Raw genomic sequence first — 53,670 nt, 5'->3', positions numbered from 1 at the left:
GCGAGCCGACTATCTTATCATAATGATTTGAATTGTCAAGCTTTATTTTAATTTGTTTCAACAGGTTAACTGGGTTAGTAATATGTAATTTACATATTCGTTGCCGCTAGTCCGTCTGATGAGGGCGTATTATAGAGGGTTTAATTTTTGTGTCAACCTGTTTTGTTAATGTTTCTTGGTTTATTTTCAAATATATTGAAACTGGTAATACTTTCAATGGGTTAGATATTCAATGATTTGAGCTAATTGATGGGTAGTTGGAAATGCGTTCTAAACGATAGACCTGTTAGATATGTTATTGGGTTTTACTGACTGCATAAGCTTCTCTATTTCTAATACCCATCTATAAAGAGTTATCTTTTATATTACAACTTACCCACCCTCTCAAAGAACGCTTTATATGCAGCGACTTTCTTATCCAACGATAACGGATAGGCACGTGAGGTTGAAGGTAATCTATACAAGGTTAAATCATTAACATCTATTTTTTTATTATCCGCATCCTGCCACTGATAAGGATAATCCATACTCTGATTGGTTTTTGGATACTTTGATTTAGCAATCGGCTCGACTAATAACCCGAGCAGTACTTCGGTCGCCTTGCCTCCTGTCGTGAACAATGACTTTACCTTTGGCACTTGCGGCAAGATAACATCTAAATCAACGGGTGTGACTACCGTTAGGTTTTTATCCGAAGCATTACCTGTCTCACGAATGGCTTGCTTTACTGTCGGACAAGAAGCGATGCCACGCTCGAACATAAAATCTCGAATACGCTCAGGGTCAAAGCGCTTCTCATCGCCGACTCTAAAGTAATCAGCGTCCTCAAAAAACACTCGGCCATAGATGCGCCACATATCATTATAAAAATTGGGATAATGAAAGCTCATTGCCCATTTATCGCTAGTCGGCGGAAATGTACCCATCATCATGACCGTGGCATTGGGCGGTAAGACAGGCTCAAAGGGGTGATTTTCAAGCTCTGTGGCTTTATCATCAAATGATGTCGGTTTAGTATCAGCATTTTTTTGGGTGCTTGGTGTTTTTATAGTCATGATATTCTTCATCAGAAAAGCGGTTTTTTTGGTATCATAGCAAGTCTAAACACTACCTCACTTATAATCACGTTATATAGTCAAACTTAGTCGGTTCAATCAGTTGACTTAAGATAGCGCGATATCATTTTACTTAGCCTGAATTGCTTAGGCTTTGATGGCAGCTGTGAACGCAAATATTGTCATCGCGATAAATGCGCACTGTCGTAAAATAGTTGATTAGCTTGATTGTGAAGGCATTAACTTTACTCTTGATATGCCAAAGATATGGTTAAAGTGCGGTAAGTGTTTGTATCTTTTATACTAATAGCAACCGCAGTAATTGCGCAAGCATCAGACAAGAAACCGAGAGAGATTCTATGAGTGACTTAAACAGCGATTTAAAAATTACGGTAATCGATCATCCATTAGTCCGTCATAAACTCAGCCTCATGCGCGAAAAAGACTGTAGTACTTATAAATTTCGTACATTGACCAAAGAGCTTGCACGCTTGATGGCTTATGAAGCAAGCCGTGATTTTGAGATTGAGACTTTCCCAATGCAAGGCTGGTGCGGCGAAATCACTGGTGAGCAAATCATCGGTAAGACGGCAACTATCGTACCGATTCTACGCGCAGGTATTGGCATGCTTGACGGGGTGCTCGACTTAATCCCTACTGCTAAGATTTCTGTGGTAGGTCTACAACGTGATGAAGAAACGTTGCAGCCAGTACCATTCTTTGAAAAATTTGTCAGTCACATGGACAAACGTCCTGCGCTTATCATTGACCCAATGCTAGCCACGGGTGGCTCAATGGTTGCGACTATTGAGATGCTAAAGAAAAATGGCTGTACGAATATTAAAGCATTGGTACTCGTGGCTGCACCTGAAGGCGTACGTTTGGTCAATGAAGCGCATCCTGACGTGACTATTTATACCGCTGCGCTAGACAGTCATTTGGATGAGCATGGTTATATTATTCCCGGTCTGGGTGATGCGGGTGATAAAATCTTTGGCAAGCAATTATCAAATAGATAAACCGTCTTAGCATAAAAAGTAGTCATCAAGATTATGGTAAAAATCTAGCACATCAATAATAAGGACAGGCAATGAATGTATTGATTACAGGAGCAAGCGCAGGTTTTGGTAAAGCACTGGCAGAGCGTTTGGTTGCAAATGGTCATCGTGTGGTTGGGTGCGCTAGACGTATCGACAAACTGAATGCTTTGGCAGATACTTTGGGTGAGAACTTTTTACCTGTGGTGATGGATGTGAGCGATACGGATTCTATCCCGCAAATCATTGCTGACTTGCCTGATGACTTTAAACAGATTGATGTTTTGGTCAATAATGCAGGATTGGCACTCGGTACAGAGCCTGCCCACAAAGCCAGTCTCGATGATTGGATGCGCATGACGGATACCAATGTTAAAGGTCTAATGGCATTGACTCATGCAGTCTTGCCAGCGATGGTTGAGCGCGATAGTGGTTATATCATCAATGTCGGCTCGATTGCTGGTAGCTGGCCGTACTTTGGTGGCAATGTGTACGGCGCAACTAAAGCGTTTGTCAAACAATTTAGCCTAAATTTACGTGCTGATCTTATTGGTACGCAGGTGCGTGTGACCAATATTGAACCGGGCGTAGTTGCGGGTACTGAGTTTTCAAACGTGCGCTATCATGGTGATGATGACAAAGCAGCTAAAGTCTATGATGGCTTTAAGACCATGACAGGTGAAGATATCGGCGATATATTACTGTGGCTGATTGAGTCGCCTGCGCATATCAATGTTAATCGTTTGGAAGTGATGCCAGTCGCACAAACCTATAACGGTCTGACGGTGGCTAAAAAAGACCGTTAAAAGCGCATCTATTTAACAATCAACGTAACTCGTAAGACCGAAGCAATATAGATGACTCTATATTGCTTTTTTTTATATCTTCAATCGTCACCTCATTGACCAAGCGCAAATCCTCAAAGTCCATAATCAATACTTCATTACGCAGGCGCTCGCTAGTGCGCTTATTGTGACGTATGGGAAACCCTAATACTTGCTTACCGACGATGGTGATTTGATTAACGATTACCTTTGAATGAGAAACCTGATGAGTTGCCATTTTTTGTGCGTTAATGATGGCCGTGGCAGGATTTACGGTGGTGGTGAGCAGCTTTGTTTGTCGTACCACTTTTGGCATCTCTCCTGCAAAAAATAATACCTGATCTAATGGCATATATTGCGCATGGCGGGTCAGCTCTTGACGAAACAAGGCAGGCATTTCTACATTAAAACTGTCTTCTGTTTGTTGATAAAACGCGGTAAAGTTGCGATGCAAATACCGTCCAAACACCGTGGCATTAATCCATTCTTGATAAATATCGTTCGCCAGTAGTCGCTTGGAAAAGCTATTGGCATCTACCGTAACCTCATTATTTAGTATCGATAATAAAAGCGCTTGTGGACTGGTAAATGTCTGCTGCTCCCAAACTTGTGGATACAAGCTACTATCCAATGACGACAATATCGATTTGCTCATACCCTTCTATCCTTATCAGTTATCGCTACTGCTTTTACCGTTAGCCAAATTCTATGCTATGGTCAGATGACTGCTTCAATATAACAGTCTTTTATTCGCGGTATGAATACGTTTGTAAAAATACATCTTGACCACTCAACCAAGATGGCTTGATAACCAAAAGTGATGTCATTCTATGAAAAAAACTCTTCTTCCCCTACCCGCGTCATATCAATTACGAACAATCAATATAAAGACAGCTGATGGTACGGCGCTACCCGTGTCTGTCATTGGGAATGGCAAACCCGTCATGATGATGCATGCTTATGGCATGGATGCGCGTGAATTTTTACCTTTTATACTGCCACTAATGGGTAAATATGAGTTTTACTTGCCGCATTTTCGAGGTTTTGGTGCAGCAAAAAATATTGAGTTGACGCAGTTTGATTTTATACGTCAGTATGCTGATGATGTCGATGCGGTGATTAAACACGTCTGCCTGAGGCGTCACGTAGAGTCGCTACTTGTAGCCGCGATTTCTATGGGGGCACTCGTCATGTGGTCTTATTTTGAACGTTTTGGTACAGCTAGAGTCAGTCGCTATCTGAATATTGATCAAAGCCCTGTGATTCACAATCAACCAGATTGGCAAGGCGGCTTGTTTGGGGATCGACAAAAAGAGATGTTTGCCGTGTTTCAAGACATTGTCGATAGGACACTACCCTATGCGCAAGTTGAACACTTTACGCACTTGCCGTTTTCTCTCAAACGCCATGTGACCGATGTCGAAAGATTGTTTTCTTTACTCTCTGTCAGCCGTCCACGCTCGAAAGCTGTCGTTCAGACACTTACTCATCAAAACGATCATAAGCTGGCATTTTATAATCACCAAACATGGCAACATAAAATGCGCTGCCTGCAAGCATATCTGGCGATATCTTACGATTTTCGTGCAGGTATAGAGAACGTCATCATCCCAGTGGTCAGTCTCATTGGTGGACAATCAAAACTCTATGACCCCAAATGGCAGCAAGAAACCACACGTATGCTACCTAATGCTCGTGACGTTATCCTGCCGCGCTCAGGACATGCCGTACCCGTCGATGAGCCATTGCGATTTCATAAGATATTAAAAGAATTTCTACAAGATTGACTAGGATTTTACACAACCGCTTTATAATTACTACTATAACTTTACAACCTGTCGTAGCAATTAACTTGGGCTGATTCTATACTAAAAAGCTGATGCAAATCCTTAATGACTCACTATGAACGACAGTCACTGATAAGCATCAACATAAAAATATATGAATATAATAATACCAAAAGGATAAGATCATGCCCTACGCTACCGTTGCGACTCAAGACGATCAACCGGTCGAACTCTATTACGAAACCCAAGGTACTGGCAAACCTGTCATACTCATTCATGGCTGGCCACTTAGTGGACGCGCTTGGGAAGCACAGCTACCTGCGCTAGTCGAAGCTGGTTATCAAGTCATTACCTATGACAGACGTGGCTTTGGTCAATCGTCCAAACCATGGAATGGATACGACTACGACACCCTAGCCCAAGACTTGAAAGGCTTGATGGAGGCGCTCGATTTACAAGATGCGACCATCGTTGGCTTCTCTATGGGTGGCGGTGAAGTGGCTCGCTATCTTGGCAAATATGGCTCAGAGCGTGTGAGCAAAGCGGTACTGGCGTCTGCTGTTCCGCCGTATCTGTTTAAGGCAGATGATAACCCTGATGGCGGTCTTGAAGAAGCAGACATTCAAGGATTCTTGGATGGCGTGAGCGATGATCGTATTGCCTTTTTGAATGACTTTACCAAGAATTTCTTTACGCCAAAAGACGGTAAGTCGCTGGTCAGTAAGCCTATGCGCTTATACAACCGCGATATCGCTGCTTTCGCCTCTGCCAAAGCAACCTTTGATTGCGTCAAATCGTTCAGCTACACGGACTTCCGCGATGATTTAAAAGCGTTTGATGTGCCAACCTTAGTCATACATGGTGATGCCGATCAAATCGTCCCGTTTGAAGCAAGCGGTGAACGCTCTCACGATATGATTGCAGACAGTAAACTGCATGTCGTTGAAGGTGGTCCACATGGTATCAATGTGACCCATAGCGAAGAGTTCAATAAAACATTGATTGCATTTTTAAACAGTTAATTGACTGTCTATATATAAAATAAAAAAACGACCTCAACGGGTCGTTTTTTATTGGATGAAATTTATATTCGATCATAATTCATTATTAATCGTTTAAGCACTGAATCAATTCGAACCTTGGAATTTCTTTGCCCTCAACGGTGATCATTTCAGTAAACATGGTAAGCGGGCGTACCCACACGCCATACTCACCGTAAAGACAACGGTACACCACAAGCGACTCTTCGGTTTCTGAGTGCTTTGCCGTGTGCAGCACTTGATAAATGTTACCTTTGTAATGGCGGTAAATGCCTTGGACTACCGTGTTTTGATTTTGTTGAGACATAAACCACTCATTTATATTAATAGTTAAAAGATTAATAAACGCTTTGTACTTTTGTTGCAAGCTTGGGCTTTACATCTGCCCATTCAGAGCTAACGATACTGTACATAACTGTATCTGAAATAATGCCATCACGGCGTACTCGATTGCCACGAATCACCCCATCCTTTTTAGCACCTAAGCGTTCGATAGCCTGTTGTGAGCGGTAATTATCAATATCTGTACGCCATCTTACGGTTTGATATTCTAGCGTTTCAAATACATAGGTGAGCAGCATAAGCTTACAGGTGGTATTGACATGCGTGCGCCAGTAAGATTTAGCATACCATGTATAGCCAATCTCTAAGCGTTTGGTAGTCGGCAAAATGTCATGAAAGCTCGTTGACCCAATCGCTTTGCCCATACGCTCATCACGGCAAAAGCTTGTCTGTCAGGCATTGAATCTGCAATATTAATATAGTCAATGACTTTGTCTGGCTCAGGTACAGATGTCACGTTTATTTTCCACAATTTACCATCTTGGCAAGCCTCAACCAAGTCAGTGGCATGAGCGAGCGTTAATGGCTCAAGGATAATGCCATTACTCGATAAGGTAACCTGTTCTAGCATTTATCTCTCCTCAAGCCATTATTGATGTGAGCAAGCGCTTAAGCAACCGTCACTTTTGCATAGGCTTTCTTGCCTGCTTGAATCACAACCGTTTGACCTGAGCTTAAGCTAAAGCCAGCATTGACCTCTTCACCATCGACTTTGACTGCATTGCGCTTGATCATGTCTTTTGCTGCGGCACTATTTTTAGTCAAACCTGCTTGGTTTAATATCTGTGTGATAAACAATGCCTCTTGACCTTCTTCAAGCGTTAATGTCACTTCTGGCAAATCCACTGGCAACTCACCATCTGCTAAGACATTGCCTGCTGATTTGTGCGCATTTGCCGCGGCGTCAGCATCATGGAAACGCTCGATTAATTCTTCAGCAAGGATACGTTTGATTTCTTGTGGATTGCGCCCGTCTTTCATTTCGCGCATTAAGCCTTCGATCTCTTCCATTGGCTTAAAGCTCAAAAACTCAAAGTAGCGATGGATCAAGGTATCTGGCATCGATAGGATTTTTTGGTACATGGTGCCTGGCGCATCATAGATGGCGACATAGTTGCCTAGAGATTTAGACATTTTATTGACACCGTCTAGCCCCTCTAAGATTGGCACAGTAATACAAACTTGTTGCTCTTGGTCATAGCGGCCTTGCAACGTACGACCCATCAATAAGTTGAAGGTTTGATCCGTACCACCAAGCTCAACATCGGCTTTTAGGGCGATAGAATCATAGCCTTGTACTAACGGATAGAGAAACTCATGAATTGAGATAGGTGTTTGCGACGCATAACGTTTCGAGAAGTCATCACGCTCAAGCATACGCGAGACCGTCTGCTGACTGGCAAGCTGAATCATATCAGCGGCGCTCATATCATTGAACCACTCAGAGTTGAAGACCACGCGGGTCTTTTCTTTGTCCAAGATTTTAAATACTTGCTCAGCATAGGTCGTAGCATTGGCTTTGATTTGCTCATCAGTCAATGGCGGACGCGTAGAGTTCTTACCAGAAGGGTCGCCAATCTTGGCAGTATAGTCACCAATCAAGAAATAAATCTCATGACCCAAATCTTGAAAATGCTTGAGCTTGTTGATCAAAACCGTGTGACCTAAATGCAGATCAGGCGCGGTAGGATCAAAGCCTGCTTTAATACGTAGCGGACGGTTGAGCTTTAGCTTGGCGACTAAGTCGTCTTCAGATAAAATCTCTTGCGTACCGCGCTGAATAAGGGCCAGCTGTTCTTCTAGGGTGTAAGTTTGATTGGTCATGGTTCTCTCTATATGTCTCTTTAATTAGGATTTTTATAAATGACGGTTACTGGCTCAACACCTTATGACGTTTAGAAGCTCAAAAGGTCAGAAAAAATGCTAGAATTTGACGGATATACTAGCGTTTTTTAAGGTAAATTGCCATGACCAACCCCGCATCGATTGCTGATACTGACCATAATGCCCTCGCAGACTTGCTTATGAATAATGGTTTGGGTAATAGCTCAGACGATATTGATGATTTGACCTCGGATAATTCGAACTATGCCACACTGACCGATGCGCTTGAGCAAACGGTGTTTGAAAGCTTTGATGACGGCTTATATATCGGCATGATGTCGGGTACCAGCTTGGATGGTATGGACGCGGTTATTTGTCAGTTTAATCATGACACGGGCGATACAGAAAATCCCAGTAATAAAGAAAACACCCAACCGCCAATGCAGCTGCTGGCGACATATAGTCAAGATTTTCCACCACGATTGCGTGAGGTCCTATTGGCATTATGTCAGCCAAATGGTGTGAATCAATTAACACCAACAGCAGAAGAGCCAAACAGCGAGCTTGACTGGTTTGGTTGGGCAAGTCGCGAATATGCGGAGTTCGCAAGCGAGGTGGTCAATACATTATTACAGCAAGCAGATATCGATGCTGAATCAGTACTGGCGATTGGCTGTCATGGGCAAACAGTACGCCATCGCCCGCAGATGGGTTTTAGCTTGCAATTGGTCGATGCCAATATCATCGCTGAGCGTACTGGTATTAGCGTCGTCAGTGATTTTCGTCGCCGTGATATGGCCGTCGGTGGTCAAGGTGCGCCATTGGTTCCTGCCTTCCACCAAGCACTGTTTGGCGCATCCGATCACACACGCGTGATATTAAATTTGGGCGGTATTGCCAATATAACCGTCTTGCCTGCTGATGGAAAAGATCTGGTTGTTGGCTACGATACTGGACCTGCAAACTTACTATTGGATGCGTGGACAGCATTGCATACTGATAATAGCTATGATGCGAGTGGTGCTTGGGCACAGTCTGGAATCATCATTGAACCGCTATTAGAGCAGCTTTTGGCACATCCATTTTTTGCTCAGTCTCATCCCAAAAGTACGGGCCGCGAAGATTTTAACTTGGCTTGGCTACAGGATGAGTTGCAAACATTCGATCAGACTTCTGTCTATACTCGCTACTCATCTGCAGATGTACAAGCCACATTGACTGAGCTAACCGCTATTAGTGCAAGTACACAAATCAATATGTTTATCAATGCTAAAGAAAATAGCTCAGTATCTGTCTGCGGTGGCGGTGCATTAAATGACTATTTGATGACGCGTCTACGAGCTCACTTACTCCACTCTACAGTAATGACCACGGATCATTTAGGGCTGGCACCAACATGGGTAGAGGCCGTGGCTTTTGCTTGGTTAGCTAGACAAACACTGATGGGCGAAACTGGTAATTTACCTGCTGTAACTGGTGCCAATAAAGGCGTGGTATTGGGACAAGTTTGTTTTGCCTGACCAGTTAGATTTTAGTTTACATACGTGCACCTATGTGTTTTATAATAACTTTAAAAACGCCATCCTCTTAGGACCCGTAAGTATAGGACATATCGCATGAGCCAACACAGCACTTCACCTATCGACCAAGCCACCAATGATGACACAAATAATATGACCGCAGCTCCTGTATACAAATCGCGTCAAAAACCCCCTCATTACGAGCGCTCTGATGATACGCGTGTGGTCGTGACAGGTATGGGTGCCATTACTCCGCTTGGTCTAGATGTTGATAGCTCATGGAGCAAGCTACTCAATGGTGATAGTGGTATCTCACCGATTACGCATTTTGATGCAACTGGTTACCGCGCGCAAATCGCAGGTGTGATCAAAGACTTTGAGGCTAAGCAGTACATGAGCGCCAAAGATGCGCGCCGCTATGATGAGTTTATACACTACGGGATTGCAGCGTCCTCTATGGCACTACAGCACGCTGGTCTTATCAATGAAGTCAGTGCTGCTGATGCGCCAGTACAAGGGGTTGATCAAGATCGCTTTGGTATTATCTTGGGTTCAGGTATTGGTGGTATCCAAACCATCGAAAACAGTCGCGATACCCTACACGAAAAAGGGGCTGCCAAAGTCTCACCCTTTATCATCCCAGGCTCTATTGTCAATATGGCAGCAGGATTGGTCGCGATTAAACACAACTTAAAAGGGCCAAATCTTGCGACATCAACGGCCTGTACTACCGCAACTCACGCTATCGGTCTTGCTGCGCGTTTGATCGCCTATGGTGATGCCGATGTCATGCTGGCTGGCGGTAGTGAAAAAGGCTCAAGCCCACTTGGTATAGCAGGCTTTAGCGCGATGCATGCCCTCTCCACGCGTAACGATGAGCCAACCAAAGCATCACGTCCGTTTGATAAAGGCCGTGACGGTTTTGTACTTGGTGACGGTGCTGGTATGGTCGTCTTAGAAAGCCTTGCCCACGCCAAAGCGCGCGGTGCAACGATATTGGCAGAGCTGGTCGGGTTTGGCATGAGCGATGACGCCAGTCATATTACCGCACCACCAGAAGATGGTAGCGGCGCTGCAAAAGCCATGCGCAATGCCCTCAATGATGCTGGGATTGAACCCGCAAGCGTCGGTTATGTCAATGCGCACGGTACCAGTACACCTGCAGGTGATGTCGCTGAATCAATTGCTATTGAAACCGTGTTTTCACCAGTGAAAGACAGTATTTTGGTGAGCTCAACCAAATCTATGACAGGACACTTACTTGGTGCAGCAGGCGGTGTGGAAGCCATATTTACCGTGCTTGCCCTACAGCATCAGCACGTACCACCCACCATTAACCTAGAAGATGTAGAAGATAACTGCAATCTCGATTATGTGGCCAACCAATCACGTAAAGTCGATAACTTGCAATATGCTGTATCCAACAGCTTCGGCTTTGGCGGTACCAATGGATCCTTGATATTTGCACGCTGGCCTATCAACCACTAATAACCAAAAGCATATCGTGCGATGCGATACCGCGTTTTTGCATTACCGCGTTGCCGAATTGTCGAATTGTCATTTTGATACGTCTGAACATTGTAACGTTGTTGTCAGTTTGGCTACGTTTGTCCACTTGCAGCCCCTTATCGTACTTGCGTATGATAAGGGGTAATTTTTGGAACATTTATGGAAGATACCATGTCAAGCTACTCATTTTCCCATCAGTTTTATCAGCGCTGGACGTGTGCACCGGATCCAGTACGCGCTGCAATTACCCAAGAGCTAAAAGACATCACCACCCTACTGCAAGCAGATACCGTATTTGAAAGCTTCACTTTTCATACACATGACTTGAATACCCATGTGGACGAGCTGTATGATAACTATAATGCCGAGCAAGCCATCGCTAAGGCAATCATAGATAAACAAGAACAAGAGCGCGCAGCGACTGAAAAACAACAGTTAGAAGAACAGAAAAAAGAGGCCGAAGAGACTGCGCGTAAAGCAGAAGCTACGCGACGTGAACAAGCAGAAACGGCTCAAAAAGAACAAGAAAAAAATGAGCAGCGAGCAGCCGACAAAAGCAGTATGGATGAAAAAGCCATCTCCGATAAAGGCGTCACAGACAACGATACTGATGACAACTCAAAAATCGAAAAGACTGACTCTGAAGTAGCCAATAGTGAGAGTAGGACTAGCGATCATAAAAACGCTGATAGCAAAACCATGAGCGATCAAACTCATGCGCTGGTCAATCATCATATCAAAGACATTAATAATAATACCAGTGCAGCCATCAACTTGGTGTTAGAAGACAGTGAGCTGGATCCGGCGGATCAAACGTTAATTCGTGAGCTTGAAAACCAAATCGACGACTACTTGAGTGAGCAAATGATGCTCATGTCGGAAAATCTGAAATCTTGGCTACGTGCTGAGATGACTCAGCATTTCAGTGAGCAAAATATGTCAGCTACTACTGAAAACGCGGCTAAGAAAAATATTCACTAACGGCAACAATCTCTATTTTCTAAAAAGCCCTGTAGCACAAACATTAAAAAGCCCCGTAAATTATTTACGGGGCTTTTTAGTACTTTTAGTTAATGTTTTGAGCTTGGTATTAAATGGCTTTGGTACGTTCAGTCAACCACTCAAGGGCGGCACCTTCTACGCGATCATTTAGCTCAGCATATACTTGGCTATGATAGCTATTTAACCAATCAATCTCGGTTTGATCCAATAGTGATGGCTCGATCAGGCGCGTGTCGATTGGGCAATAAGTGATGGTTTCAAAGTGTAAGAATTGACCAAACTCTGTCTCAGTAGGATTGGCAACTGGTGTATTCACGACCAAGTTCTCAATACGGATACCCCATTTGCCCTCGCGGTACAAACCTGGCTCATTACTTGAAATCATACCGACTTTCATCGCACGCTCTTTTGGTGTACTGGCGCTATAAGCGATCACTTGCGGGCCTTCATGCACGTTTAAGAAATAACCAACACCGTGACCAGTACCATGACCATAGTCCATCTGAGCCTGCCACAATGGTGCGCGGCAAATCGCATCAATCAATGGAGAGGCGATACCATCAGGGAAGTAAGCACGGGCAAGCGCAATATGGGCTTTGAGTACGGTCGTAAAGTCACGTTTGTGCTCAGCGGTAACTTGTCCAATACCGACCACGCGGGTGATATCTGTCGTACCATTTTGATACTGAGCGCCTGAGTCAATGAGTAGTAAACCACCTTCACCCTCAGCCACATCAAGATAACTAAATTTTTCTGGCGTTGCGCGGTAATGCGGCAATGCACCATTTTCATTAAAACCAGCGATGGTTGGGAAGCTTGGCGATACATAATGCGGCTGACGGCTACGCACCTCTATCAGCATACTATCTACATCCAGCTCACTTAGGCGCTCGCCTGCTGCTAGACGCTGCTCAAACTCAGAAAAGAATTCAGCTAAAGCCGCGCCGTCTTGACGCATTGCCTCACGCACATGCTCGATATCTGAGTCAGACTTAACAGACTTAAGCAGTGTACTCGGTGCCATCTGCTCAATAAAGCCAACATCGTCTGCCATTTTGGACAAGGTACCGACTGCGACTTTACTTGGGTCTAATAGTAATAGATCTTCTGGTGTTAACGAACTCAATGCCTCTTGTACAGCAGAATAATCAGCCAATGTGATACCGCTGTCTTTTAGACTTTGTGCAATATCTTCGCTCACTTTATCGGTATCAACAAATAATGTTGCACTGTCTGTATCAATCAGCATATGTGCTAAGAACACTGGGTTGTAATCAACGTCAGCACCGCGCAAGTTCGTCAGCCAAGCGATGTCATCTAAGCTTGAGAGTAGATGATGGGTTGCGCCAGCATCCTTCATGCCTGCGCGTACTGCCGCAAGTTTTGAAGTCGCAGACTGTGCAAGAAACTGCTCATCATGTGCATACAATTTGGCATTAGGCAGTGCTGGACGATCTGTCCAAACGCTCGTCAATACATCACGTTCAGTGATCAAGGTAATATCACTGGCATCAAATGCATTCAATAGTCGATCTTGCTCAGCGATAGAGAGCACATTGCCATCAACTGCCACGCTATCTCCTTCTTGCAAATGATCGACCAGCCAGTCGATATGATTTGGTTGACCAGGTGCCAGCTTCTCCAAAGTGATACCCGTATCCTCTAGCTGCTCAGCGGCATGTACCCAATAACGGCTATCCGTCCATAGACCAGCAAAATCAGCTGTCACGACAAGTGTCCCTACTGAACCCGTAAACCCTGATAGCCACTGACGGGTTTGCCAATACTCTGGCAAATACTCAGACAGATGTGGATCGGCAGAGGGTACGATGATCGCAGTGAGGTCTTGAGCCACTAGCGTTTTGCGTAGCGTATCGATACGCTCTTGGATGATTTGTTTGTTCATGATAGGTGTCCTTATTTATTTTAGATAAATTATTTAGAAATCGAGGGGTGAGTAGCAACTATGAATAGTCGTCTTATTAGATGCTGCTTGATAGTATTGCAGCAGAACATAACTAGATGTTTGGGCAGAATGTAGGCTTTCAATAGCCTAAAAAATATCTCACTGATTAGAACAATAAAACGTGCTGCCAGTTATGGTAACACGTCTTATCATAGGTTATGGACTGATTCTATGGGCATGATAGAGGATTTGCATACACCAATTATCTGTCTTTATTGGCTTACCTCGTCAGCGTGCTCGCTTTTTTGCAGCATATTATTGATAGGCTTAGCCAATACCAACAGTATCACGGCAGAGACTACCAAGAAGATCGTCATAGTGGTAAACAAAGTCGGTAAACCTTCGATTTTATCCGCTGAGACATGGCCACCAAAGAATGCCGCAACCAAGTTACCCATCGCAATAGAAGCAAAGAAGAGCCCCATCATCTGACCTTGCATGCCTTTTGGTGCAAGCTTGGTCATTGATGACAGACCTACCGGGCTAAGCGCAAGCTCACCAAGGGTCAATAACAGCAGACTCCCCACCAACCATAAAGGCGATGCTAAGCCAGCACCAGGCGCTAAGATGCTTTTTGATGCAAAAATCATCAAGGCAAAACCAGCGGCTGCAAGTAGCATACCGAGTGCAAATTTCGCCATACTGCTCGGCTCAAGACCTCGATTACCCAGCTTGACCCAGATAATACTAACGATAGGCGCCAATATTAAAATAAATAGTGGGTTCAACGATTGAAACCAAATGCTTGGTATTTCGAACCCCATAACATTTAGATCCGTATAACGATCGGCAAATAAGTTAAAAGAGGTTGGCTGCTGCTCAAAACTTGACCAAAATAGCGTCGAGCCAATGATTAAAATAAAGCAGATCAGCAAGCGTAGTTTGTCCGTCTTATCCAATCGCGGTGAAATAAACATAATGGCAAAGTAAAGTATAACGACGGCAGCAATGATATAGGTCATATACTCCGCGACCAGCTCAGGGTTGAACGACACCATACCTGTAGAAACTAACAGCACAATGGCGACTAACAGCGCAACAAAACCACCTACCCAGCGGCCAATGTTTTTGTAGCGGTCATTGGAGTGTTCCCACTCGGCATCGATACCTTTGGCTCGCGCAAAACGCGTTAAATTCTTTTGGGCGACAAAACGATAGATGAGCAAGGACACTAGCATCCCCAAACCACCAACGCCAAAGCCGACGTGCCACATGCCTTTTTCTTTAAACACACCAACGATAAGTGCAGCCAATAACGCGCCGATGTTAATACCCATATAAAACAAGGTAAAACCGCCATCACGGCGAGAGTCACCCTTAGGATACAAAGCGCCAACCATCACTGAGATACAGGTCTTAAATAGCCCTGACCCCAAGACGATACAGATCAAACCAACGAAAAATAACGCCATTCCGAACACAGCGGAGAGTGCAATACATAAGTGACCAAGGGCAATCATAATACTACCCCACCACAGTGCACGCTCTTGACCCAGCCAGTTATCTGCTAGCCAACCGCCCGGTACGGCTGCCAAATATAATGAACCGGCAAAAATACCATAGATAGCAGAAGCCGTGACTTCATCGAACCCAAAACCACCACTACTCACTGTTGCTACCATAAATAGCACGAGTAGCGGACGGATACTATAGTAAGAGAAACGCTCCCACATCTCAGTAAAAAACAACGAGCGTAATGGCGCAGGGTGTCCCATAAAGCCATTGTCTAGTGCTTGTAGCTCAGCCGCACTAGCTTCTGATTTTGATTGTGTACTCACAACTTTATTCCTTTAAAGATTATTTTGGTAATGACCAAATGCCTAATTATTCCGATAAGCGGTCATATAGGCGGAACATTGTTTCACTTGGTTATAACCAAGTAAAGAAAAAGTTGGCTAAAAATTACACAAATACCCACAAAAAAGCTCGCTCTCAATCGCTGAGAGCGAGCTTTTTTTCGCTATAAAAAACCGTATTATCAAGGTGATATTACCGTTCGTAAATGCTTTATTTTTAAGTTACTTGCGAGTCACTTTCACTATTTATTTGGATAAACAGTCAGTCACTATATCAGGATTACTGTGCTGCTGTCTCATCAGCGACGTTACCAGTATCGACAGCATCCCCAGCATCTAAGTCACCATCCGCTTGCTCAGCAGTTAAATCAGCATCGGCAACTGCCGCTTGGCTTACTGTACCAGAAGCGGTCGCTGTACCTGCTTCTGCAGTGACGACTGCACTATCTTCATCTGTCGCTGGTGTGACGGTTGCATCTGCAGCAGTATCAGGTGCTGCTACATCTGCTGGTGCTGTTTCAGCATTTGCTTCAGCTGGGGCAGCGTCTTCGGTAGCAATGGCTTCTGCTTCATCAGCGGCCTCTGATGCTTCCGTTGGCGTAGCCGTGATATGCTCACCGGCTGGACGCAAAAATGCAGAAATACCAATAAGTAAAACAATACCTAAAAATAAGGCAATGCCACCTAGAGTGTATAACAGCTCTTTTTTTGGATTGTTATTGACGATACCTTCTGACATACCTTATCCACCTTGCACAAAATATTTGAAATATTGACCTATTATATCGCAATTTATACTGATTTGTGAAAACCCTTAAGTATTTAAAGGGTTTATTATCGACAATTTTACTATTCGCTTTTAGCGTTGATGACAGTTATTTACTCAAACGTACTGACGTCTTCGGACGCTTACCTAAGTAACTCAGTATCAGCAGCAGCGCCATAATAAACAAAATAGGATATTGGCCAAAACGCATAAACGGCGTATTACCAACGCGTGCCTGTATATTACCGCGTAGTACAGTGCGCTCAAACTGCGGAGCACGCGCTACGATGCGACCTTTATGATCGATGATAGCTGTCACCCCCGTGTTGGTCGCACGCATAAACCAGCGACCATTTTCGAGCGCGCGCATCTGTACCATTTGCAAATGCTGTAGCGGGCCTGCCGACGTACCGAACCACGCATCGTTTGAGATGGTCAATAAAAAGTCTGTGCCAATCGCGTTTTTGCGCGTGGTATCTGGATACGCGACTTCATAGCAGATAGCCGCACCCAAGTTATGGCCTCGTACACGCAGCGGTGACTGATGATCACTGCCGCGGCTATAGCTCATGATATCTTGGCTGCCTGCCAGATTTGGCAGGATATCAAGCACACCTTCAAACGGAATATATTCACCAAAGGGTACCAGACGCTGTTTTTTGTACAAACCATCTGCCTGAGCCCCTAGCGCAACCACACTATTATAAAATGGCGCATATTTATCTTTACTGGCATCAAACGCGGCTTCGTCTTTATAAGGAATGCCCGTCACCCATGTCGTGTCCGTCTCTTTGGCCATTTTTACCATTTCATTGATAAAACCAACCGCTTCTGTCTGAAACATCGGAATCGATGACTCAGGCCACAGCACAATGTCACGTCCCCACTCGTCACGAGTCAAGGTTGCGTAGATTTTTAGGGTTTCTATTTGATACTCAGTAAGCCATTTTAGATCTTGCGGGATATTGCCTTGAATCAAAGACACTGATAAATCAGGCGTACCTTTTGGTTTGGTCCACTGCGGATTGATCAACCATAGCGAGCAGCTAACAACCAACAAGGCTATCGACGGAATCATATAGCCTGCGCGACGACGCAACAGCTCAACGAGACTGGCAGCCAGAAGCACCGCCACAAAGGAAACAGCAAAGACACCCGCAACAGGCGCTAGCGAAGACAACCAATATTGCTCAGTAAATGCATAACCGACGAATAGCCAAGGAAAGCCTGTGAATAGCCACGTTTTCATCCACTCTTGGAGTATCCAAAGCGCAGCAAAAGATAATGGCTGCTTGCCAACCACTCGATTAAAAATCAGCGCCAAAAAGCCATGGAACAACCCCATGCCGAGACCCATCAGCGCAATCATAATCAGCGCAAGCCATACGGGCGTCGAACCATAGACATGGATAGATGTGTACAGCCAAAACGCACCCACACACCAAAGCCCCGTACCATATGCCTGCCCAATGAGGAAGGCGCGGCGACCTGTCATCTCTGGCATCAACAACGCATATAAAATGGCAGGTGATAGCAACGCAACTGGCCAAATCCCGTAAGGCGCGAGCGCAAGTGTGAAAGCGCCTCCTGCCAGCAAAGCGATCAGTACCGTCAGTCCCAGATGTAAGCCTTTTGGCTGTTCAGGGTTCAGGCGTTTTTGTAAATCAACAGTAGACAGACGCATAGCAGTTATCCAAGACCATATTTTTCAAAATTTTACAGCTCAGCACTGAGACAAAACCCAAGCAAAAACTGACTGCATAATGCTTTATGCAGGACCACAAATAAAATCCACCCATGATACCAGTCAAAACCCATCAGTGGGTAAATTTGCGTAGCGAAAACCTCATACCAAAATACAAAAGACAGAAAGCAAAAAACACGATGATTCATCGTGTTTTTTATTGAGCTTGCTAAGAATGTTTTATCACCAATTATTGATTATGGGAATACATACAAATTAATGGCTGCCTATCAGTATCTGCTGATCCCCATTGGTTTTGGTCAGCTCTAGATTTTGGATAAATCGTCCTTCAACATCGGTGATGGTGATTTGCCAATCATCTATCACCACGCTCTCGCCCTCCAAATCACCAACGAAACCGAGTGCTTGCATGACCAGACCGCCCATGGTATCGACATCGGTATCATCAAAACGACTGCCAAGCTCATCATTACAGTCCTCAATCACTGTAGATGCTTGCACGCGCCATGTGTTTGGCTTTTCAGGATCAGCGACGATATTATTAATATCGCTGTCTTCATCAAAATCATCATGCTCATCAACGATGTCACCAACGATTTCCTCTAACAAGTCTTCCATGGTAACGACACCACCAAAGTTGCCAAACTCATCGACGACGATCGCCATATGCACTTGCGTGCGCTGCAATGAGCGCAGCAGGGTATCAGAACGAGCTGTTTCACTGATATATAATGGCTGGCGCACCAAGTCTTTTAGACGTTTGCTATCGATTTTGTCTTCTTGGTTGCGTACCATGTGCACCAGAATAGGAATCAAATCTTTTGCCAATAGGATACCAATGACGGCATCATCATCTTGACTGTCAAAAACAGGATAGCGCGAGTGCGTCGTATCAAGAATGATATCCATCACTTCGTCAAGGCTAGTGCTTTCGTGCAGACCAATCACTTGCGGTCGCGGTGTCATGATTTCGCGCACTTGTGTCGCCGGCAGATCGAGCACGCCTTCTAACATATCGACCGTATCGGGCTCTAAAAACTGGCGCGAGTCTTGTACCAGACGAATCAATTCATCACGGGTTTCGGGGGCGGTCGATAGCCAGCGTTTTAAGCCGCGCATCGACCAACTACTCGGGCTGGGAGTGTCGTCAGACATGGTGGTGTGATTTAACCTCTTTAGTTAATGGCAATTAGAATAACCGTTCATAAGATAAGTAGATCATAGATGGGGACAAAAGCGCCAAATAAAACAGCGAGCTTATCATTATCTGTGTAACAAACAACAGACATACCAGCACAATTTAGCTTCACTTTATCGCAAGCCTCACCGACATTCAACGACAAATTCACTCAAATTGTATTGTCAGTGTGTTATAAACTTTGCTATGGTCAAAGCCATTATTTATCAAAACAAACTTTATGTCGCTACGCTCCGTTTTTTCCCGCTTATTATCATCGCGTTCACGCAGCCAGCTTGTAGACAGCCATTTTGTCAGTCGTGAGTTGGACAACAGATCAGCAGATAACAAACCACCAAGACCGACATGGCGACATCGTCTCGTGGTTTTTTTGATCGCTATCACAATATTGCTATCAGCAGTGTGGTTGCTATTAGCGATTTGGTACCAGTACGGGATAAGCTCCGTACTCACTTGGCTGGCAACACTCATCATCGTGGGTATATTAGCCGCACTGCTTGGTACGCGTTATTGGCATACAGTCACAAAGATACTGCACAGTGACTCATCGGCTGATAAAGCGTCCATTGGCAAAAAGTCGGTTGGTAAAAACACAGCACTTAAAAATACAGCACTTAAAAACATAGCGTCTAAAAATACAGCTACTAAGTGGCTTATTGGTTTATACGGAGCAACTTGGCTCATAGGTCTAGGCTGGTTTTTTTCTATCGAACCCCAGCAAGAGCGTGATTGGATGGCTGAGGTCGACCAACGGGTCTCTTATGAGCGCGATGCGACCAACCCTGATTTGATTACCTTAACCAATGTCCGTAATTTTGATTGGCGCACAGACGAGGACGCCACAGAGCATTGGGAGACGCGCACGATTGATTTATCTAAACTCTCTGGCGTTGATGTGACCAACTCTTATTGGATGGGGCCACTGATTGCTCATACTTTGGTCAGTTTTCGCTTTGAAGACGATAGACCACTTGCCTTCTCATTCGAAATTCGTAAAGAAAATGGCGAGTCGTTTTCGGCACTGGCGGGATTTTTTCGACGGTATGAGCTGAGCCTGATTGCCGCAGAAGAGCGCGATATTATCTATACGCGTAGCAACGCACGCGGTGAGCAAGTCTATCTGTTTCCTATCAGCAATTTGCAGCAACATGAGGTGAGATCGTTGTTTGAATCTTATCTAACGGCAATGGATGAGCTAAATACCAAACCCGCTTGGTACAACACGTTGACGAGTAACTGTACTAATATTATCTTTTATATGGCGCGTATCGTTAGTGGTGATCGCTTGCCGTGGGATTATCGAATTTGGGTCTCTGGCTGGCTGCCAAACTATCTATATGATGTCGGTATGCTGGATGCTGCGCCTGAAAAGCAAAACCAGCCTTGGTCAATGGATACGTGGTATGAGCGCACTCATATTAATCCAAAGACGCTCGGATTTGATAACCTGCACTCTATTGCCAATAGCCGTCAGTTCTCTCGGCAAATTCGTCAAGACATTCCGATACCACCATTGGCCGACTCTCAATCTAGTGCTGAAGCAAAAGCCAAATCGACTGCTCAGGCATCTTATTAGCGTGATAATCTGCCCTATAGCAGTTATGGATTCACCCAATTAACCACACGTGTTTCCATCTCTTCATCAGACATACCAATCTCCGATATACAGCGGCCAGCGACACCCACGTTGGCCGCACGCATCTCGTGTTGTGTGACTACAACATCCTGAGTCAATAACAGATGCCAGCTTGGCAAATTCTGCCCTTTATACAAACGCTTGTAGGCGCAATGCGATGGCAGCCACATCATATTAGGCAAGTTATCCATGGTCAGCTGAATACAGTCTGGTACATGCTCTTGGCGCGTCGCATAATGTTGGCAATAGCCTGTCGCACAGTCCATGAGCTGGCACGTCACATCGGTATACTCGACTAACTCTTCGTCATCATCATTATCGATGTATTTGATTAAGCAGCAGCTGCCGCAGCCATCGCACAACGCTTCCCATTCGCTATGGTTTAGCTCGTTTAAGGCAAATCGTGACCAAAACTGCGGGCGTAGTGGCTCAGAACTAGAATCAGTATCCGCACTATCAGGAAATAAACTTACCGATTGCGCAAGCTTACCATCTGGATTGACGCCTGAATGCAAGTCTGATTGTTCATCATTTTTGTTTAATAAGTTTATAGTCATAGGGTCGCAGTAGCATTTTGATAAAGAGCGTTACACTATTATAGCTGTTTTTGCTAGATATGGGCGTTAAGGTAGTACGAGTTAGAAAACGAACCATCACAATGACAAATAATCAAAACGACGAATAATTAAAACTCATAACATAAAAAAGGACAATCATATGTCAGTTAAGACTTTCGAATTAATCAGTACCACCGAAAATGGTGTTGAACTTATCAGCTATGTGGCACTACCAGAAAACGCTTCTGATGATAACCCAGCAGCAGGTATCTTGGTCGCACCAGAATGGTGGGGCGTGGTCGATCATCCAAAATCAGTAGTAGAGCGTTTGGCAGAAGCTGGTTATGCAGCGGTCGCAATGGACGTTTATGGCGAAGGCAAACTCACTACCGATGCCGCACAAGCGAACATGTGGATGGAGCAAGTGCTTGCTGATCAAGACATGCTAATGGCCCGCTGCCGCTTGATTTTGAACGACTTTAGCGATCAGTTATCAGTTGACGGCGACAATCTAGGCGCAATCGGTTACTGCTTCGGTGGTAAAGTTGTATTAGATATGGCCCGCGAAGGCATGCCGCTAAAAGCGGTTGCTACCTTCCATGGTAACCCAACGCCAAAACAACCAGCAGATAAAAACTTTACTGCAAAAGTACTGGTCGCTCATGGTCGTGATGACTCAATGGTATCAATGGACGCCATCGAAGGCCTAAAATCAGAGCTAGATGCCGCTGACGTAGACTACACTATCGATGTCTATGACAATGCCAAGCATGGCTTTACCAACCCACATGCCGATGAGCGTGCTGAAAAAAATGAAGTAGATCTTGGCTATAACGAAGCAGCCGCTAAGCAAAGCTGGGAAAATATGCTTGAGTTTATGAAAGCCAATTTGGCATAAAAAAGATCTGGTATAAAACTCATCAAGAAGGGCAGCTTAACTATTAAGCTGCCCTTTTATTTTGAGTCTTGTTTTATCGATGACCTTTTGGATGAGTAATCAGAGCAGCCTTGTGCTTCTTAGCAAATCACGTCATTATCACATTACTATCAATTTGATTGAGCGACGACGATGTTATATCTATTGGTAACCCAGTTGGGTTGGCTGGCTTTTACAATTTTATTGATCGTGGTGGTCGCGCTATACACCAAGATAAAGCGACAAATTGTGCATCTGCGCCGCGATGTCATAAAACTACAAGCGGATCTTGAGCAGCAAAAAAATCGTAGTATGAACACTTTATCTACCCATTTGGCTGATGAGCATGTTTATACGCGCGCGAGCGCTAGTAAAGGCAATACTGCTGAGAATGACGCCACTAAGCATGCAATTTTTGATTCACAACAGCGGTCTATAGATAATCCTTCAACCCTGTCATCTACATCATTGCCACCACCACTGCCTGTTACTACTCCAACTCCGACCAAAAATAAAATAGTAAGTGCTCCGATTGAGCCTGATGAACGCTCACTCCCTATCGTCACGTCGCTCATTCATTCAATCAAAAACTGGTTTTTTGGCGGTAATCTTGTCGTACGAGTTGGCGTATTGGTACTGCTGGTGGGTGTGGTACTGCTGCTGCGCTTGCTCAGCGAATATATCGAGATTTCAATTACCACAAAGCTCGTGGCAATTGGTATCGCGGGGCTTGCGTTGGCAGCACTTGGGTTAAAGCTCACGGCAAAACGTTTCTCGTATGGGATTACGCTGCAGGGCGCAGGCTTAGCGATTACATATTTGAGCACCTTTTTTGCTTACAGCGTTTATGAAATCATTCCGAGTATTCCAAGCTTTATTGGGCTTGGATTATTGTCTGCTATGACCATTGCCCTCGCCGTACGTCAAAACGCTTTTCCGCTCGCATTGTTAGCATTGTCTGGTGGATTTTTTGCGCCGATTTTGACCAGTGAAGATACGGGTAGTTTGGTCGCTCTATTTAGCTATTATCTACTATTGAATGTCACGATCGCTGTGATTGCTCATTATCGTCCATGGAAAATATTGAATCTATTTGGCGTGATTGTCACGTTTGGACTGGCCTACTATTGGGGCAGCACACAGAATCTTGATCCTATTATCGAAACGCAGCTTTGGCCATTGGTACTGCTTATCACATTGCATTGGTTGCTTTACTTATTTGTGGTCATTCGTTATGCGCAGCAAGTTATCGCCTATAACACACTTAGTGAAAAAACTCTTAGCCTTATAGATAGTACAAATAATATAAAGCGTTTAGACAAAGCTGCCATAGGCAACGATACTTATTTGTTTCCCATCGATACTGGCTTACTGTTTTCAGTACCGCTTCTGTCTTTCGGCTTATTTTCTGCTTTACTTGATAAGATTCCCAACGCCTTAACCATCACTAGCGCGATTTTGGCGACTGTCTACCTTGGGCTGGGCTGGTTGTTTATCCAGCGCAGTGAGCGCTATGCCTTAATTACTGAAGGCATGCTGGCTTTAGGATTTGGGTTTTTGGCGCTGATGATTCCGCTGGCGCTAGATGCGGAATGGATTGCTTTTGGTTGGTCAGTACAGGGACTTGCTCTGGTATGGTTTGGCAGGCGTTCACTGCGGTCGTGGTCAGTATTATTTGGTCTACTATTGCAACTCATAAGCATTGGCATGCTAATGACCACCGTGATATTTTCTATCAAAGACTATCCCGTTTTAGCCTTTAGTATTTCAGCAATTGCTTATCTGGCGACCACCTTTATCTTACGCGCCAGCAACTCCCCTGCGATGTTGATGAATAAGCTAGATAACAGTAATAGTCAAAATCGTGACGCTATAACGACTTCTGCCACAAAGGTACAAAAGCGTGACAACCCATCAGATACGATGACCAATTACGCTCATGCACTGGGTATTAACAATCAAGCAGCACAGCAATGGCTGAACGCTATCAATCATCAAAGCCATATATTCAAACTCGTCTGGCACAGCCCTAGATTAATAAAGTTTTTAACATTGACGGCGATAGCGTGGATGCTACAAGTGCTGATACTTGATTTACATCATTGGCTCGATATCTGGCAATCAGATACGACAGTCATTGCGCTGTCAGCACTCATCAGCCTGGCCGCCTATTGGGTCATCAACCGCTATCGTCCGTGGGCGGAGGTTAGACAACTGAGTCGTGGATTATTGTTATTGTTTTATTTTATGCTAGTGCTGCAACTGCCACAAAAATTCGAGCGAAATCTAATATGGGTAACAGCGGAGTGGTTGGTATTCATAGGTTTGATAATTGGCTGGTTACTGATAGGTCAGCTATGGCTGAAAACTTGGTCTGATACTAAAAACACGGCGCGTTACACTGAGGTAAGCTGGCTCGGTACAGGGCTGTTGCTGATTGCTGCGGCTGCGCATTATGGCCTACCAGACTCTGATGGCGTGATGGCTATCTTGTTTTCAGCGGCACTCATATTGTCAGGGTTATGGCTCAATCATCGTTATCTTAGTCAAAATGAAGAAAGCACCTCGACTGATAAAGCTTCAGAACAAGGCCTGCTGTATTGGTTTGATTGGCAACAGGCACTGTTAGGATGCGCCGCCATCTTTGCTCCCATTGCTTTACTGTGGGTTGTTCTTACGAATTGGTATTATGACGGTATAATTTGGGGACTGCCCTATTTTCCGTTAGTGAACCTATATGACATCACCTCATGGCTGACGCTATCGGTTGGTTTTAGTCTGTACTACATCAGCCAACGCCGTCGCAATGAAACCGTTGTCGAGTCGGGTGGAACTGCCAAATCTAAGCGCATCTTTACCGCTGAGAGTCTACTAATTATATTGGGACTGATCAGCTTTTGGTTAATCTCCAGCATGTTGGTCAGAACGCTACATGCCTTTATCGGTACGCCACTTTGGGACGGTGCTCAGGGCGGTGCATGGGGTAGCGAGCAAGTACAAACAGGACTGACGATTTTATGGACGCTCTTAGCCTTGGTCGCCACCATTATGGCGAGTCGCTATTGGCAGCGCGCGCTTTGGTTTATGGGGATTGGTCTACTAGGCATTGTCGTACTCAAACTGGTCCTGGTCGATTTGTCACAGACCGAGGCAATTTGGCGGGTGATTTCCTTCCTTGGCGCAGGCAGCTTAATACTATTGATTGGGTATTTGGCACCTTTACCACCAGCGCACGAGGAAATAGAAAACCAAGATCAGAGATAATGGCAAATCGGGTCGAGTGAAATTGTCCCGTGAGCAATGTGGTTCTGTAGTAAACTGGACACCATTAGAAAGTAAACGTTGATCGTTTTACTTTTAGCATTTTTTATAAAAGGTTATGAAAGCAGATGGATAAGAGAGCAAGTATTCAGTGGTTCCCTGGGCATATGAACAAAGCCCGTAACGAAATCAAAGAAATCATGCCGCAGATGGATGTGGTCATCGAGGTCATCGATGCGCGTATTCCCTATAGTAGTGAAAACCCAATGGTCGCAGCACTGCGCGGCGAAAAACCCGTCATCAAAATCCTGAACAAAGCCGATCTTGCCGATCCTGAGTTGACGCAAGCTTGGATGGATTATCTCGAACAGCAAGATGGGGTCAAAGCCATTGCTTGCGACACTGAAAAAGCCAATGATGTCAAACGCATCATCGCCATCTGTAAGCATCTCGTACCCAATAAAGTCGGGACTGGTCGTCAAATCAAAGCGATGATTATGGGTATTCCAAACGTTGGCAAATCAACGCTGATCAATACGCTAGCAGGACGCGCTGTGGCAAAGACAGGCGACGAGCCAGCCGTGACCAAATCGCAGCAGCTGATTAAGCTCGACGATGACATCATGCTCTATGACACGCCCGGTATGCTATGGCCAAAAGTCGAAAACGAAAACTCTGGCTATCGTCTGGCAGCGACGGGCGGTATCCGTGATACGGCGTTTGATTTCGCTGATGTCGCAAGCTATACGGCTGAGTATTTGATGCACGCTTATCCTGAGCTGCTAAAAACTCGCTACAAAATTGAAGAGCTGCCGAAAACCGACTGGGAGTTTTTTGAAGTGGCGGGGCGTAATCGTGGCTGTGTGCGTTCGGGCAATCAGGTCGATACCTACCGCATGTCTGAGATTCTCATTAACGAGCTACGTAGCGCAAAAATTGGTCGTATCACGCTAGAAACACCAGCGATGATAGAAGCAGAAGAAATCGTCGTCGCAGAACAACGCATCGCTGCTGAAGAGAAGAAAAAAGCCCGTGAGGAAGAAAAGCGTCTGCGTCGTTTGAAAACACGGAAGAATAGGAAGTAGGTTTAATAAACGTAAGACCAATCATGTAGAAGTGAAAATTTTCCCGTCAGGCAAAGAAACCAACCCTAGCAAATAATAAAACACCAACCCATGTTTCTTTGCCAATGGTGCAATTACTCTAGCAGCTTCTTGCATATTACTATCTGGCAGAGGTAGAGAGACAGCAAAGGTATCTTGTAGCTGTACATGAGCGACCGTTGCTCCAAATGCTAATGAGAGCTCGAATGATAAATCACCTTCATGGGCAAATTGCTGTAGCTCAGTGGCAAACTCGAATATGTTTTCGCTATGAGCGCTGACTTCTACTTCTAGAAGCTGCGGTAGTAATACACCAGCGCTATCATATGAGTCTGGTAGATACTCATCACCATGACCCAAACTTGCATCCCAAATATAAAACAAAGTATATTCAGTCATAACTGGTTACTCCAACGGCTCTACGGTAAATAAAATCTCTAAAAGTCTATCCCAGCGCTCATTCATTCTATTCTTAGCATACTCGTTTGGTGAGTTATCTATCAGATCACGATACTGTATAACCAACTCATCGAAGTCCTCTCGACCTGCAAGTTTGGCTAAAATAAGGTGTTTATCCACACTCTCACCATAGCCGTGCCCTCTTGCAATCCTGTTGTGCAGTAACAAAAAAAGTTGATTATAGCTGTCTATTTTATCTGCTTCATCCAGTTTACTGGCAAACTCAGTATTGATAAATTCAGGAATCTGTTTTTGCTTATCTGTAAAGTTTCTATCGCATACATTAATGTAATGTAGCTTTAAATAAGGAAACTGCTGTCTAAGCTCAGTTGGCGGCGATACTTTGTCATAAATCTCTTCAAACGCTGGTGATACAAAATACGCATGAATTTTTAATCTAAAATAGCCGTTCTTACCTTCCGCTCCTCCGGTTAGACGCACATGACCATAAGGCATGGCCTTGGTACAACCATCGACTTTAAGAGAATCATTAACGTTAGCGCTTGATATTTGGCTGGTTTGATAACCGTAGCGTTCTAAGCAATCATGCATGAATGGGTGCAGTATTTTTTCAAAATCTTCTCTATCTCTGGGAACGTCTGCCTCTGGCTTATAGATATCGGCAGACTGTTTTGCCAGCGCCCGCTTTTCTTTTAGCAGTGCCATACCTCTTGCGATGTTAGGCGGATAGATCGTACCATCTGGATAGGCGACCATACCCCGAGTGTCATAAAACACTAGCCCTGATTCTTCACATAAAGGGGCGATAACATCTAACGCTTCACCGTGCAGTGCTTCAGGTGTGGGTATGGCTACGCAAGCGGTCTTAGGATGCGTTTTCATCTCTAAATTTGTATTTGCGTAGGTTTCATAAAAAACTTCTGAATAATCCAAGGTGCTGGCTTCGTCCACGAGACGATCTGCTAGCTCAATAATGTTTGGACTGATATCATCCACTGGCTGCTGACTCAAAGCTTCAAAGTCTTGAGTTGCTTGCTCCCACGAACTGTCTTTACTTGGTATACAAGTAACTTGCTGGATATCCCAGACAAAAAAGGTTTGTGCTGACAAGATACTATCTCCTAAACCATTAATGAAAACATTGGTTTTACTTATTATCAAACCGAAAGTGCAAAACACATAATAACTAACTAATGCTTTTCCTTAAAAATAACAAACCATTGCATAGCGAGTCAGCCCACCCCATAAATTAGTTAACCTTTTATGGTCTAATATTTTTTATTAATTGACAAGGATTATTCTTGCCTACTTTATTCTCTCAACCTGAGTCATCTCTAAACTCCTTTGCCCCGCGCCTACTTGATTGGTTTGCCGAAAATGGTCGCCACGATTTACCTTGGCAACAGCATCAAACTGATACACCCAATCCTTATATCGTTTGGCTATCCGAAGTGATGCTTCAGCAAACACAAGTGACCACAGTACTGCCCTACTTTGCGCGCTTTATGGCATCGTTTCCGACTGTGCAGGATTTAGCCGCAGCAGAATGGGATTTGGTTGCTGAGCATTGGGCAGGGCTGGGCTACTATGCGCGAGCGCGTAATTTGCATAAAGGAGCGAAGCAGTTGGTTGCAGTGATTGATGAGACAGGCGAGTTTCCGCAGACGCTCGCAGGTTGGGAGGCGATTTCTGGCGTTGGCCCATCAACTGCTGGGGCGATTATGGCGATGGGATTGCACCGTTATGGCGTCATTTGTGATGGCAATGTCAAACGGGTATTGACGCGCTGGGCAGCCATTGACGGCGATATCACTAAATCTGCTACAACCAAAGAGCTATGGGCATTGGCAGAACGCCTAACACCGACAGAGAACTCAGGATTGTTTGCGCAAGCCATGATGGATATGGGCGCGACATTGTGTACCCGTAGCAAGCCTGCTTGCCTGTTATGTCCATTAAAAGACGACTGCTTGGCACATGCACAGGGACGCGAAATCGATTACCCCGTCAAAGCAAAAAAACAGCCCAAGCCAAGTAAGTTTAGCGATGCATTGCTGATAGAAAGCGTAGACGGTGAGATACTGTGGCTACAACGCCCTGATAATGGCATTTGGGGCGGCCTATGGAGCTTACCATTGCAGTTTGTCGAAAAAGTCGATGGTAAAAATAATAAAAAGGCTACCGTTAAAAATACGCTAGCTAGCGATGATAAGCCATCAAACACAGCAAACGATGTCCGTAGTGATGAAAAAGTATACGAAGCAGAATTTACTACTGCTGAGCAAATCATCAACGAATGGCTAATAAAGAATGAAATGGTAACCGAATCAGTTAGCAATACATTATTAGATGACGCCCCTATTAAGCACTCATTGACGCATTTCCACTGGTATTTGACCCCGTGTAAACTCACTGTCGACACCGCGCAAATACTAGAACTCAACGAGAAGTTAGCAGCAGCCGAGATTGAATTCAAATGGCTGACCGAACAAACAGCGCAAGACAGTCTAGGATTGCCTCGTGCGATGATTAAGATTTTGGAATAAAAATTAGCATAAAAAAAAGCGACTCATTATTGATAGTGAGTCGCTTTTTTTATGACAGTATAATGAGAACTAATAACAGCGCTAAGGCTAGGGTTAAGACTTTGGCACACGCAAGCGCATCAAGCCTTCTTGTTGCACGGTGGCGACCAGTTTACCATCTTGCCAAAACTGACCATGGTTCAGCCCTTTAGCATTGGACGTGGTATCACTCCACATGTCATAGAGCAGCCAATCATTCAGATCAAACTCACGGTGGAAGTGCATAGAGTGATCGATACTAGCGGCTTGCAAACCACTGGTCATAAAGCTCACGCCATGTGACATCAGCCCTGTACCGACCAAGTAAAAATCAGACGAAAACGCAAGCAGCGCCTGCTGAATAGCCACTGGCTGGTTACCCAGTTTGTGGATGCGTAGCCAGTTTGCTTGCTTGGGTTTCATCGGTTCTGGATTGATCGGGTTACGCGGCTTGACAGGTTTTATCTCGACATGACGGCGGCGCATAAACCGTGCTTTGAGCGCATCTGGTACTTTGCCCACATACTCTTCTTTTAAATCTTGCTCTGTCAATAGATCTTCTGGCGGTGGATAAACAGGCATGTCTTCTTGATAGGCTAAGCCCTCCTCCATCGGTGAAAACGAGGCAATCATCGAAAATATCACTTGCTCAATCGGTGGTTTCCCGCGTACTTCTTTATACTGAATAGCTGTCACTTCACGGGCAGATAGACTGCGACCATCACGCAGACGGCGCACTTGATAGATCACTGGTTGATTGATATCACCACCACGCAAAAAATACCCATGCAGCGAGTGACAAGGCTTGTCTTGATCTAATGTATGCGCTGCTGCCATGATCGCTTGGGCCAATACTTGCCCGCCAAATATACGACTGCCCACATAATCATGGCTCTTACCCTCAAAGACATCAGGGGTAACCTCAATAAGCGCGATCGTAGCCAGCAGCTCATCAATCAGTTGTGAATTATCGGACATGACAATATGTTTCCTTATTTTTATCAAACACGCTCAGCATCCGAACATATGCATCTTATAATCTCGATGCCATATAGACGCTGCGCTTGAATTTAAAATAATATGAGATCGCTTGCGGAAATACACAAGGGAGACTTTAGAACAAACACACAGCCATAGCTCATCAGGCCATGGCTATCTGTTCATTTTCGATAGAAAAGGTAAACATCTTACCCAATATTGGTAGCTTTGACTAGTTACTGTCAGCTTACTCATAAGTATTGCTTAACTATTTGTACGAGACAAATCGCACTTAATTCACTGATTCAAGCAATCTAATTCATAAAAAAACGAGATGTCTAATAACATCTCGTTTTTGACAATTATCTAAAATTTTATGGCTTGACGGCGACCAGTACGCGAATAGAGTCCGGTACTAGCGATAAGTTACCAAGCGCTTGCTCTCCTTGAGCCTTGAGCTGCTCTAGGCGCTCAATCTCTTCAGGACGTACGTTTGGATTGATGGTTTGCAAGTGCTTGAGACGTTTGATCTCGCGTGACCACTGCTGGCTAAAGCGCGCGCTTGCTTGCTCACCAATCTCAGCGATTTGCTGACGGGCGATGTCTTCAGCCTCGTAATAACGCTGCTCTATCACATCGCCGCGCACTTTAATTACTTGGCGGGCACGGTTTTTGTCCAAACGTTCCACATGCGGCATGATCATATCAGCGCTGATACGGGCCGATAAGTCACTGCCCTGCTCACTGATAAAGACACGAATATTTTGCGTGGTCAATGTCGCTGGCAGATTAAGCACTTTTGGTGCGATGGCTTCTACACGGAAGTTTACTTCTAGTAGTACCATCCCTTGCGGCACAGCGGCACTTTTTAGCATAGCAACGGTCGTATTACCAAAGGTGCTGGTACTCGCCAGCTCATAGATGGCACGCATCAATGGATGCTCGTGCGTGATAAATTCGATGTCTTCGCGTTGAAGCGCTTGCTCACGCTCAAAGGTCAACGTCATGCCGTCTTCATCACCAAGCGGCAAGCCATCGATATAGTCGCTGATCTCAGTACTATCGATCGGTGCGATGACCCACGAACCATCACGTTGAATATTATGGTCGATATTGGCAGACGCAAAAAAGCGCTCGATAAAATGTGGCAGCAAGTTATTGCCATCAAAATCACGCATGGCATCAGCAATACGTCCAGCGACACGCGGACGGCATGAGTTGTACTCTAGCAGACGATCGCGGCCAGCTTGCAGCTGTGCTTCTAGCCCCAATCGCGTCTGTAGCGCCTCATCAATAACGTCTTGTAAAATGACATTATTTTCAGCAGTGTCCGCGCCTTCCAGCATTGGCTTGAGCTCTTGAATATACTGCTCTTGCACGCTTTGTGCCGTTGGCGATATCTGGTTAAACATATTTAGTGCATCGTTATACCAATGATACAGACGCTCTTGCGCCGTGCCCTGTACGTAAGGGACATGCAGCATGATTTGTTGCGTCTGACCGATACGATCTAGGCGACCGATACGCTGCTCCAAGGTATCTGGATTGGCCGGTAAATCCCATAGGATCAGCTGGCTTGCAAACTGGAAGTTACGACCTTCCGATCCAATCTCTGAGCACAGTAGTATCTGTGCGCCTTCGCTATCCGCGAAAAACGCTGCTGCTTGGTCACGCTCAAGCAGAGTCATTTGCTCAGTAAAGATAGCGGTTTTGATACCTGCATGCAGACGCAATACGGCTTCTAAACTCTCTACCGTCGCACCACTACGAGCGATTAATAGCACTTTTTGCTGCTTAAGTTCACCACGTAAGATATCAACCAACCAAGAGACGCGTGGGTCATCTTCTAGCCAGCCACCATCTGGTTGGTTTTCTTCGCCCCATAGCTGTTCACGCAATTTGCCATTGGTTTGATAGCTGTCTTTCCATGCGTCAGGGAGTGGCAGTGGATGCGGTTGGCTGCTACGACCGTAGAACCCTTTCACACTCTCACGCGTATTACGGAACAAAATACGACCGGTACCGTGACGATCTAATAGCTCGTTGAGCGCATAGGTGCGCAGTTTGTCGTCTTCATTGATCGTGGACAGCTCATCCATACTGATGTCTAACAAGCTACTCAGAGCAGCGATTTGACCGTCATTGAGCGGCTTGTCTTCTATTAATACACCAGCGACTGCTGCTGTCTCTGCAAAGGCTTCTTGACCATCGATAAACTCATCTAGATCATCGAAGCGATCTGGATCAAGCAGACGCAAACGGGCAAAGTGACTTTGCGCGCCAAGCTGCTCTGGTGTCGCTGTCAATAGCATGACGCCTGGGGTCTCTTCTGCAAAGTCTGCCACTAGGTCATACTTATCATTGCCGCCTTGCGCCTCATCCCAATGCAGATGATGTGCCTCGTCCACAACTAATAGATCAAATCCTGCCTCCATCGCTTGATCATACAAGTCTGGATGGTCAATCAACAAGTCCATACCGGCGATGATACATTGCTCAGTGGCAAAGACGTTTTGCTCAGGATCATGTTCTTTAATCGCCGCCGTACGTACCAAGTCAAATAGCGCAAAGTTTAGATTAAAGCGACGACGTAGCTCAATCATCCATTGATACTGCAAGCTATCTGGCACCAAAATCAAAACGCGCTCAGCTTTACCCGTTAGCAGCTGCTGATGAATAATCATGCCCGCTTCGATGGTTTTACCAAGGCCCACTTCATCAGCCAGTAGGACACGCGGCGCGATACGCTTACCGACTTCGTGTGCGATATACAGCTGATGCTCAATGATATCAACACGTGCGCCCATCAACCCTTTGAGTGGATGACCTGCCAACGCTGATTGCATACGTAAGATATCTTGGCGCAGCTCGTACCAATCGCCGCGCTCGATACGACCAGCGAGCAGACGCTCAAGCGGCTTGGCTAGCGTGATATTGGCAGCAAGGCGCGTCTCCATGATACCGCGCTCATGCTCGTCGACGCCATATTTGAGCACGCCCATGACTTCATCGACAGCATTGACTGTATAGCTTTTGCCATCTTGGTCATAGATAGTATCGCCAACCTTAAACACCACACGCGATAATGGCGCAGAGTTTTTTGCGTAGACGCGCGTCTCTTCACTCTGTGGGAATAAAATATGCACACATCGATCATCGACATCGATAACCACACCTAAGCCAAGCTCAGACTCCGTATCAGATAAATAACGTTGGCCAACGGCGAATTCAGTACTGTGCAATGAAGCAATAGAGATAGTCATAAGGCGATGTCTTTTGTACTCAGATAATTAAAAATTAGATAGCAATGGTGGCTTGTGATAGCAGTCAGGTTAAAAATGAGGCAAATCGTCAATAGATGCAAATGCAGTGTCATAATCTTAGTAAAACCGAAACCAGCAGCCAAGCCGTACCATTATATAACGTTAGCGGCTAGATGAGTGCGTTAAGTTCAATTTTCAAGAGGCGGCTTATGATACCCATGACTTTATAAGGTCTTTGTGCCCAATCATGCTAAGTAAATCCGCTCATGATATAAATTACTTTGTTTTTAAACGCTTATGCCGACTTAACCAAGAGGCGCTTATACCAACTTAGCCAATATTTAATGGATTCGTTTTTGACTAAAAACACCAACGTGCTACATTAAGCCGATAACGATTCATTTGACAACTATTACCATCTATAGGACAACAATAAATAAGGAAGCACGATGCAAGCCGTTTTTTTGGATAAAGGCACTTTTTCTGATGGTATTGACTTACCTGCACCGGCAGGCGTGAGCGATTACATCACTTATAACGACACACCAAAAGACACAGACCTCATCATTGAGCGTTGTAAAGATGCCGATATCATCATCACCAATAAAGTGCAAATTGGCGCGGAGGTGATCGCTGGCCTACCTAAGCTAAAATTGATTCAATTGACCGCTACTGGCATGAATAACGTCGATCAAGCCGCTTGCGATAAACATGGCGTAGCACTTTATAATGTGGCGGGATATGCAGTCAAAAGCGTGCCTGAACATACCTTTATGTTAATGCTGACAGCGATGCGTGCCGGTATTCATTATCATCAAAAAGTTGCTGATGGCACATGGCTAGCAAACGGGAATTTTTGCCTGCTGGATATTCCGCTGATAGATTTGGAAGACAAGACGCTAGGCATCATTGGTATTGGCACCATTGGCAAACGCGTGACCAAAATCGCCCGCGCTTTTGGTATGACAGTTCTATGGGCCGAGCATCAAGGGCGCACGCCTCGCAGCGATGAGTACACGGCATTTGATGAGGTGCTGGCTCGTGCAGATGTGATTAGTCTTCATTGCCCATTGAATGAGCAAACCGAGCATCTCGTTAATAAAGACACCTTGGCAAAAATGAGCAAGCAGCCGCTCATCGTCAATGTCGCTCGTGGCGGTGTCGTCGACAGCCAAGCATTGACCGACGCGATTAACAACGAGCAAATTCTAGGCTATGCCAGTGACGTGTTCGAACAGGAACCCATCGCTGACAATGACCCACTGCTCAGTCTCAGCGATCATCCGCGCGTCATATTTAGTCCGCACAATGCTTGGGGCAGCAAAAGCGCCCAAGAGACCTTGTGGCAGATATTAAGCAAACAAGTGGCTGACTTTATTGACCATCAGCATTAATAGCAATCATCGGTCAATTAAAACCTAACGACTAAACCGCAACCAGTCGTCTTTTATTTTGCGGTATTTGAGCATCACACGGTCACTAAGATAATTATTGGTCACGTACCACGGGTAGCGATCGCCTTGCTTAGGCAGTCTGTCTTTGGCACGCCTGACATATCCAGACGACAGCGAGCCCATCACTGTATCTGCTTGAGCATGGGCGGTAGCATTCGCCGTCTGTGCCTGTGGCAGTGCGACTTGGTAGCGGTTTTTGTGCATATAGCTCAGTAGCCGCACCAAATACTGACACGCCAAATCAATCTTTAGCGTCCATGAGGCGTTAGTGTAGCCAAATAAGGCAGCCATGTTAGGCACGCCTTCGATCATGACTGCTTTATAAGTCATACGCGTCCCAATATCGATAGCCTGTCCGTCGATATATACTGTTGCCCCGCCTAGCATTTGCAGCTTTAACCCCGTTGCTGTGACGATGATATCAGCCTCAAGATGCTCGCCTGATTGCAACATGATACCTGTCTCGGTAAAGCGGTCGATCTGATCGGTCACCACTGCTGCACGCTCGCCGTGCAAAGACTTAAACAAATCACTGTCTGGTACAGCGCAAACGCGTTGATCCCAAGGATTATAGTCGGGCATAAAGTGCTCGATATCAACGCCGCTACCTTTTAACTCTTTAGTCACGCCGCCTTTTAGGACGGCTTTCATCAGCTTCGGCGCGTGAGTGGCTAATTTATACAGCCCTTGCTGCCGTAACACATTGCGCGCACGTAATGCCGTATAGGCCTGCTCTTTTGATAAAGGGGAGAACTTGCCCGATAGCCAGTCGATAGCATGATCATCGCCCGGTACGCTTGCCACATAAGTGGGCGTCCGCTGTAGCATCGTGACATGGCGCGCACACTGCTCACTGTCTTCATCCACTAGCGCAGGCAATAGCGTCATTGCGGTGGCACCGCTACCAATAATGACCACTTTTTTGTCGTTATAGTCTAAATTATCCCAATGCTGCGGATGAACGATACGACCACGGAAATCTTCTTCTCCCTCAAAATGAGGTCGATAGCCTTGCTCATAGTCGTAATAGCCCGTAGCACCGACCACGAACTTTGCCGTCTTAATGAACACTTCTCCGCTGGCATGGTTTTTTATGGTTGCTGTCCATAATTGATCAATGCTAGACCATACTATTTGCTGAACTTCATGCTCGTAGCGAATATGCTCAGTAATACCAAACTCGCGCGCCGTATCAGCGATATAACGCTTGATATCACCACCTGCTGCCAGCATTCTGTAATCTAGCCACGGTCTAAAATTATAGCCAAAGGTTAAGGCATCAGAGTCAGAGCGAATACCAGGATAGGTAAATAAATCCCACGTCCCGCCGAGATCAGCTCGTTTTTCTAATATAGCAAAGCGCTGCGAGGTTTTGTTCTTGTTAACTGATTTGTTCTTCCTTTGTTTTTTTGCGCCCTTATGACCAAATAGATTTTTATGCGCTACTTGCTGTAAACGGCACGCCATACCAATACCCGCAATACCCGCACCAATAATCAGCACTTCATAATCAGCAGGCTTATCCCTTTGCGACTGTCTACGTGTGAGGCGACTTTTAATCGCCTGTTTGGTAGTAGTGATATCAAGCATATTCTCATCCTTGTATTTGCATGACTGGCGTAGCGACTCTATGGAGCGCGCATCAAAACGGACAAGGACTTTCCCAGTCCATCCAAGCACCCAATACCGGATGCTTTAAACGCAATTGCTGCGCATGTAGGTTTAGCCTTGGCGCAATCTTGAGTGCCGCGCCTTCAGCATAGATCGGATCACCAATCATCACATGACCTGCATGCACCATATGCACGCGTAGCTGATGGCTGCGACCCGTAACAGGTTTAAGCATCACTCGGGTAACTGGTTGACCATCACACATTTCGTGCGCTATGACTTCATACAGTGTTAAAGCATGCTTTGACCAGTCGTGATCGACGATGTGACGCGGTTTGGTAGTCGGCTCATAGCGTACTGGCACGGATATTTTACCCGTTGCGCCGACCTGCTCCCACGCGCCAAAAACTCGTGCTTGGTATTTTTTCTGCGGTAAGCGTTCAATAAACTGTTTACTGATATTGGTTTGGGCGGCGGCATTTTTTGAAAAAATAATTAGCCCTGACGTGTCCATGTCCAGTCGATGAATCAGTTTTACCGCTGGATTGGCGCGCTCAAGCCGAGCAAGCAGACTCACTTTGAGAGTCTTGCCATCGACACTTAATAGGCCTGCAGGTTTATCAACCACCCAAATATCATCGTCTTCGTAAACGGTAATCTCTTGCGCAAAATCCTTGAAAAATTCAAGCGGATAGGCATTTTCTTGCACGTTAAGGGCATCGACTTCTTCATCAGTAAAAGGCATAACAGTAACTACTTATATAAATTGAATGAAATACGTGGATTTTTGACTGCTGGTATATTTGGTACAATGGCGGATTTTTTATGAAACTCAAAACAGGAAAGTTCAACGCCGCAAACGACCACTGGAAGGCTATTAAAATAACGCTTTAGAGCATTTTTTAGCAGAGCGCTGGTGTTAAGTAACAGAGAAAACCGAACCTGTGTCATTCTGTTTCGATTTATTGTGCTAATCGTAATTGTTAAACAATTTAACCAGCCTGTCTCTGTCAAGCCTGAACAAACATGTTAATATAATGGCACATTTTCACCGTTTCTAAACGATTCTTTGACCACTGACCAGCTTATTATTAGACCAATATGACTGCTTGCTCGTGGTGACAGAATAAATAAAACAAGAGAGATAAAATTATGTCAGACCTTATTGTTAATACTACCGACACCAACTTTGACCAAGACGTTCTAGAATCAGATGTGCCTGTATTGGTAGATTTTTGGGCAACTTGGTGTGGTCCTTGTAAAGCGATTGCGCCTATTTTAGAAGATTTAGCGACTGAGTACCAAGGTAAAGTTAAGATCGTTAAAGTTGACGTGGATAGCAACCCACAAGCAGCGAGCCGTTTTGGTATCCGTAACATCCCAACGCTATTTGTCTTCAAAGATGGCGAAAAAGTTGACTCAGTCATGGGCCTACAGCCAAAAGCTGAACTAGCCAAAGTATTAGACAAGCATTTATAAGCTGAATCTACTCGTTTCAGCTGACTTTAAACGGACGAGATAGACTCATCAAGAAAGCCATTATCTGACTATGATAGTGGCTTTTTTGCTTGTTTTTTGTGCAAAAAACTTGATTATATGACTTTTTTGGCAAAATTTATTGACAACGCTATTGTGAAGACCGTATAGTCTGCTGACAAGAGAAAACCAACTGTTTTCCTAGTATCTTGTCGCTATTCTCCTCGTGTTTATCAACAAAAACACAATCGTCATTATAAACACCATTGCTGAACAAAATGACTAAACGCAATTACTGATATTGGGTTTTTGACGCAGACTCTTATGTAGCCTTTTTTATCCTTATTTCTTATTACCTTGCATTCCATGATTGCAGTGCGTACATAAGCAGACATGCAAAACCACAACTACATAAAATACAGCGCTGTGCTCACACCTATATCATCATATTACCGTTATTTTAATCACTGTCGTGATTTGTGCTGCTAATGGCATCTCTCATCTGATCAATTGCTAATGACCTATCTATGAATCTTACTGAATTAAAGAAAAAATCAATCGCTGAGCTATTGGCTATCGCCAAAGAAATGGGTCTTGATAATATGGCGCGTAGCCGTAAACAAGACATTATCTTTGCTATCCTAAAAACCCATGCGCGGAACGGTGAAGCTATCTATGGTGATGGCGTACTTGAGGTTCTTCCTGATGGTTTTGGATTTTTGCGCTCATCAGAAGGCTCATATCTAGCCGGTCCTGACGATATCTATGTCAGCCCAAGCCAAATTCGCCGCTTCAGCCTAAAAACTGGTGACAGTATCGCTGGTACGATTCGTCCACCAAAAGATTCTGAGCGTTATTTTGCGTTATTGAAAGTCGGCGAGATTAACTTTGATACGCCAGATCGCTCACGTCATAAGCTTATCTTTGAGAACCTAACGCCACTTTTCCCAACCGAGCATTTAAAACTTGAACTTGGTAATGGAACCACTGAAGATCTGACTGGTCGTATCATCGATCTAATCGCGCCAATTGGTAAAGGTCAGCGCTCTATCATCGTCGCACCACCGAAAGCGGGTAAAACGATGCTGCTACAGACCATCGCGCAGTCAATTACCCGTAATAACCCTGAATGCTATCTAATCGTACTATTGATTGATGAGCGTCCAGAAGAAGTCACCGAGATGGTACGTACGGTACGCGGTGAAGTGGTTGCCTCTACCTTTGATGAGCCGCCACAGCGTCACGTACAAGTGGCTGAAATGGTGATCGAAAAGGCCAAGCGTTTGGTCGAGCACAAGCAAGACGTGGTTATTTTGCTTGATTCAATCACCCGTCTCGCCCGTGCTTATAACACGGTTATCCCATCATCAGGCAAAGTACTAACTGGTGGTTTGGATGCCAATGCCCTAGAGCGTCCAAAGCGTTTCTTTGGTGCTGCGCGTAATGTCGAGGAAGGCGGTAGTTTGACCATTATTGCTAGTGCATTGATCGATACTGGTAGTAAGATGGATAGCGTTATTTTTGAAGAGTTTAAAGGAACTGGTAACCAAGAGATTACGCTTGAGCGTGACTTGGCTGAAAAACGTGTATTCCCTGCGATTAATATCAAAAAATCTGGTACACGCCGCGAAGAGCGTCTATTGGACGAAGACAAGCTGCGTAAAGTCTGGATCTTGCGTAAATTGCTGCAACCGATGGATGGTGTTCAAGCAACTGAGTTCTTGTTAGATCGTCTAAAAGAAGCAAAAACTAATGATGAATTCTTTGAGCAAATGAAACGCAAATCACAGAATTAATTAGCGAGCATTATTCTAAAATTATTTATATTAAGACTGCCAATAGGTGGTCTTTTTTATTACCAATTGCCAAGATACTACCCTACCTATTTTTGAGCTAAGTACCACGTATAAGTAAGTACTTGTTTGATGATACAGTCTGGAAACATCAATTACATGTTGTTTGCAAAGTTTAGCGCTTTTACTACGACTATATAGTCAGCAACCGACTATCATGGCAGATAGTAGGAATACATTTCAAACTACCATGGACATTGTTTTTTAAAGGTCTTACATTTTAAATTTGATGGATAAATAGGTGATAATATGAAATTTGCTAAAACGATCGCAATGACAGCAATTACGAGCTCAGCACTAATCATGACTGGTTGTAATTCATATGGTGGCGGTATGAGCAATACTGCTAAAGGTGCTACTGCTGGCGCTGCTGCTGGTGCTCTTATCAGAAGTAAAGGCGATAGCAAAGACATCGCTCGTGGCGCATTAGCTGGTGCAGCTATCGGCGGCGCTGGTGGTTACATTCTTGATAATAACTAAATCCTTCTACTCTGATATCTCTTCATCATTAAATTGAGTGATATCAACCAGAGGATAAAAAAAGCCTGCAATCAATTGCAGGCTTTTTTATGTCAAATTTTCGCATGGCTATTATTGCACTGACAACCCATAGGCGGAGTTGTCAAAAGTAATATCACTTTTAGAGCGCACCGCTAAACGTATCACAAGATTGTACGTTGCCACTCTCTAGGCCACGAGTGAACCATTCAACACGCTGCTGGCTGGTACCGTGAGTGAAGTTATCAGGTGCGACCGCTCTGCCACTCGCCTGTGCCAATCGATCATCGCCGATCTGACCGGCAGCATTGATAGCCTCATCAATATCGCCCGCTTCTAAAAACTGTACACGCTCTTGGTTACGCTGCGCCCAAACGCCAGCAAGGCAATCTGCCTGCAGCTCTTGTAACACTGATAACTTATTGGACTGTGCTTGGGTCACTTGCTGACGGGCTTCATTGACCTGTTGACTAATACCCAATAGCGTCTGAACATGATGTCCAACTTCATGTGCGATGACATAGGCCTGCGCGAAATCACCCGCTTTGCCTTGATTTTCTTGACTACCTGATCCTTGCTGATCCCCTGAAATACCGAGGTTTTGACGCATCTCCACAAAGAAGGACGTATCTAAATAAATCGTCTGATCTCCTGGGCAGTAAAACGGACCTGTTGCCGCGCTAGCACCACCACAAGCTGAATTCACTTGACCATTGAACAAAATCAATGAAGGCTCTTTATAAGTACTACCCGCTTCGTTAAATATCTGATGCCAGACCTCTTCAGTATCCGCCAGCACAACTTTGACAAACTGGGTATCTCGATCATCGCTTGTCGCAGGCTCGCTAGAGGTTCCATTACCACCACCACCAGCGATTACCTGACCTGTTTGCAGCGCAGTCATTGGATTTACCCCAAATACCAGCCATAAAATACCTGCGATAATGATACCGCCGATACCACCACCTATCATTTTCCCGCCGCCCGTACTGGAGCGCACGTTAGAACTGCCCCGTCTGCCTTGCCATTTCATAGTTCGTTCCTCAAATATACGATATATAGCCGTTCGTATCAGTCATTATTTATTTTGTACCGCTCCTAACCAGATCCTTCAAATCAATATTTTAGCCAGCTACATTTCACTCAATTATCGTAAAAGCAAGCGATTTAAAAATACTTTCTCATAAGGTCAATCATTATTGACTCCTAATATCTTAATAATCGGCGTGTCTACTTCTATTTTGCTCGATAAAACATGATAAATACTAAAAAACCATGCTAATAAATGGACACCAAGAGTTCTCTGCAATAGGCTGATGTCATTGATTATACGTCGATTAATTTGGTTTGTTGTATTAAAAATACTATCGAACAGCTGAAGTAAAATATTATTTTAAATATTATTGTTACTTAATTGTACAACCCTATTTCCATTTTCATATAAAACATATAGAATGCGTGGAAGCTGAGTAGCTGTGACTAAGACTAGTTGAATTCTGAGAAATCTCGGAATTCGACCTTTGTTGCTGCTACTGCTCATTTCATTTTCCGGAGAAAACCTTATGAAACTTAAATTACTTGCTCTAGCTGGTATCATGACTGCAACTATGGGCCTAACTGCCTGTGACAGCAACAAAGAAAACGCTGCTGAAGATTTATCTGATGCGCAAGAAGAAGTGCAAGACGCTTCTGCAGAGCTAGATGATGCTGCTGCTGAAGGCGAAATGACTGCTGATGCTGACGCTGCTGTTGCTGACGCTGAAGCGAACATCGCTGATGCACAAGCTGCAACTGCTACTGACGAAATGGACGCTGAAGTTCCTGTAGACGGTACTACTACTAGCGTTGACGTAGCTAGCGAAACTGATACTGCTACTGCTGATCCTGCTGCTGTTGAAGCTGCTGACACAGTTGTTGTTGAAGAGCCAGCTCAGTAATTTATTGTTCATACAATAAATAAGTGGTAATAAAAAAAGAGAGCCTATGCTCTCTTTTTTTATGCCTGCAATTTATGACAGCTAGTCACCCATAACCATACTTGGTACTTATTGGCTATACAAGATACATGCAGCGCAAGATTAAAAAATCATAATTACAGTCACGCGCAAACACATATCAATATTTCTACAAGGCTATAGCGAAAACAAGCAGGCTTTCATACTCAATAACACATTAAGTATCAAATAAACGCTCATCAACTTTCTGACGAAATTTTTGTCCCGTTTTGAACGTAACCACGCGGCGCGCGGATACTGCGACAGGCTCCCCTGTTTTAGGGTTACGACCTGGACGGCTGTTCTTATCTTTAAGCTCAAAGTTGCCAAAGCCTGAAAGCTTGACCTCTTTGCCATCAATCAAACTCTCTGACAGCTCATCAAAAAAGTTCTCCACCAGACAGCGACCTTCTTGGCGTGTCAGATTTAGATGACTCATTAAGTGCTCAATCATGTCAGATTTGGTTAAGGTGCTCACAGTACGACTCCTATGCTATGTCGTGATGTCGAATATCATGGTTTAGCGGTATGAGGGTTAAGTCTAATTATTATAAAGGTTTTTTGAGCAGTTTTTAACAAACTATGCATTAAAATCCTTTATTAATAATGACTTAACTTATTCTACAAGTAAAAGGGTTATAAATAATAGTTTTTACGAATAGCAATGCTCCATAGCCTCATAACTGAAAAGGCTATAGAGTATTGGGTATTTTAAAGACTAAATATTAGCTGTCACGTAACTGGACTGCGTGTTGATCCGTTAATGCCTGTACAACCTTATCGGTGGCAGCCTTTACAGCTTCATCCGATAGGGTTTGTGTAGCATCTTGCCATACGAGTGCAAACGCTAATGAACGCTGACCTACTGGTACTTTATCGCCTTGATACACATCAAATAGCCACAGATCAGTCAACAGATCACCTGCCGCAGCTCGTATTGTCGATTCTAACGTCTGCAAACTGATATCACTGTCTACTAAGATAGCGATATCACGGCGCACTTGTGGGAACTTGCTAGGCGTCGTAATCGCATGCTGCTCACGAGCAAGCGTCAATAGCGGTGCCAGTGACAATTGAGCGACCCATGTCGTCGGCAGATCTAACTGCTTAGCAGTATTTGGATGTAGCTGACCCAACCAACCAACATATATATCATCGATATATAACTCAGCGCTTTGTCCTGGATGGAGGAAGCTCAGCGTACTACGCTCGTAGCGGATGCGTGCATTATCGATCTGCGCTGGTAATAACTGTTCAATATCGTGTTTTAGATCATAAAAGTCTAGCGCACGATTTTGATACGCTTGCTCGCTCCATATATCACCCACTGCGACCAAGGCAATGCTTGGGGTTTGGACCAAATCACTGATACTTTGTCCCACAAAGCTAAGACCCGTTTCAAAGAAACGTACGCGTGGCTGCTGACGATTCAAGTTATATTGCACGCAAGGCAGTAGGCTCGATAGCAAGGTACGACGCATGACCGCCAAATCACTAGAGATAGGGTTTGCCAGTGCCAACACCTCCCCTAGCGCTTCATCATCAAGCAATGCTTCTAATTTTGCATCACTAAAGCTAAAGCTGATCGCTTCCATATAACCATTATCGACCAGTGCTAGCTTCATCCCATGAGTCAAATCTGCAGTATCGTCATAATCCATGCTGACTTGCAAATGTGGCAGGACGCTTGGAATATTGTCATAGCCATAGATACGGGCAATTTCTTCGATGAGATCTTCGCGGATACTCATATCAAAACGATAAGACGGTGGCTTACAAATTAGTGCGTCGTTTTGCTGCTCTACCTCAAAACCTAATTGGGTTAAGATACGCACCATCTCTGATGGATCGATATCAATCCCAATGACATCACGAACTTTCGCGATTGGCAATGTAATCGGTGCGCGTACTGGCAAATGCTCAAGGTTTTCGGTCGTGACTATTTGACCTGCTTCGCCGCCCGTAATGCTTGTGATCAAATCACAAGCGCGTGCCAAGGCAAGTTTCGGCAATTCAAAATCGACCCCACGCTCAAAACGCTGCGAAGCATCGGTGTGCAATCCAAAACGACGGGCGCGTGCAGCGATAGCCAGTTGATTAAAGAAAGCGCTTTCTACAACGATATTGGTCGTACTATCGGTGACACTGCTACGCTGACCACCCATAATGCCAGCTAGTGCCAAAGCACCTTTGTCGTCAGCAATTACAAGCTCATCACCGGTTAGCGTAACCGTTTGCTCGTTGAGCAAAGTGATGGTTTCATCAGGCTGTGCCAAACGTACAACGATATCACCGACGATGGTATCAGCATCAAAAGCGTGTAGCGGCTGACCCAATTCCATCAACACATAATTGGTCACATCGACCAAGAAGTTGTGTGAACGTAGTCCTGACTGTACCAATGCATCTTGCATCCATTTTGGAGTATCGATGCCACGATCAATATTGCTAATTGATTGCAACAGATAGCGAGGGCACGCTTCTACCGCATCAACGATTACAGCGGGCGTTGTACCATTATCAGAAGCGACTACATTGTCAGGAATCTCTAGCAACTGTACAGGCAAATCATTGATGACTGAAATCTCGCGAGCGATACCGCGAACGCTAAAGCAATCACCACGGTTTGGGGTGATAGAGATATCCAGTATCTGATTATTTAGACCTAAATATTCACGGATATCGGTACCAACTGGTGCATCTTCAGGCAATTCAAGCAGACCATCGATATCATCGACCAAGTCAATTTCAGAGGCGCCGCATAGCATGCCGTTTGAGGCAACACCGCGTAATTTGCTTTTTTTGATCTTAAAGCCTTTGCCATCGTCGCTTGGCAATACCGCACCAACGGTAGCAACCGGCGCTTTCATACCGACGGTCACATTGGGCGCGCCGCAGACAATTTGTAGCGGCTCAGCATCGCCAATATTTACCTGCGTGACACGCAGTTTGTCTGCATCTGGGTGCTGCTCAACGCTGATGACTTCACCGATGACCACACCGCTAAATTCACGGGCAACTGCGTAACGATCATCAATTTCAAGCCCTGCCATGGTCAGCTGTTCAGCCAACTGCTCGCTGGTATTTTGGGGGTTTACCCATTGACGTAGCCACTGTTCGCTAATTTTCATAAATATCTCGGATCAGAATTTTATAATAAAGATGTTGGAGTAAAGCTTGGCAAATTAACTTGTTGTATTAACAAGGAGCACTTTTATATCAACAAAAGCTCTCTAGCCAAATTGCTTTAAGAAGCGTACGTCATTTTGGAAAAATAAACGCAAGTCATCAATACCGTAATACAGCATCGCAAAACGCTCGATACCCATACCAAACGCAAAGCCTGTGTGTTTATCGCTATCAATACCGCAGTTGGTCAATACTTGTGGATGCACCATACCGCAGCCCATCACTTCAAGCCACTTGCCATTGTCATCTAAAATATCCACTTCTGCAGACGGCTCAGTGAATGGGAAGAATGAAGGACGGAAACGTACGGTCAGCTCTTTGGCGAAAAATGCTTCCAAAAACTCACTAATCAGACCTTTTAGCTCAGCAAAAGTGCTCGACTCGGTGACCATAAGACCTTCTAGCTGATGAAACATTGGTGAGTGGGTTTGGTCTGAGTCGTTACGATAAACACGACCAGGACAAATAATACGAATCGGCGGCTCATTCTTTTCCATGGTACGGATCTGTACCGGGCTGGTATGCGTACGCAATAGATAATGCGCATCAAAATAAAAAGTATCATGCATCGCGCGCGCAGGATGGTGCGACGGAATATTTAATGCTTCAAAGTTATAGTAATCGCTCTCAACTTCAGGGCCAGTCGCGACATTGAAGCCCGCTTGAATAAAATACTGCTGCATACGCTGAGTAATCATCGTGACTGGATGCAGATGACCTTTTTGACCACCGCGAGCAGGCAACGTAATATCAATACTTTCACTCTCTAGCTTAGCATTGAGTGCTGCGACTTCTAACTGCTGCTGTTGATCAGTCAATGCTTGCTGAATGCGGCTACGCACCTCATGCAACCAGCCGCCGTAGGTTTTTTTGTCGTCAGCATCGAGTTTGCCCATCTGCTTTGACCAGCCCGTCAATGGGCTCTTTTTGCCAGTCAATTGCACACGCAAATCTTGCAACGTACGCGCATCAGTTACTTGTAGAATTAAAGCTTCAGCAGCACTCGCAAAGTCGGTAAGCTGAGCTTCATTGAGCTCATTGAGCTCTGAAGACAAGGTCGGTAGCGCCGACAAGTCGTTGGTAGCAGCAGGGTTAGTCATAAGACGCATTATTCCTGATTTGAACGGACTATTAATTGTAGGGGTTTGACCAAATATTGCAAACCATTTATCCAGTTATGTTTATATAAAAAATTGATATAAATACTGTTTATAAGAATGGCTTGAGTATTTAGTCGATGACAAACGTATTTCGTAACGACAAAGCCTCGACGTCGAACAGGCGTAGAATAATTTCATATAAAAAAAGCCACCGACCAGCGGTAGCTTTTATTAATATCGTACTATTAATCAATATTAGTTCTATTCGTTTAGATGCTTACTTAGATAAATTTTATATCTACTTAATCTCTAAAGAGTAGTTAATATTTATGCTAGTTCCGCTTTTGCTTTTTCGACCAATGCTGTGAAAGTCGCTGCATCATGCATAGCGATGTCTGCTAGAACGCGACGATCGATTGCGATGTTTGCTTTTTTCATGCCATTGATAAAGCGGCTATAGCTCAAACCGTTTAAGCGTGCACCAGCATTGATACGTGCGATCCAAAGACGACGGAAAGTACGTTTTTTGTTGCGACGGTCACGATAAGCATATTGACCAGCTTTGGTCACTGCCTGTACCGCTACGCGGTAAACACGTGAACGGGCACCGTAGTAGCCTTTTGCGCGTTTTAAGATTTTTTTGTGACGGCGATTTGCCTGTACACCACGTTTTACACGGGCCATAATTTACTCCAAGATTTTGTAATCACTGTTAAGCGAGTGATGATGCTGTCAAATAACAAACATCATTGTCAGATTGCAAAGTCAAATATCATTTCATCAGATAGTTTTCAATCAAAGATAGATGACAGTAGGCTATTAGATGTATGGGCACATACGACGAACTGCTGCTTCGTCAGATTTATGTACCAACTTAAGACCACGCAACTGGCGAATACGCTTAGGTGATTTCTTGGTCAAAATATGGCTTTTGAATGCTTGCTTACGTTTAAAGCCGTTTGCTGTTTTTTTGAAGCGTTTAGCGGCACCGCTTCTGGTTTTCATCTTAACTTTCATGATGATTTGCCTCTTTTTCTGTTTTAGAACCTGGTCGTCAAATAGTCATACCGAATAATCGTCATATAAATAACAACTAAACCTCTATTTGCCTCGAGGTGGGAGGCGCTATTTTAGCAGATAGTGCCTTGTTTTGCCAAGTAAAGTTTTGGCTAGCCTTTACTTGGCAACAAAGACCGTTAGTCAGCATAAGTAGAACTGCAGCGCAGCTCTCAAAAACCTCATGAAAATGGTCAATTTTCATCCAAATAGATTGAATGTCAGCTGAAGCTGTGCTTAAGTAGATACTTAAGTTACATCATAATATGGGTGTCATGGAAGCAAACTCATTTATTAAGTGTATACAGCCTTATTAGCTGTTCATCATTATTATGATTCTGCCAGCCTATCGCATGATAAGTAGCATAATTGTTTGCCATCACTTTAGGAGATAGTGTGTCAAAGCAAGAGTTGGTATTTGAGGATTATTTATTTGTTTTTGAGACAGTGATGCGCGTGCGTCATACCGAAATCGACTTGGGACAGCATGTGACCATCGAATCTCTGACTGCCCTTCTGTCCGAAGCGCGACTAAGGTTTCTACAGGCTAAAGGTATTAAAGAAATCAATTCAGATAAACAGGGTTTGATTATTGATAAATTGCAGTTGGTTATTTTGAGTCGTATACAAGCGCGTGAAGAGCTTTTGTTTGAAGTCGGTGTTGAGCCAATATATGATAATGGCGGTAATATAGTGATAAAAGTTACCCGTATGCACACGGGCGAAACGGTCGTAAAAGCACGGCAGCATTTTAGAAATTATGATTTTAATCTCAATAAAGTGATTAAGCTCGATAACACGACCAAAGAGGCTCTATATCCTCATTTATTTAGGCTGTAAAATAGCGAGTCAATAGTACCCCTTTTATTCTAATGCTCGCGCAGCTTTCATATGACATCATATTTCAGAGCACTTCAGAGCATTTTAGACAATCTCCTCGCTCCAATCATAAGTAGTATAATTACTTATTGATATTTTTATTCTCTAACTACAAGACGACACATACATTATGACTCTACCTGCTTGGCTGACTGCCGTAACTTTTAATGCTGATGGTTTGATTCCTGCAATTGCTCAAGATCACGAGTCAGGCCGTATTTTGATGATGGCTTGGATGAATGCAGACGCATTACAGCTCACCGCACAAACGCAGACCGCGGTTTATTTTTCGCGATCGCGTGGCAAATTGTGGCACAAAGGCGAATCATCAGGTCATACGCAAACCGTCCACGATATTCGTCTAGACTGTGACGCAGACGTGATTGTGTTAAGCGTGACTCAAGCGGGCGGTATTGCTTGTCATACAGGCCGCGAGTCTTGTTTTTATCAGCGTTTAGATTTGTCTGGTCCAACGCCAGAGTGGCAAACTGTCGATAAAATATTAAAAGACCCTGCGGATATTTATCATTCTGATAAATCTGCTAGCACCAGTTCTGAAAACGAAAATGCTAGCGCGACCACCGACTCGAATAACACTCAAGCGCAAGTCGATACTACTCAAGCGCCAATTGATAAAGGCTCTGTGCTAAAACAGCTCGATCAGGTATTGGCAGAGCGCAAACAAGCCGATGCCGACAGCTCTTATGTCGCCAGCCTATACGCTAAAGGCTTGAATAAAATATTAGAAAAAGTCGGTGAAGAGAGTACAGAGAGCATCATTGCTGCCAAAGATTTTGCTCACTGCGATGAAGGTAAAGACAAAGCTGCTTTTGAGGCGGCGCGCCATGAGCTGATCTATGAAGTGGCAGATGTCTGGTTTCATACTTTAGTCGGACTGGCATGGTTTGACATAGAGTCAGACGCTGTACTAAATGAGCTAGGAAGACGGTTTGGCTTATCAGGTATCGACGAAAAAGCGGCTAGATAGTTATTAAGATACAAAAAAAAGCATCGACCCTGTTTGATTATCGTTGATTTCACCTATTTGTAATAACTGCGGGTTATAATATAGCTCTGTTTTATCTCGCATTATATGTGATGCTTTTTTTGATACATAACTCTTTTATCAATTCAAAGCAGGCTTTATCAACACAAAGCAGACATATAAAGACTGAAAACTAAGTCACAAAACCAGGTCACAAAACCAGGTCACAAGGATACCATTATGGGTAGTTTTTCTATTACGCATTGGCTGATACTATTGGTCGTCGTCGTTGTCGTGTTTGGCACTGCAAAACTAAAAAATGCTGGCAAAGATTTGGGCGGTGCGGTTAAAGGCTTTAAAGAAGCGGTCAAAGATGAAAATACAGAGCATGCCAAAAAACGCGTGGTGCTTGACCATGATGGCACAGCCCATACCGACGAGCGCCCAGCAACCATTAAGGTTGATGACAAGCATAATGTATAGCATCTAGACAGTGATAGCGGACCATTATGTTTGATATCGGGTTTTCTGAACTACTTCTCTTTGGCGTAATCGCCCTAATCGTCTTGGGCCCAGAAAAACTGCCACAGGCAGCACGTACGGCTGGGCAATGGTATGCCAAAATTCGCCGCACCGTCTCGACCTTGCAGTCTGAGATAGAGGCAGAGCTAGACTTGGCTGAGACACGCCAGCAAATGCAAAAAGAACTTGCCAAAATTCGTCAAACCGAAGCCGATATGAGGCGCGAAATGGCGGAGATGCGCGGCAATATGAAGGCTTTTGAAAGCTCACAAAGCCATTCTCTAAAAGCATCGAATGAAGCGGTCGCGAATGATAGAAATAGCAAAGCTGACGACACAAAAAATCATCAGCAATCAGCCATACCAAAAGCATTCGACTATTCTTATGCAACTGACGAGCATCAAGATACATTAGAGAACGGTCAATTATCAAAGCGCGGTAACAGCAACGATGATAGCGATATGGCCGCTCCAGTTACTCAAATCCTTAATACCCGACCATGGGAAAATATGTGGTTCCGTTTGGGTGCTTACGATAAAGCCCGTCGCCTCCCAATGCCGCCTTATCTACCGAACTATAAAGCCGATACCTTACTAAATAGCTCGGTAAGTACGCAGACTTCTGATAATAAGCAGGGGACTGACTGATGCAACTACTCAAACGAAAAAAAAGCCGCCAAGAAAAACTCACTGTTTCAGATATTCCTGCTTTAGATGGCATTAATCAAGACGATAAAGCAACAACTGATAGCACTCAAAATGAATCATCAGAGGATGTTTTAAGCGCATTGGGTGACATGCCTATCACCGAGCATTTGATTGAGCTACGTCGCCATTTAATTAAAATATGCGTGGCTGTCTTGATCATCTTTTTGGGTTTGGTCGGTTACTCACGTGAGCTGTATAACTTTTTATCAGATCCGTTGGTGGCGCAATTGCCTGCCAATTCGACCATGATTGCCACAGATATCACCTCGAACTTTATGGCACCGATACGTTTGACGGTCTTCGTCGCCGCCTTTTTGGCGATGCCTTATATTCTTTATCAAATTTGGTCGTTTGTCGCGCCAGGGTTATATAAGAAAGAAAAGAGAATCGCTATTCCAGTGCTGCTGTCTTCCATATTTTTGTTTTATGCAGGGGTGGCTTTTTCTTACTTTATTGTGCTCAAAGGGGTCTTAAAATTCTTTATTATGTTTGCCCCGCAAAACGTACTACCGATGACGGATATCGATAGCTATCTGAGTTTTGCTTTAAAGCTATTTATGGTGTTTGGCTTGACGTTTGAGATTCCTGTTGTGACCTTGCTATTGATATTGGCCGGCATTGTCTCCATTCAGAGTCTAGAAGAAAAGCGCCGATATATCATTGTGGGCTGTTTTGCTGTGGCTGCCGTGGTCACGCCGCCTGACGGGGTATCTATGCTGATGCTGGCAATCCCGATGTGGTTACTGTTTGAGCTTGGGTTGTTTTTGGCCAAAATTTTGATCAAAGAAGAACCTAGCGCTGACCTGATATCAACAGTCAAAGAATAAAGCATTTACCCGTCTGACTTATCTTGTTTTCTTCTTGCCCCACGCGTAAGCTTAGTGCTTATTGTCACGATTGAGTACCACCATCTATAAGCCATTGTTTATCCAGTGGCTTTTTTTGCCCCTTGTGTTTTTAATCACTTTTGTATTTAGGTAGCTTTATTATGTCCGCATCGATGCCAGCTTATATGAGCGATCCCACTGATGAGCAGCTCGCTGCGCTGAATATGGCGATGGACCACAAATCATTTAAAGTGGTGGCGTATGCAGGCGCTGGTAAGACCACGACACTCAAGCTAATCGGTGAGCGTTTACGGGGTCGCGGATTGTATCTGGCCTTTAACAAAGCGATTGCCAATGATGCTCGTTCAAAGTTCCCACCACATGTAGAATGCCGCACTTTTCATTCATTGGCTTATCGTCATGTTGCTCGTGATATTACCGCCAAGCTATCTTTACCGCGCTTCTCTCCTAAGCGTCTGGGGGATGATTTGGGCTTGCAGCCTGTACAAGTCCGTCGGCAGATGGAAGGCGTTAATAAATATATTACGCTCACGCCAGCGCGTTTGTCTCGGTTCGTCAGCGATGCGGTCAGTAACTTCTGTAGTACGCATGCCAGCTATCCTGCGCCAAGGCACATCCTGTTCCCCAGTTGGCTCGATGCGTCGGACGCGGAGCAGCTACGCGAGATGCTCTACCCTGCCGTAGAGCAGCGTTGGCTACAGTCGATCGATGCGCGTCATCCTGCGGGCATTGGGCATGATATTTATCTCAAACTATGGGCATTGTCCAAGCCGAGTATCCCTGCGGACTTTATTTTATTTGACGAAGCGCAAGATGCTGATCCACTGATGATGGGTATCTTGACCCAGCAATCGAGACAAGTCATCTATGTGGGCGACGCGCATCAGCAGATTTATGAATGGCGCGGTGCGGTCAATGCGATGAAAAAACTGCCGCTACCGCAGACATTACTCACGCAGTCCTTTCGCTTTGGTGAGCCGATTGCAGAAGTGGCCAATACTTTATTAAAAGCATTACAAGAAGACGTACCGCTAAAAGGCAATCCGAACAAACAATCCTCTACCGATAAGGGCATGGTACACAGTAAAAAGGACGCCATTCTCTGCCGTACCAATGCCGCCGCCATGTCGCAATTACTCACAGGGTTAAAGCACGGCCATCGCGTGGCGCTACAAGCGGATACTGACCGTATGCTCAAATTCTGTCAGGCGGCGGAAAACTTAAAAAATGGTAAATCAGCTTACGGTGTACCCGAGCTGGCTTATTTTTATAATTGGGGTGATGTACAAGAATATGCTGAAACCAATGAAGGCAGTGATCTTAAAACATTGGTCAAACTGGTCGATGATCACGGTACCAATGTCTTGAGTCAAGCGGTTAATAGTCTGACTAGCATTGAAAACGCTGACTATGTCATCTCCACCGCGCA

Annotated in this window: 47 protein-coding genes (1 of these 47 cut by a window edge); 23 read left to right on the top strand and 24 right to left on the bottom strand. The window is 44.6% G+C overall.

Annotation, left to right across the window (positions count from 1 at the left end; translation table 11 throughout):
• Positions 1-365 precede the first annotated feature (365 nt).
• Positions 366-1,055, bottom strand: a complete 690-nt coding sequence (locus ACHUET_RS08600) for a DNA glycosylase (protein WP_394212151.1) — start codon at positions 1,053-1,055, stop codon at positions 366-368.
• 359 nt (positions 1,056-1,414) lie between these two features.
• Here ACHUET_RS08600 and upp point away from each other — a divergent pair, with 359 nt between their 5' ends.
• Both upp and ACHUET_RS08590 read left to right on the top strand, forming a co-directional pair.
• Positions 1,415-2,074: a uracil phosphoribosyltransferase gene (gene upp, locus ACHUET_RS08595; RefSeq protein ID WP_201600324.1), complete on the top strand. Its 660-nt coding sequence runs from the start codon at positions 1,415-1,417 to the stop codon at positions 2,072-2,074.
• 71 nt (positions 2,075-2,145) lie between these two features.
• The gene (locus tag ACHUET_RS08590; protein ID WP_394212150.1) at positions 2,146-2,898 is read left to right on the top strand and encodes an SDR family NAD(P)-dependent oxidoreductase; all 753 of its coding nucleotides are present in this window, start codon (positions 2,146-2,148) and stop codon (positions 2,896-2,898) included.
• Positions 2,899-2,917: 19 nt separating this feature from the next.
• Here ACHUET_RS08590 and ACHUET_RS08585 read toward each other — a convergent pair whose 3' ends face one another.
• A complete protein-coding gene (locus ACHUET_RS08585; protein ID WP_394212148.1) occupies positions 2,918-3,571 on the bottom strand; it encodes a hypothetical protein in 654 nt (217 codons plus the stop codon).
• Positions 3,572-3,746: 175 nt separating this feature from the next.
• On the opposite strand from ACHUET_RS08585, the gene ACHUET_RS08580 reads away from it, so the two are divergent.
• On the top strand, positions 3,747-4,703 hold the full coding sequence (locus ACHUET_RS08580; RefSeq protein WP_394212146.1) for an alpha/beta fold hydrolase: 957 nt from the start codon (positions 3,747-3,749) through the stop codon (positions 4,701-4,703).
• 185 nt (positions 4,704-4,888) lie between these two features.
• The gene (locus tag ACHUET_RS08575) at positions 4,889-5,725 is read left to right on the top strand and encodes an alpha/beta fold hydrolase (RefSeq protein ID WP_394212145.1); all 837 of its coding nucleotides are present in this window, start codon (positions 4,889-4,891) and stop codon (positions 5,723-5,725) included.
• Positions 5,726-5,810: 85 nt separating this feature from the next.
• Here ACHUET_RS08575 and ACHUET_RS08570 read toward each other — a convergent pair whose 3' ends face one another.
• The 4 genes from ACHUET_RS08570 to tyrS are packed head-to-tail and all read right to left on the bottom strand — an operon-like array spanning position 5,811 to position 7,909.
• Positions 5,811-6,050 (bottom strand): DUF1653 domain-containing protein, encoded by a 240-nt coding sequence (locus ACHUET_RS08570; protein ID WP_394212143.1) that lies wholly within the window; start codon positions 6,048-6,050, stop codon positions 5,811-5,813.
• Positions 6,051-6,081: 31 nt separating this feature from the next.
• Positions 6,082-6,450: a GNAT family N-acetyltransferase gene (locus ACHUET_RS08565; RefSeq protein ID WP_394212141.1), complete on the bottom strand. Its 369-nt coding sequence runs from the start codon at positions 6,448-6,450 to the stop codon at positions 6,082-6,084.
• Positions 6,390-6,656: a GNAT family protein gene (locus ACHUET_RS08560; RefSeq protein WP_394212140.1), complete on the bottom strand. Its 267-nt coding sequence runs from the start codon at positions 6,654-6,656 to the stop codon at positions 6,390-6,392. Before ACHUET_RS08560 ends, ACHUET_RS08565 begins: the two co-directional genes overlap by 61 nt.
• A 38-nt stretch (positions 6,657-6,694) precedes the next feature.
• A complete protein-coding gene (tyrS, locus tag ACHUET_RS08555; RefSeq protein WP_394212138.1) occupies positions 6,695-7,909 on the bottom strand; it encodes a tyrosine--tRNA ligase in 1,215 nt (404 codons plus the stop codon).
• A 143-nt stretch (positions 7,910-8,052) separates the two neighbouring features.
• On the opposite strand from tyrS, the gene ACHUET_RS08550 reads away from it, so the two are divergent.
• The 3 genes from ACHUET_RS08550 (at position 8,053) to ACHUET_RS08540 (ending at position 11,919) form a co-directional block, all read left to right on the top strand.
• Entirely contained in the window at positions 8,053-9,429 is a 1,377-nt protein-coding gene (locus tag ACHUET_RS08550; RefSeq protein WP_394212136.1) for an anhydro-N-acetylmuramic acid kinase, read from the top strand.
• Between the two features lie 153 nt (positions 9,430-9,582).
• Positions 9,583-10,917, top strand: a complete 1,335-nt coding sequence (gene fabF / locus ACHUET_RS08545) for a beta-ketoacyl-ACP synthase II (protein WP_394212163.1) — start codon at positions 9,583-9,585, stop codon at positions 10,915-10,917.
• A gap of 180 nt (positions 10,918-11,097) precedes the next feature.
• Positions 11,098-11,919: a hypothetical protein gene (locus ACHUET_RS08540; RefSeq protein ID WP_394212134.1), complete on the top strand. Its 822-nt coding sequence runs from the start codon at positions 11,098-11,100 to the stop codon at positions 11,917-11,919.
• 109 nt (positions 11,920-12,028) lie between these two features.
• Here the strand turns inward: ACHUET_RS08540 and ACHUET_RS08535 are convergent, their stop codons facing one another.
• The 5 genes from ACHUET_RS08535 to ACHUET_RS08515 form a co-directional block, all read right to left on the bottom strand.
• Complete coding sequence (locus ACHUET_RS08535) at positions 12,029-13,846, bottom strand: aminopeptidase P family protein (RefSeq protein ID WP_394212132.1); 1,818 nt, start codon at positions 13,844-13,846, stop codon at positions 12,029-12,031.
• Between the two features lie 272 nt (positions 13,847-14,118).
• Complete coding sequence (locus ACHUET_RS08530) at positions 14,119-15,621, bottom strand: peptide MFS transporter (protein WP_394212161.1); 1,503 nt, start codon at positions 15,619-15,621, stop codon at positions 14,119-14,121.
• 361 nt (positions 15,622-15,982) lie between these two features.
• The gene (locus ACHUET_RS08525) at positions 15,983-16,441 is read right to left on the bottom strand and encodes a hypothetical protein (protein WP_394212131.1); all 459 of its coding nucleotides are present in this window, start codon (positions 16,439-16,441) and stop codon (positions 15,983-15,985) included.
• A 136-nt stretch (positions 16,442-16,577) separates the two neighbouring features.
• Positions 16,578-18,152, bottom strand: coding sequence for an apolipoprotein N-acyltransferase (gene lnt / locus ACHUET_RS08520; protein WP_394212129.1), 1,575 nt, complete (start codon positions 18,150-18,152; stop codon positions 16,578-16,580).
• Between the two features lie 276 nt (positions 18,153-18,428).
• A complete protein-coding gene (locus tag ACHUET_RS08515) occupies positions 18,429-19,328 on the bottom strand; it encodes a CBS domain-containing protein (RefSeq protein ID WP_075106412.1) in 900 nt (299 codons plus the stop codon).
• 263 nt (positions 19,329-19,591) lie between these two features.
• Between ACHUET_RS08515 and ACHUET_RS08510 the strand changes: the two genes are divergently transcribed.
• A complete protein-coding gene (locus ACHUET_RS08510; RefSeq protein ID WP_394212127.1) occupies positions 19,592-20,947 on the top strand; it encodes an Lnb N-terminal periplasmic domain-containing protein in 1,356 nt (451 codons plus the stop codon).
• A 23-nt stretch (positions 20,948-20,970) separates the two neighbouring features.
• Here ACHUET_RS08510 and ACHUET_RS08505 read toward each other — a convergent pair whose 3' ends face one another.
• Positions 20,971-21,564, bottom strand: coding sequence for a YcgN family cysteine cluster protein (locus tag ACHUET_RS08505; protein WP_394212125.1), 594 nt, complete (start codon positions 21,562-21,564; stop codon positions 20,971-20,973).
• Positions 21,565-21,724: 160 nt separating this feature from the next.
• Between ACHUET_RS08505 and ACHUET_RS08500 the strand changes: the two genes are divergently transcribed.
• From ACHUET_RS08500 to ylqF, 3 genes are all read left to right on the top strand, one after another.
• Positions 21,725-22,462, top strand: a complete 738-nt coding sequence (locus ACHUET_RS08500) for a dienelactone hydrolase family protein (protein WP_394212123.1) — start codon at positions 21,725-21,727, stop codon at positions 22,460-22,462.
• 171 nt (positions 22,463-22,633) lie between these two features.
• Complete coding sequence (locus ACHUET_RS08495) at positions 22,634-25,744, top strand: DUF2339 domain-containing protein (protein ID WP_394212122.1); 3,111 nt, start codon at positions 22,634-22,636, stop codon at positions 25,742-25,744.
• Between the two features lie 125 nt (positions 25,745-25,869).
• A complete protein-coding gene (ylqF, locus tag ACHUET_RS08490; RefSeq protein WP_394212120.1) occupies positions 25,870-26,826 on the top strand; it encodes a ribosome biogenesis GTPase YlqF in 957 nt (318 codons plus the stop codon).
• A 21-nt stretch (positions 26,827-26,847) separates the two neighbouring features.
• Here ylqF and ACHUET_RS08485 read toward each other — a convergent pair whose 3' ends face one another.
• Positions 26,848-27,243 (bottom strand): hypothetical protein, encoded by a 396-nt coding sequence (locus ACHUET_RS08485; protein WP_394212118.1) that lies wholly within the window; start codon positions 27,241-27,243, stop codon positions 26,848-26,850.
• Positions 27,244-27,249: 6 nt separating this feature from the next.
• Positions 27,250-28,374, bottom strand: a complete 1,125-nt coding sequence (locus ACHUET_RS08480) for a hypothetical protein (protein ID WP_394212116.1) — start codon at positions 28,372-28,374, stop codon at positions 27,250-27,252.
• Positions 28,375-28,565: 191 nt separating this feature from the next.
• On the opposite strand from ACHUET_RS08480, the gene mutY reads away from it, so the two are divergent.
• Positions 28,566-29,810 (top strand): A/G-specific adenine glycosylase, encoded by a 1,245-nt coding sequence (gene mutY, locus ACHUET_RS08475; RefSeq protein WP_394212115.1) that lies wholly within the window; start codon positions 28,566-28,568, stop codon positions 29,808-29,810.
• Positions 29,811-29,903: 93 nt separating this feature from the next.
• Here mutY and ACHUET_RS08470 read toward each other — a convergent pair whose 3' ends face one another.
• The gene (locus ACHUET_RS08470; RefSeq protein WP_394212113.1) at positions 29,904-30,806 is read right to left on the bottom strand and encodes an acyl-CoA thioesterase; all 903 of its coding nucleotides are present in this window, start codon (positions 30,804-30,806) and stop codon (positions 29,904-29,906) included.
• Positions 30,807-31,180: 374 nt separating this feature from the next.
• Entirely contained in the window at positions 31,181-34,069 is a 2,889-nt protein-coding gene (gene rapA / locus ACHUET_RS08465; RefSeq protein WP_394212112.1) for an RNA polymerase-associated protein RapA, read from the bottom strand.
• Positions 34,070-34,518: 449 nt separating this feature from the next.
• Here rapA and ACHUET_RS08460 point away from each other — a divergent pair, with 449 nt between their 5' ends.
• Positions 34,519-35,463 carry an NAD(P)-dependent oxidoreductase gene (locus ACHUET_RS08460; RefSeq protein WP_394212111.1) on the top strand — a complete coding sequence of 315 codons (945 nt, stop codon included), beginning with the start codon at positions 34,519-34,521 and terminating at the stop codon, positions 35,461-35,463.
• A gap of 24 nt (positions 35,464-35,487) precedes the next feature.
• On the opposite strand, the gene ACHUET_RS08455 is transcribed toward ACHUET_RS08460, so the two are convergent.
• Positions 35,488-37,113 carry a flavin-containing monooxygenase gene (locus tag ACHUET_RS08455; RefSeq protein ID WP_394212109.1) on the bottom strand — a complete coding sequence of 542 codons (1,626 nt, stop codon included), beginning with the start codon at positions 37,111-37,113 and terminating at the stop codon, positions 35,488-35,490.
• Between the two features lie 52 nt (positions 37,114-37,165).
• Positions 37,166-37,879 (bottom strand): RluA family pseudouridine synthase, encoded by a 714-nt coding sequence (locus tag ACHUET_RS08450; protein WP_394212107.1) that lies wholly within the window; start codon positions 37,877-37,879, stop codon positions 37,166-37,168.
• A 407-nt stretch (positions 37,880-38,286) separates the two neighbouring features.
• Here ACHUET_RS08450 and trxA point away from each other — a divergent pair, with 407 nt between their 5' ends.
• From trxA to ACHUET_RS08435, 3 genes are all read left to right on the top strand, one after another.
• Positions 38,287-38,613: a thioredoxin gene (trxA, locus tag ACHUET_RS08445; RefSeq protein ID WP_201600264.1), complete on the top strand. Its 327-nt coding sequence runs from the start codon at positions 38,287-38,289 to the stop codon at positions 38,611-38,613.
• 524 nt (positions 38,614-39,137) lie between these two features.
• Entirely contained in the window at positions 39,138-40,406 is a 1,269-nt protein-coding gene (gene rho, locus ACHUET_RS08440; RefSeq protein WP_055125334.1) for a transcription termination factor Rho, read from the top strand.
• A gap of 306 nt (positions 40,407-40,712) precedes the next feature.
• Positions 40,713-40,943 (top strand): glycine zipper 2TM domain-containing protein, encoded by a 231-nt coding sequence (locus ACHUET_RS08435; RefSeq protein WP_201600262.1) that lies wholly within the window; start codon positions 40,713-40,715, stop codon positions 40,941-40,943.
• 160 nt (positions 40,944-41,103) lie between these two features.
• Here the strand turns inward: ACHUET_RS08435 and ypfJ are convergent, their stop codons facing one another.
• Positions 41,104-41,994, bottom strand: coding sequence for a KPN_02809 family neutral zinc metallopeptidase (gene ypfJ / locus ACHUET_RS08430; RefSeq protein ID WP_394212104.1), 891 nt, complete (start codon positions 41,992-41,994; stop codon positions 41,104-41,106).
• Positions 41,995-42,523: 529 nt separating this feature from the next.
• Between ypfJ and ACHUET_RS08425 the strand changes: the two genes are divergently transcribed.
• Entirely contained in the window at positions 42,524-42,898 is a 375-nt protein-coding gene (locus ACHUET_RS08425) for a hypothetical protein (RefSeq protein ID WP_201600258.1), read from the top strand.
• A gap of 235 nt (positions 42,899-43,133) precedes the next feature.
• On the opposite strand, the gene ACHUET_RS08420 is transcribed toward ACHUET_RS08425, so the two are convergent.
• The 5 genes from ACHUET_RS08420 to rpmI all read right to left on the bottom strand — a co-directional run bounded on the left by ACHUET_RS08420 (position 43,134) and on the right by rpmI (position 48,261).
• A complete protein-coding gene (locus ACHUET_RS08420; RefSeq protein WP_201600256.1) occupies positions 43,134-43,433 on the bottom strand; it encodes an integration host factor subunit alpha in 300 nt (99 codons plus the stop codon).
• 247 nt (positions 43,434-43,680) lie between these two features.
• Positions 43,681-46,086: a phenylalanine--tRNA ligase subunit beta gene (gene pheT / locus ACHUET_RS08415; RefSeq protein ID WP_394212102.1), complete on the bottom strand. Its 2,406-nt coding sequence runs from the start codon at positions 46,084-46,086 to the stop codon at positions 43,681-43,683.
• Between the two features lie 102 nt (positions 46,087-46,188).
• Positions 46,189-47,244 carry a phenylalanine--tRNA ligase subunit alpha gene (gene pheS, locus ACHUET_RS08410; protein ID WP_394212100.1) on the bottom strand — a complete coding sequence of 352 codons (1,056 nt, stop codon included), beginning with the start codon at positions 47,242-47,244 and terminating at the stop codon, positions 46,189-46,191.
• Positions 47,245-47,571: 327 nt separating this feature from the next.
• On the bottom strand, positions 47,572-47,928 hold the full coding sequence (gene rplT / locus ACHUET_RS08405; RefSeq protein ID WP_011281252.1) for a 50S ribosomal protein L20: 357 nt from the start codon (positions 47,926-47,928) through the stop codon (positions 47,572-47,574).
• A gap of 135 nt (positions 47,929-48,063) precedes the next feature.
• Positions 48,064-48,261, bottom strand: a complete 198-nt coding sequence (gene rpmI / locus ACHUET_RS08400) for a 50S ribosomal protein L35 (RefSeq protein WP_062845610.1) — start codon at positions 48,259-48,261, stop codon at positions 48,064-48,066.
• Between the two features lie 435 nt (positions 48,262-48,696).
• Here rpmI and ACHUET_RS08395 point away from each other — a divergent pair, with 435 nt between their 5' ends.
• The 6 genes from ACHUET_RS08395 to ACHUET_RS08370 all read left to right on the top strand — a co-directional run.
• Positions 48,697-49,140, top strand: coding sequence for a thioesterase family protein (locus ACHUET_RS08395; protein ID WP_394212098.1), 444 nt, complete (start codon positions 48,697-48,699; stop codon positions 49,138-49,140).
• Between the two features lie 169 nt (positions 49,141-49,309).
• The gene (gene hisIE / locus ACHUET_RS08390) at positions 49,310-50,167 is read left to right on the top strand and encodes a bifunctional phosphoribosyl-AMP cyclohydrolase/phosphoribosyl-ATP diphosphatase HisIE (protein WP_394212096.1); all 858 of its coding nucleotides are present in this window, start codon (positions 49,310-49,312) and stop codon (positions 50,165-50,167) included.
• Between the two features lie 237 nt (positions 50,168-50,404).
• Positions 50,405-50,647: a Sec-independent protein translocase subunit TatA gene (tatA, locus tag ACHUET_RS08385; RefSeq protein WP_394212094.1), complete on the top strand. Its 243-nt coding sequence runs from the start codon at positions 50,405-50,407 to the stop codon at positions 50,645-50,647.
• 26 nt (positions 50,648-50,673) lie between these two features.
• Positions 50,674-51,333: a Sec-independent protein translocase protein TatB gene (gene tatB, locus ACHUET_RS08380; RefSeq protein ID WP_394212092.1), complete on the top strand. Its 660-nt coding sequence runs from the start codon at positions 50,674-50,676 to the stop codon at positions 51,331-51,333.
• The gene (tatC, locus tag ACHUET_RS08375) at positions 51,333-52,220 is read left to right on the top strand and encodes a twin-arginine translocase subunit TatC (protein WP_394212091.1); all 888 of its coding nucleotides are present in this window, start codon (positions 51,333-51,335) and stop codon (positions 52,218-52,220) included. The genes tatB and tatC overlap by 1 nt, the downstream gene beginning before the upstream one ends.
• A 161-nt stretch (positions 52,221-52,381) precedes the next feature.
• Positions 52,382-53,670, top strand: partial view of a UvrD-helicase domain-containing protein gene (locus ACHUET_RS08370; protein WP_394212089.1) — the 5' portion only. Its footprint extends 211 nt past the window's final position; the window shows 1,289 of its 1,500 coding nt (coding positions 1-1,289); the start codon lies at positions 52,382-52,384; its stop codon lies off the right edge, out of view.

Origin of the sequence: Psychrobacter piscatorii (assembly GCF_043641605.1) — a bacterium.
Taxonomy (GTDB): Bacteria; Pseudomonadota; Gammaproteobacteria; order Pseudomonadales; family Moraxellaceae; genus Psychrobacter; species Psychrobacter piscatorii_C.
The sequence above is the reverse complement of the archived record's forward strand: the minus strand, read 5'-3'. Positions and strand labels throughout refer to the sequence as shown.

What these genes read in the sequence shown, in the direction of transcription:
- ACHUET_RS08600 (WP_394212151.1), bottom strand. Translation starts at nt 1,055, where the DNA reads ATGACTATAAAAACACCAAGCACCCAAAAAAATGCTGATACTAAACCG.
- upp (WP_201600324.1), top strand. Translation starts at nt 1,415, where the DNA reads ATGAGTGACTTAAACAGCGATTTAAAAATTACGGTAATCGATCATCCA.
- ACHUET_RS08590 (WP_394212150.1), top strand. Translation starts at nt 2,146, where the DNA reads ATGAATGTATTGATTACAGGAGCAAGCGCAGGTTTTGGTAAAGCACTG.
- ACHUET_RS08585 (WP_394212148.1), bottom strand. Translation starts at nt 3,571, where the DNA reads ATGAGCAAATCGATATTGTCGTCATTGGATAGTAGCTTGTATCCACAA.
- ACHUET_RS08580 (WP_394212146.1), top strand. Translation starts at nt 3,747, where the DNA reads ATGAAAAAAACTCTTCTTCCCCTACCCGCGTCATATCAATTACGAACA.
- ACHUET_RS08575 (WP_394212145.1), top strand. Translation starts at nt 4,889, where the DNA reads ATGCCCTACGCTACCGTTGCGACTCAAGACGATCAACCGGTCGAACTC.
- ACHUET_RS08570 (WP_394212143.1), bottom strand. Translation starts at nt 6,050, where the DNA reads ATGTCTCAACAAAATCAAAACACGGTAGTCCAAGGCATTTACCGCCAT.
- ACHUET_RS08565 (WP_394212141.1), bottom strand. Translation starts at nt 6,450, where the DNA reads ATGGGCAAAGCGATTGGGTCAACGAGCTTTCATGACATTTTGCCGACT.
- ACHUET_RS08560 (WP_394212140.1), bottom strand. Translation starts at nt 6,656, where the DNA reads ATGCTAGAACAGGTTACCTTATCGAGTAATGGCATTATCCTTGAGCCA.
- tyrS (WP_394212138.1), bottom strand. Translation starts at nt 7,909, where the DNA reads ATGACCAATCAAACTTACACCCTAGAAGAACAGCTGGCCCTTATTCAG.
- ACHUET_RS08550 (WP_394212136.1), top strand. Translation starts at nt 8,053, where the DNA reads ATGACCAACCCCGCATCGATTGCTGATACTGACCATAATGCCCTCGCA.
- fabF (WP_394212163.1), top strand. Translation starts at nt 9,583, where the DNA reads ATGACCGCAGCTCCTGTATACAAATCGCGTCAAAAACCCCCTCATTAC.
- ACHUET_RS08540 (WP_394212134.1), top strand. Translation starts at nt 11,098, where the DNA reads ATGGAAGATACCATGTCAAGCTACTCATTTTCCCATCAGTTTTATCAG.
- ACHUET_RS08535 (WP_394212132.1), bottom strand. Translation starts at nt 13,846, where the DNA reads ATGAACAAACAAATCATCCAAGAGCGTATCGATACGCTACGCAAAACG.
- ACHUET_RS08530 (WP_394212161.1), bottom strand. Translation starts at nt 15,621, where the DNA reads ATGGGACACCCTGCGCCATTACGCTCGTTGTTTTTTACTGAGATGTGG.
- ACHUET_RS08525 (WP_394212131.1), bottom strand. Translation starts at nt 16,441, where the DNA reads ATGTCAGAAGGTATCGTCAATAACAATCCAAAAAAAGAGCTGTTATAC.
- lnt (WP_394212129.1), bottom strand. Translation starts at nt 18,152, where the DNA reads ATGCGTCTGTCTACTGTTGATTTACAAAAACGCCTGAACCCTGAACAG.
- ACHUET_RS08515 (WP_075106412.1), bottom strand. Translation starts at nt 19,328, where the DNA reads ATGTCTGACGACACTCCCAGCCCGAGTAGTTGGTCGATGCGCGGCTTA.
- ACHUET_RS08510 (WP_394212127.1), top strand. Translation starts at nt 19,592, where the DNA reads ATGTCGCTACGCTCCGTTTTTTCCCGCTTATTATCATCGCGTTCACGC.
- ACHUET_RS08505 (WP_394212125.1), bottom strand. Translation starts at nt 21,564, where the DNA reads ATGACTATAAACTTATTAAACAAAAATGATGAACAATCAGACTTGCAT.
- ACHUET_RS08500 (WP_394212123.1), top strand. Translation starts at nt 21,725, where the DNA reads ATGTCAGTTAAGACTTTCGAATTAATCAGTACCACCGAAAATGGTGTT.
- ACHUET_RS08495 (WP_394212122.1), top strand. Translation starts at nt 22,634, where the DNA reads ATGTTATATCTATTGGTAACCCAGTTGGGTTGGCTGGCTTTTACAATT.
- ylqF (WP_394212120.1), top strand. Translation starts at nt 25,870, where the DNA reads ATGGATAAGAGAGCAAGTATTCAGTGGTTCCCTGGGCATATGAACAAA.
- ACHUET_RS08485 (WP_394212118.1), bottom strand. Translation starts at nt 27,243, where the DNA reads ATGACTGAATATACTTTGTTTTATATTTGGGATGCAAGTTTGGGTCAT.
- ACHUET_RS08470 (WP_394212113.1), bottom strand. Translation starts at nt 30,806, where the DNA reads ATGTCCGATAATTCACAACTGATTGATGAGCTGCTGGCTACGATCGCG.
- rapA (WP_394212112.1), bottom strand. Translation starts at nt 34,069, where the DNA reads ATGACTATCTCTATTGCTTCATTGCACAGTACTGAATTCGCCGTTGGC.
- ACHUET_RS08460 (WP_394212111.1), top strand. Translation starts at nt 34,519, where the DNA reads ATGCAAGCCGTTTTTTTGGATAAAGGCACTTTTTCTGATGGTATTGAC.
- ACHUET_RS08455 (WP_394212109.1), bottom strand. Translation starts at nt 37,113, where the DNA reads ATGCTTGATATCACTACTACCAAACAGGCGATTAAAAGTCGCCTCACA.
- ACHUET_RS08450 (WP_394212107.1), bottom strand. Translation starts at nt 37,879, where the DNA reads ATGCCTTTTACTGATGAAGAAGTCGATGCCCTTAACGTGCAAGAAAAT.
- trxA (WP_201600264.1), top strand. Translation starts at nt 38,287, where the DNA reads ATGTCAGACCTTATTGTTAATACTACCGACACCAACTTTGACCAAGAC.
- rho (WP_055125334.1), top strand. Translation starts at nt 39,138, where the DNA reads ATGAATCTTACTGAATTAAAGAAAAAATCAATCGCTGAGCTATTGGCT.
- ACHUET_RS08435 (WP_201600262.1), top strand. Translation starts at nt 40,713, where the DNA reads ATGAAATTTGCTAAAACGATCGCAATGACAGCAATTACGAGCTCAGCA.
- ypfJ (WP_394212104.1), bottom strand. Translation starts at nt 41,994, where the DNA reads ATGAAATGGCAAGGCAGACGGGGCAGTTCTAACGTGCGCTCCAGTACG.
- ACHUET_RS08425 (WP_201600258.1), top strand. Translation starts at nt 42,524, where the DNA reads ATGAAACTTAAATTACTTGCTCTAGCTGGTATCATGACTGCAACTATG.
- pheT (WP_394212102.1), bottom strand. Translation starts at nt 46,086, where the DNA reads ATGAAAATTAGCGAACAGTGGCTACGTCAATGGGTAAACCCCCAAAAT.
- pheS (WP_394212100.1), bottom strand. Translation starts at nt 47,244, where the DNA reads ATGACTAACCCTGCTGCTACCAACGACTTGTCGGCGCTACCGACCTTG.
- rplT (WP_011281252.1), bottom strand. Translation starts at nt 47,928, where the DNA reads ATGGCCCGTGTAAAACGTGGTGTACAGGCAAATCGCCGTCACAAAAAA.
- rpmI (WP_062845610.1), bottom strand. Translation starts at nt 48,261, where the DNA reads ATGAAAGTTAAGATGAAAACCAGAAGCGGTGCCGCTAAACGCTTCAAA.
- hisIE (WP_394212096.1), top strand. Translation starts at nt 49,310, where the DNA reads ATGACTCTACCTGCTTGGCTGACTGCCGTAACTTTTAATGCTGATGGT.
- tatA (WP_394212094.1), top strand. Translation starts at nt 50,405, where the DNA reads ATGGGTAGTTTTTCTATTACGCATTGGCTGATACTATTGGTCGTCGTC.
- tatB (WP_394212092.1), top strand. Translation starts at nt 50,674, where the DNA reads ATGTTTGATATCGGGTTTTCTGAACTACTTCTCTTTGGCGTAATCGCC.
- tatC (WP_394212091.1), top strand. Translation starts at nt 51,333, where the DNA reads ATGCAACTACTCAAACGAAAAAAAAGCCGCCAAGAAAAACTCACTGTT.